Below are 54,642 nucleotides of genomic sequence, written 5' to 3'. Positions count from 1 at the left end.
CGACGGCACCGATCGGCCCGAACAGGGGTCGGCCGCCGAGGTCGATCTTCACCGTGAACTTGCAGCCCGCCTTGGCAGGGGCAACGGTCATCTTCAGGGCGTACTTGGTACCTCCGACCCCGTCGCCGGTGATTTCGAGCAGTTTCGGCGGGTCGATCTTGCGCACCGTCCACGTCACGCGATTGCGCATGCCCTTGGCGCCCGCCACCCCGACGATGGTGGTGCCCTCGGTGAGCTCGTCGGGGAGGTCGCTGCGCCAGCCCTGATGCATCGTGAGCCAGTCCCCGAGTTCGGTCAGATTCGACGCGTGTGTCCATGCCTGCTCGGGGGTGATCGTCAACTCTCGCGACAACTCGATCTTGGCCATCGGGCGATGTTATCCGCGTGGCAGGATCGGCCCGTGGACTTACCACCCCGGCTCGATGAGGAGCTGGCATACCTGGCCGACGTGACGCCTGCGGTGCTCACCGCGATGGGTGTCGCGGGTTTCGAGGCACGAATTCAGTTGCGGGGCGAGTTGACCGGCGCATGCGTGTTGTTGATCGACGGGCTGGGCGCCGAGTTGCTCGACGCCTACGCGGATGCCGCGCCGGTGCTGGCCGGGATGCGCGGCCAGACCCTGCAGGTCGGATTCCCGGCAACGACCGCGGCGGGGCTGGCGGCCGTCGGCACCGGATACCGATCCGGCGAACACGGGATGGTGGGCTACACGTTTCGGATCCCGGGCGCGGGGGTGATGAATGCCCTGCGCTGGCGGCCCCACCCCTGGGGAGACGACCTCCGCGACGTCGTCGTGCCCGAAGACGTCCAACCCAATTCCACGACGTTCGAGCGAGCGGCCGCGGCGGGCATGGCGGTCACCGTCGTGTCCAACGCCGAGTTCGCCGGTTCCGGGCTGACGCGTGCGGTGCTCCGCGGCGGTCGGTACGTCGGCGTGCAAGGCCTTGGTGACTTGGCCGCATCCGTCCGCGCCGCCGTTGCCGACGGCGGCTTCTGCTACGGCTATCACGCCGACCTCGACCTCATCGGGCACCTGCATGGTCCCGGCTCCGAGGCGTGGCGCATGCAACTCCGGCAGGTGGACCGATTGGTCGAGTCCGTCGTCGAGAGCCTGCCCCCAGGCGGACTCCTTGCGGTTGTGGCCGATCACGGCATGGTCGCCGTGCACTCCGAGGACGTCATTGACGTCGACGACTCCGGGCCGCTCACCGACGGGGTGCGGGACATCGGGGGTGAGGCGCGGGCGCGGCACGTCTACGTGGCGGACGGCGCCGGGGACGACGTGCTTGCGGCGTGGCGGGACACAGTCGGAGACCGCGCGTGGGTGGTGACCAAGGAGCAGGCCATCGACGCGGGCTGGTTTGGTGCTCGGATCGCCGACCACGTCCGCCCACGCATCGGTGACGTCGTTGCCGCCGCACGGGGTTCCGCCGCGATGGTGCGCCGGACGGTGGAGCCCATCGAATCGGCGCTGATCGGACAACACGGCTCACTGACCACCGCCGAACAGCGGATCCCCCTGCTACTGGCCTACGGCTGACGCGTTAACGTCTCGGCGTGATCGTGCTGCTGCCGCCGTCGGAGACCAAGCGCGCCGGCGGCGACGGACCGCCGCTGAGCCTGGACGAGTTGAGCTCTCCCGCGCTCGGCCCGCTGCGCGCGTGGCTGGTCGGTGACCTGATGGCGCTGGCCGCCGACCGACCGGCGTGCCGCACCGCGCTGGGGTTGTCGGCCAAGCAGGACGGCGAGATCGAACGCAACGCGGCGCTGCTCTACTCGGCGACGCTGCCCGCGATCAACCGCTACACCGGGGTGTTGTACGACGCGCTGGACATCGAATCCTTAAGCCGCGCAGCCGCTTCCCGCGCCCGGGGGCGACTGGCCATCGGCTCGGCGCTCTTCGGACTGTTGCGCGCCGACGACCTGGTGCCGGCCTACCGGCTGTCGGCGACGTCGAAGCTGCCCAACCGGCCCACCCTCGGCGCCCGATGGAAGCCGGTACTCGAGCCCGAACTGGCACGGCTCGCAGCAGACGAGCTCATCGTCGACTTGCGCTCCGGCTCCTACGCGGCGCTCGGGCGGGTACCGGGGGCGGTCGACGTGGACGTGCTGGCCGAACACGCCGACGGCCGCCGAACGGTGGTCAGCCACTTCAACAAGGCCCACAAGGGCCGGTTGGCGAGGGTGCTCGCGACCACCAGGGCGGAACCCGCAGACGCGGCAGGTGTCGCGGCCATTGCGCGGCGGGCGGGCATGCGCGTCGAGCGGCGCGCCAACGCGCTCACGGTGGTCATCCCGGCCTGACGTCCGCTTCGCGAGATTGAAGTCCGTCAACGAACGTGCGAGTGGCCGCTTACGTGAGCGCAATCTCGCGACCACGGTGCGCGTCTGGGTCAGTCGACGACGGCCGCGCTCGCGATGTCGTCCGCGCGCTCGTCCCATCGATCCAGGTTGACCGCGTCCTGCCAGGGCCTGCGCCGCACCGGGCCGTGCCTGCCCTTGGGCCACCCGACGACGATGTGGCCAGGGATGATCCAGTCGTCGGGCACGCCGACGGCAGTACGCAGCAGCTGCTCGCCGCCGTAGGACGCCCAGCTGGTGAGGCATGCTCCGAGGCCCTGGGCGCGGGCAGCGAGCAGAAGGTTCTGCATCGCAGGGAAGATCGACCCCGCCAGCAACATGTCGGAGGCCATCCGAAGCCGCTTCTGGGCGAACAGCACCGAGGTGAACTCCCCTGCACGGTCATGCAACTCGTAGGTGGCCCGATTGTCCCTGGCGCGGCGGCTCAGGTCATCGGCGGCGGGCCGGGTCATGCCGTACGCCACCTCGATCACCTTCAGGGCCTGCGCGGCGGCCTCGGCTACGACGGCCCGCTGCTCGGGTGACTTCAGGACGACAAACCGCCACTCTTGGGCATTGGCCCCCGACGGTGCCCAAGTGGCTGCCTCAAGACAGCGTGCGAGCGTGACGTCGTCGACGGGTTGCGTGCTGAACCGCCGGATCGTGCGGGCGGTGGACATTACCTCCCAGACGTCGCCGCTTGCTCCCGCCACGACTACAGCGTTCCGAACAGCTCGATCGAGTTGCCGTCGGGATCCGCGACGAACATCCAGCCCATCCCCGGTACCGGAACGAATTCGGTTGGTGGCTCGACGATCTCGTATCCGGCCGCCTCGACCTCGGCGGCCACGGCGCGCAGGTTCTGGACTCCGATGGTGAAATACCGCAGCCCGGCCTGGGCATGACCGCCGCCGGGAGTCGGTGCCAGCGGCGGCGCATTCGTATAGGTGACGAGCTTCAGCACGCCGGACCCGAGTGCGTAGCGCCGCTGCGAGCCGTCCTCGAAGTCGATGACGCCCTGCAGTTCGAGCCCGAGGAATTCCTCGTAGAACGCGACCATGGCGTCGAGGTTCGTGGTCACCAGGCCGAGTTCGATACTCGGTGTGAGCAACTCCAGTTTCACCGTCACCTCGCGTCATCGTGGGCGCTTGCCGCTAGGCAGCCTAACCAAGTGCGGGCCGACGTTGCGAGCTTGTTCACAATGCCGCCGACTTCCCTGGACGCCTCTTCATCTGACAGACTGGTCGGTGAGGGGAGTATTCCTTCGTCGCGGTGTCGTCATCACGTTGTCCAATGTCGGGCAGCCGGTACCGCGGGCCGCATGACTGCGGCGGCAGAGACCTCGGCCGTTTTTTGACGTCCGGAGGCTTTTCTCTTGAATGTTTCTACCGTGGAATGGGCCGTCACCCTCGGGGTGACCCTGGCCGTGCTCCTATTCGACATCATCTTCATCGCGCGCCGACCACATGAGCCGACGTTCCGCGAGTGCGCGATCGCGCTGACGTTCTACGTCGGCCTGGCCATAGCGTTCGGCATTTGGGTGTGGAACTTCCACGGCCACCAGTACGGCGTCGAGTTCTTCGCGGGCTGGCTCACCGAGTACAGCTTGTCGGTCGACAACCTGTTCATCTTCCTGATCATCATGGCGAGCTTCAACGTGCCGAGGAAGTATCAACAGGAAGCCCTGCTGATCGGCATCATTCTGGCGCTGATCTTCCGCGGCGTCTTCATCGCGCTCGGTGCGGTGGCGATCAACCAGTTCTCCTGGATCTTCTACGTCTTCGGCGCGTTCCTCGTTTACACCGCGATCAAACTGGTCCGCAACACCGAACACGACGACGACGCCGAGAACGGGGTGGTGCGGTTCGCGCGCAACCACTTGACCCTCACCGACAAGTGGGCCGGCCTCAAGCTGTGGATCAAGGAGGACGGCAAGCGGCTGATGACGCCGATGTTCCTCGTCATCGTGGCGCTCGGCACCACCGACCTGCTGTTCGCGCTGGACTCGATTCCCGCCATCTACGGACTCACCCAGCAGCCGTACATCGTGTTCACCGCGAACGTCTTCGCGCTGATGGGCCTACGCCAGCTCTACTTCCTGCTCGGCGACCTACTCAAGCGGCTGGTCTACCTGTCCCAGGGCCTCGCCTTCATCCTGGCCTTCATCGGTGTGAAGCTGGTGCTGCATGCATTGCACGAGAACAAGCTGCCGTTCATCAACGGCGGCGAGCACGTGCCGGTGCCCGAGATTCCGACGCTCGCCAGCCTCGGCGTCATCATCGTCACACTCGTCGTCACGACGATCGCCAGCCTCTACAAGACCCGGGCTGTCGACAAGCGCGAGGAAGCGACCGCGGCGCCAGAGCCCGAGTAGCCACCCGAGTTGCCCACAGCCGATCGGGCCCGCATGATCCGTGTACATGGACGGGCACTCGGCAACGGAACTGGGCGGCATCGACGCCATCGGACAGGCCGCGCTCGTGGCATCGGGTGACGTGACTGCGACGGAGCTGTTGGACGCCGCGATCCTGCGCCTCGAATCCGCGCGTGGGTTGAACGCGGTCATCACCGAGCTCATCGAGCGGGGTCGGGCGCAAGCCTCGGCGCTGGACTCCTCCGGCGTGCTGCGCGCCGGTGATGCCGGTCCCCTGGCCGGGGTGCCGTTCCTGCTCAAGGATCTCGGTGCGTCGCTGGCCGGCGCCCCGGAGGCGATGGGATCGCGTGCGTTGCGTACATACGTGGCAACCGATTCCGCGTGGATCGTCGACCAGTACCTGGCCGCCGACCTGGTGCTGTTCGGCAAGACCAACACGCCCGAGTGGGGCAACCACTGCACCACCGAACCGTCGTTGTTCGGGCCGACGGTGAACCCCTGGTCGCCGGACATCACTCCGGGCGGGTCGAGCGGAGGGTCGGCCGCAGCCGTGGCGGCCGGTGTCGTGCCTGCCGCCTCCGGGGGCGACGGCACCGGGTCGATCCGGGTGCCCGCGTCGTGCTGCGGGCTGGTGGGACTCAAGCCGCGCCGCGGGCGGACGTCGTTCGCGCCAGGCGCCGGGCAGGGCCTCGAGGGTTTGGTCAACGAGCACGCGCTGACTCGGACCGTGCGCGACAGCGCGGCGTTGTTGGACGCCGTGACGGGATCGGCGCCCGGTGATCCCTACACCGCACCACCGCCCACCGTGCCTTTCCTGGATGTGATCGCGAAAGCACCTGCCAGCCAACGGGTCTTGACCACTACGGATTCTCCGTTCCCCGGTGCGTCCACCCATCCGGAGGTGATTGCCGCCGTGGAGGCGGTCGCTGCTGCGCTGACCGGCCTTGGGCACCAAGTGGATTCGGGTGCACCAACGATCGATCCCGATGCGATCGCCGATGCGATTGCCGTGCTGCACGGAGTCAGCAACGCCGAACTGTATGCATTCGCCGCGCACCATCTTGGCCGCGAGCCGGCCGAGGACGAGTTCGAGCCGAGCACGTGGGTGATGATTCGTGAGGGCTTCACCATCAGCGGTGCTGCCTATGCGGGGGCTATCGCAGCGGTCCACGCGCAGACCCGGCGATTCGCGGCAGGGATGGCCGGGTACGACGTGCTGCTGGTGCCCACCCTGCTGACTCCCCCGCCGCCGTATGCGCTTTTGGATCAGCCCCGCGGAACGACTCGAAAGTTCTTCGACGTGGAGTTCGCCACCACCGGCTGGACCACGTTGGCCAATGTCACTGGCTGGGCTGCGATCTCGCTGCCGTTGGCGGTGACGTCGACCGGATTGCCCATCGGCGTGCAGTTGATGGCGCCCGACGAGGCGATCCTCCTCCAACTGGCGCGCCAGCTCGAGCAGGCGATGCCGTGGGCCAGCCGGCGGCCCGCGCTCTGGGTCGGACGCTAGCGCTTCGAATCAGTCCGCATCGACAGGGATTCGCGCGGAGACGGTGGTGCCCCCACTCGGCGGGCTGGTGACGACGAGTCGACCGGAGACGGCATCGACTCTGTCCTTGAGTCCGACCAAGCCGGACCCCGTGCCGGGCGATGCGCCGCCGACACCGTCGTCGGCGATCTCCAGCCGGAGGTCGCTGCCGTCGAAGCCGGCTCGAATGCTCACCCCGGCGGCCCTGGAGTGCTTCGCAGCGTTGGTGAGTGCCTCGGCGACGACGTAATACGCCGCCACTTCGATGGATTCGGGCAGCCGACGGTCGACGTCGAGATGGAGCGCGACGGGCACGGTCGAGCGCCTGGCGAGTGTCTTGAGGGCAGGCCCAAGGCCACCCTTCGACAGGATCGCCGGGTGGATGCCGCGGGACAGCTCCTGCAGTTCGGTGTAGAGGTCAGCCATCCCGGTGATGAGGTTGTCGACCTGCTTGTGCATGGCCTGCTGCTCCGGTGGAATCGTCGCCTCCAGCGTGCGCAGTCCGAGGCCCAGCGAGACGATGCGCTGTTGTGCGCCGTCGTGGAGGTCGCGCTCGATGCCACGCCGGGCCTGGTCGGCGGCCGCCACGACGCGGGCACGCGATGCGCGCAACTCGGCGCGTGTCTCGGCATTGGCGATTGCGGTGGCGACCAGATCGGCGAAATCGCCTATCCGAGCTTCTGTTTCACTGGGCAGCGGGGTGGGTTTCGCGGTGCCGATGATCAGCGCGCCGCGGGTGGATTCGTCGACTGTGATGGGTGCGCCCACCCCGGAATGCAAACCCATGTCGCGCAGCCGCGCGGCGATCGTGCCTTCGACGAGTTGGTAGTCGTCGATGCGGGCGGGCTCCCCGGTCTCGCGTATTCGTCGGCTCAGGTTGTCGCCGTCGAGCGGAAGTGATTCGCCCACTTTCATTTTCGTCGGTCCCGGCACGTCAAGGGAGGCCAGAACTACACCTCGATCGTCGGCATCGAACTCGATCAGCGTGACGTGTTCGCAAGCCAGCCCACGGGCAAGCTCGGTCACGGCGACGGGATACAGGTCTGTTGGTTTCGCGCCCCGTGCCACCAGGGTGGCCACCCGGCGCAGCGCGGCCTGCTGCTGAGCGAGTGCGTTCGCCTCGCGGCGGCGTTCCTCCGATTCGGCGGCCCGCAGCCTGGCCTGGCTGGCGAGCACGCTGGCCAAAAGCGCCACCGGAAGGAACACCAGGAATGCGGGTATCAGGTTGTCGCCGTCCTCGACGTGGAAGTAGACGTAGACCACCGCACTGGCCAACGACGTGGCCAGGGCCAACCCGAAGTTCCACCCAGCCGCGACCACCAGGACGCCCAGCAGGAAGATCGCGCCGTACGAGTTGTCCGGTGCGGTTCGCTTCAGCAGCAGCACCAATCCGGCCTCGGCGACGATAAAGGCGACCGCGACCACGATGCCCCAGCCAAGCGGCCGCGCCGTGGGACGCAACACCACGGCCAGCAGCCTGCGGCGAATTCGCCGCCAGCGCCCGTCCGCATCCGCGGTTCCGCCTTGAGCTGTCATTGCACCGGATGCTAACGGGTGCGCCACTGTCGAGGATTCCCGCTAGCGGTAATGCCCTCGGCTCGCCGGTCTGCGAAACTCGGTGGGTGTGGTGCACCGGACGGCTTCCGTGCGCTGTCTGATCGTCGACGACAGCGCCAACTTTCGCGACGCCGCGAGCAGCATGCTCGAGCTCGCTGGAATCGCCGTGGTCGGGGTCGCGACCACCGCAGCAGAAGGCCTCACCCGCTATCGCGAGTTGCGCCCCGACGTCACGCTGGTGGACGTCGATCTCGGTGCCGACAGTGGATTCGAGTTGGCGCGCACACTTCACGCGGCGGATTCGCCTGCGCCATCAGTGATCTTGATCTCGACTCACTCCGAGCAGGACTTCGCCGACATGATCGCGGACAGCCCGGCGCTCGGGTTCCTCCCGAAGTTTGCGCTGTCCCCCGCAGCCATCCGCGAGTTGGTCGGCGGCCGCGGGTAATCCGACGCCGGGGGTAATCCAACTCAGAGCGAGTCGAGGTACATGATCACCGCGCGCACGCGACGGTGATCGTCACCCGTCTCGGGCAGCGAGAGCTTCGTCAGGATGCTGCGGACGTGCTTCTCGACGGTGCCCTCGGTGACCCAGATCCGCCGCCCGATACCCGCATTGGAGAGCCCCTCCGCCATCAGCGTCAGCACCTCGCGCTCCCTGGTGCTGAGCGCTGCCAGCGGATCGTCGCGCCGCCGCGCCGATACGAGTTCGGCGACCAGCGCCGGATCGATCACCGATGCCCCGTTCGCGATCCGACCTACGGTGTCGACGAAGTCCGCGACGTCGGTGACGCGACTCTTGAGCAGATACCCGATGGCGTGGCCGCCTGCGAGAAGTTCCATCGCGTGCTCCACGTCGACGTGAGCCGACAGCACCAGGATCGCCGTCTGGGGCCATTCCTCCCGGATGGTCTTGGCCGCGTCCAACCCCTCGGTCTCATGCGACGGGGGCATCCGGATGTCGACGATCGCCAGCGCGGGTTGGCGTTCGCGCACCAACTCCAGCAGCTCGGCGGCATCGCCCGCTTGCCCGACGACGTCGAAACCCGATCGTTCGAGCAAGCTGCAGATGCCCTCGCGGAGCAAGACGTCGTCATCAGCGACGACCACGCGCACGTTCATTGCGATAATTCTTGCATCTGAGCGCGCCGAAGCTGTGAATGGAGCGCACGCCGGGCCGAGTGTGCGAGCCTGCCCGACTTTCGAGGTCACCGTTGGTTGTGCGAAGGCAGCCAAGGCGGCAAACCCCGCATGCGACACTCTTGCCCATGATGGATATTGCTCGCCCCAAGCTGGAAGGCAACGTTGCCGTTGGGGATGATCGTCAGATCGGGTTCGCCGAGTTCGGCGACCCGCAGGGCCGCGCGGTGTTCTGGTTGCACGGTACCCCCGGTGCCCGGCGCCAGATTCCGGTCGAGGCGCGGGCGTACGCGGAGCGCAAGAACATCCGACTCATCGGGATCGACCGCCCGGGAATCGGCTCGTCGACGTTCTACCAATACCCGAACGTGTTGGCTTTCGCCGACGACCTCCGCACCATCGCCGATGTCCTGGGGATCAACGAGTTCGCCGTCATCGGGCTCTCCGGCGGCGGCCCGTACGCGCTGGCGTGCGCGGCGGCGATGCCGGAGCGCGTGGTGGTGGCGTGTGTGCTCGGTGGTGTGGCCCCCACCGTCGGCGCCGAAGGCATCGGTGGCGGGCTGATGGGGTTCGGATCGAAAATGGCCCCCGCCCTGCCGGTCGTCGGCCTGCCCTTGCGGCTGGCAGCGGTCGGACTCGTCCGGCTGATTCGACCCGTTGCTCCGCTCGCGGTGCAGGCCTACGCCTGGGTGTCGCCTATAGGTGATCGTCGGCTGCTCGAGCGCCCGGAGTTCGGCGCGATGTTCCTCGACGACCTGCTCAACGGAAGCCGCAAGCAGTTGGCCGCGCCATTCGCCGACGTTGCGGTCTTCGCCAAGGACTGGGGTTTCCGGCTCGACGAGGTGAAGGTGCCGGTGCGTTGGTGGCACGGCGACAAGGACCACATCGTCCCGTTCGAGCACGGGGTGCATGTCGTCTCTCAGTTGCCCGATGCCGAGCTCTATACCCTTCCAGGCGAGAGCCATCTCGGCGGACTCGGTCGTGGCGAAGAGATCCTGGACACGCTCATCGCGATGTGGGACGACCTCGACAAAGAGGGCTGATCGTCAGCGGGTCCTGGAGTTGTCGGGATCGTAGATTCCCTTGAGCGACACCGTGATTGGGTGGAGCACGCCGCCGACGTTGACCTGGTAGTCGCCGGCCCGGATCCAGTCGGCGGTGATCGGTGCGTGCTCCGGCGACCGGACGTAGGCCAGTCCCACGCACGCCCCCGTCGTCTCCCCCCAGGCCGCGGACGTCACCTGGCCGGCGACCTCGCCATTGCGCAGCACGAGCTCACCGCCCCACAGCATCTCCTCGGCCGATCCGACCGAGAAGCCGATGACCTTGCGCCGTGGCCCGTCGGCCTTCGCCTTCTCCACGGCGACCCGGCCCAGGAAGTCGATGTCGGTCTTGAGCTTGCAGGCGAATAGCAGGCCCGCTTCGACGGGGTTGTCGTTGGGGGTTAGCTCGCGACCGAATGCTCGGTAACCCTTCTCCAGGCGCAGCGATTCGATCGCGTAGTAGCCGCCGCGCGCCACGCTGAACTCCGCTCCCGCCGCCATCAGGTCCTCGTACACGCCGACCGCGAACTCGGCGGGCACGTAGAGCTCCCAGCCGAGTTCGCCGACGTAGGTAATGCGGGTCGCACGAACGGTCGAGTACCCCAAGGAGATTGGCCGGCTGGTACCGAACGGGAAGGCCGCGTCGCTCAGGTCGGCATCGGTGAGCGTGCTCAGCAGCTCCCGTGACCGAGGCCCCATCACGCCGAACACCGCCAGCGCTGAGGTCACGTCGACGAGTTCGGCGCGTGCCTCGGGGGGCATGTTCTTGCGGATATGGTCCTTGTCCCGCTCCGTGGTGGCTGCACTGCTGACGATCATGAACTCGTCGGGCGCGATGCGGGTCACCGTCACGTCCGACTCATAGGTGCCACGTTCGTTCAGCATCCCGGTGTACACCGTGCGGCCGACGTCGACGGCCAGGTCGGCGGTGCACAACCATTGCAATGCGGCTTCGGCGTCGGGGCCGACCAACAGGTACTTCGAGAACGACGTCTGATCGAAAACCGTGACGGCCGTGCGCGTTGCGGTCTGTTCGGCCGCGGACCACGGCAACCAGTTCTGCTTGCCCCATGAGTACTCGATGAGTGGCTCGCACTCCGGTGGGGCGAAGAAGTTGGCCCGCTCCCACCCCATCCGGCTGCCGAAGTTGGCGTTCGCAGCCGCCAGCAAATGATGCACCGGTGAGCGGCGGAAGGGCCGAGCGGTCGTGAGTTCCCGGTTGGGCCAAGGGACTTCGTAGTGCAGGCCGAGGATCTCGGCGACCCGGTCGTGCAGCCAGCGATTGTTGCCGTTGAACGGCGCGAATCTCCGGATGTCCACGCTGGTGAGGTCGGTCGTGGGCGCGCCGTTGGCGATCCACTCGGCCAGCGCTCGACCAGCGCCGCCCGCTGAGGCGATGCCCACCGAGTTGAAGCCCGCCGCCACGAAGAAGTTGACGCACTCCGGCGCCTCGCCGAGGATGAACTGGTTGTCCGGAGTAAAGCTCTCCGGCCCGTTGTAGAGCTTCTTGAGCCCGGTGTCCTCGAGGACTGGGATCCGGAGCAGCGCGTTGTCCATCAGAATCTGAAAGTGCTCCCAATCCTCTTCCAGTAGTTGGAATTCGAATGGGTATGGGATCTCGTCGGGTCCGACCCATGGCTTGGCCTCCGGCTCGAATCCGCCGATGACCAGACCGCCGACCTCCTCCTTGAAATACGTGTACCCGTCGGGGTCGCGCAGGATGGGCATGTCGGTGTGCACGCCGGCGATGGCTTCGGTCACGACGTAGAAGTGCTCGGCGGAGTGGAGTGGCACGTTGACCCCTGCCATGGACCCGACGTGCTTGGCCCACTGGCCCGCACAGTTGACGACGATCTCCGCCTCGACGTCGCCTGCGTCGGTACGCACTCCAGTGACCCGGCCATCCGCGGTCGTCACGCCGGTCACCCTGGTGCGCTCGATGATTCGGGCTCCGCGCAGCCGGGCGCCCTTTGCGAGCGCCAGCGTCAGGTCGGTGGGGTTGGCGCGCCCGTCCGCTGGCAGCCAGATGGCGCCGACGAGATCGTCGACCTGCATCACCGGATAGTGCTGCTGGGCTTGTTCGGGCGTCAGCAGTTCGCACTCGAGGTCGAACGCGGCCGCGTTGGCCGCCGTGCGACGCAACTGGATCATGCGGTCCTCGCTCCGCGCGACGGTCACGCCTCCGCACGCCTTGTAGCCTGCGGTCAGGCCCGTCTCGGCCTCGAGTTCGGTGTACAACTGCGTCGAGTATTGAACCAGTCGCGTGCCGCTCTCGGACGCACGCAGTTGTCCGACCAGACCTGCGGCATGCCACGTGGTGCCCGACGACAGCTGACCCTGTTCGAGCAGGATGACGTCGGAAAAGCCGAGCTTGGTCAGGTGGTAGGCCACGCTGGTTCCGATGACGCCGCCGCCGATGATGACGACTTGCGCGCGCTCGGGAACTGGAGTCATGGTCGCCTTTCAGTCCGCTGCTTGAACGTCTTCGAGAAGCCTGTCGAAGTCGGGGCCCTTGAACTCGGCAACGGCAGCCTCATACCGCTCGATGCCCCATCCCCAGAAGTCGAAGTCCAGTGGGCTCGAACCGTTTTGAATACAGCCCCATAGCGCCCAGCCGTACATGCCGACGATGCCCTGAAGCCGGGCGCGAGCGATCTTGTGGCGCAGCCTACGACCGTAGTAGGCGGTCACCAGTTCCTCGCGCTGCTCGGCGGAGAGCTGACACTCGCATGAGGTGTTGCCCAACTCGAAACATGGGTCGTTGTTGCCGGAGTACTCGTAGTCGATCAGCCACATGGTGTCGCCGTCGGAGACGAAGTTCGCTGCCAACAGGTCGTTGTTGCACGGGACGGTGGTCTGGTGGGTGGCCGTCAGCACCACTTTCGCGCGCTCGAAGTGATCGGCGAACTCCAGGTAGTCACTCGGCAATCGAAAGCCATTGTCCTGCACGACTTTGAGATAGCGCCGCTGCTTTTCGAACATGTCGAAGGTGCCGTGAAAGCGTGGTCCGGAATGGAGCTTGCGCATCGCCGCGGCTGCCTTGGTCAGCACCTCTGGCCGTTGGAAATCGTTGTTGGACAACGTCGTCCCGTTCAGGAATCCGAGTAGCAGGATGCCCAGGTCGGGGCGGTAGTCGAGCACCGGGGCGCCCACCCCGGCATCGGCGGCGGCTCGGGAGTTGTAATGCTCCTGGTCGCGGTCGATACCCAGCAGCCCCGAAGAGTTGCCTGAGCATCGCGCGACGTACGTTCCGCTGGGCGTGGTGACTTTGACGTTGCGGTTCGTCAGTCCGCCGGAGAGCTCCTCGAGTCGCCGCTCTTGCCCGGCGAGTGTAGGCAGCTCGTCGAGGATCGCATCGAGCTCTTCGTCGGTCAGCGAGAACGACATGGGGTCACTGGGCGTCGGTGGCGGTCAACGCCCGTCGCAGCATGTGCATCACGACCGTCGTCGAGCGTTCGCGTATGTCGGAGCGGTCGCCAGGAAGCCGGAGCGTGCGGGTGTCGGTGTACCCGTTCCCGAGCTTTACGCTGAAACAGACTGTGCCGACCGGCTTCTCGGCAGATCCGCCTCCTGGCCCCGCGATGCCGGTGATGGCGACCGCCGTATCCGCGCCGAAGCGCTGCAACGCACCAGCGGCCATCGCCTCGGCGACCGGCTCCGACACCGCTCCGTGGGTATCCAGAAGCTCGGCTGCGACGCCGAGCAGGTCCATCTTGGCCTGGTTCGAGTACGACACCACGCCGCCAGCGACGTACGCGGACGAGCCTGCGCGGTCGGTCAGTCGGGCCGCGACCATTCCGGCGGTGCACGATTCCGCCGTGGCGATGGTGCGGCCGGCCAGCATCTCGGCGACCTGGTCGTCGACGAGCGCCCCGTCGGTCGAGAAGAGTTCGCGGCCATGGCGGTCGCGAAGCACACCGAGGACTTTCTGGTACACCGGTGCGGCGTCGGGTTCGTAGCGGGTGACGATCTCGAGCTCGCCGCGGCGCAGGCACGTCGTGATCTCGAGCCGGTCGAACCCGGGGACGTTCTGTTCGGCGTCGCGCAGCGTCTCGGCCAGTCCAGACTCCGGCAGTCCGAACATGCGGATCGTGGCCTGGCGGTAGACGGTACGGCCCGCGATCGCCTGCTGGACGGCCGCGGTCTCGACCGCCTTGGGCCACATCGGCTGGAGCTCGCGCGGCGGGCCGGGTAACACCACGACCGTCGGCTGGCCCGAACCCGGCACCACGACACCCGGCGCCGTCCCCACCGGACTGAGTATCTGGGCGCCCGCGGGGACCATGGCCTGCTTGCGGTTGGCGGCCATCACGGCATCGAAATCAACGCCCTCACGTTGCCCCATGAGCCTCTTGAGGATGCCGGCGATCGTCTGCTCCAGCTGCGTGTCGAGCACCAGTTCGCGGCCGCAGAACTGCGCCACTACCGCGACCGTCATGTCGTCGGCGGTTGGGCCCAGTCCCCCGCTGGTGACGATGAGGTCGACGCCCTCGGCGGCCAGGAAGCGTAGCTGGGCCTCGATGTCCTCGGGACGATCGCCACAGATGGTGATGTGAGCCAGTTCCACTCCGAGTTCGAGCAACTGGTCGGCCAGCCATGGGCCGTTGCGGTCCTGGACCCGCCCGGTCAGCACTTCGGTTCCCGTGACGACGATGCCTGCGCGCACACTCACGGGGTATGACACTACGACGCGGTGTCACGAGCCGGAGTGGCGCATGAGGAAGCCAACCACCGAACATCGAATTCGAGTGAGCCACCTGCCGTTTGCCACCTGGAAACGTGCGCGCATTAGCTTGAACGGCCGTGACGACCAGCGCCATGGCTCTGCCTTCGGTGCTGGACCCCATGTACTGGCTGGGCGCCGGTGGCGTGTTCGGTTCGGCGGTGTTGCCCGGCGTCATGCTGATCGTGTTCGTCGAGACCGGGCTGTTGATCCCTTTCCTGCCAGGCGACACCCTGCTCTTCACGGCGGGATTGCTTGCGGCTCAGGACGGCGCGCCGGTGGACATCTGGACGCTGGCGCCCTGCGCGGCGGTGGCTGCCGTGGCAGGCGGCCAGCTCGGGTACTTCATCGGATGGCGCCTGGGTCCGGCGCTGTTCAAGAAAGAGGATGCGCGGTTCTTCAAGAAGCACTACCTGACGTCGTCGCACGAGTTCTTCGAGCGGCACGGTCGCAAGACCATCGTGATCGGGCACTTCATCGGCGTGGTGCGGACCTTCACGCCGGTGATCGCCGGGGCCTCAGGCATGCGCTACCGAGTGTTCCTCGCCTACGACGTCATCGGTGCGACGGCCTGGGGGGCCGGGCTGACGGTCGTCGGGTATCACCTGGGCGGAGTGTCGTTCATCAGCGCGCACTTGGACTGGATGGTGCTGCTGATCGCCACGCTGTCGATCGTGCCGGTCGCGGCCTCCGCGATGCGGGCGATGTTCGCCCGACGGGCAGCTGCTACGTCAGCTGACGAGGCGGATTGCGAAGCCTCACAACTCGATCGCCGTTCCTGACTCAAGGTTGCTCGCGACCCGTAGGTTCGCATCGTGGGTGTGCTCTTGCCGGTGCTGATCGGGTGCAGCGGGTTTCTTATCGCCGTGCTGTGGATGGACCTGATGTTCGACGTCCAGGTGCTGGCGCACCGACGTCGGAACACGCTGCCGGAACCCGTGCTGGCCTCCATCGGCGACTACTATCACCGGGCCACCACGACGGCCAGGCCGATGAGTCACCTCATCGCACTGGTGATGCTGATCATGTTGTCCGCGTGGGGTTTCCGTGCCGCACTCGGCGATGATCCCGCGTGGTGGCTTGCGGTTGCGGGGGTCCTTGCGGCGGCGCCGGTACTGCTCGCCTTGGTGCGCACGGTTCCCAATGCGGTTCGGCTGGGGCACCGCACCGGCACGGCGGAGGAACAGACCCGGCTGGCGCGGTCGGTGCTCGTCGACCACGTCGTGTGCCTGGGCTGCCTCTCGGCGTTCGTGGCTGGTTGGCTGATCGTCGCTTGACTAGCGGCTGAGCCAACCCTTCACCGTCGTGAGGTCCCGTGAGTAGGACTCCATGACGTCGTCCTGAAACCGCGACCCTCCGCTGATCGCGTCGTCGCCTTGCCAGATCACCCGTACGCGGACGGGACCGCGCACGTAGATGTCAACGCGCTCGTCCACCCTGCGTTGCCAGCCCACGCCCTCGGAGGCCTCGGCAAGCGCCGTGCGTTCGTTAGATCCGGCCATCTCTGTGCTCCTTCGTCTCATGCAACCGGCACGACGACCGGTGCCGTGTTGTATCCGGTGACGCGGACCCAGTTAGCCGCTGCGTACGGGCTGGGGACGATTCCCCGCACCGTAACAGTCTCACCGGGGAAGACGGTCACGTAGTTGTCGTCGTACTCGATCGGCAGAATTTCGTCCCCGTCCCGGGTCGAGGTGAGCTCGGCCCGCTCGAAGAACGCAATCCGTCGGGTGGCGTTGTGCAGCCTAATCGTGGCCACCTGCTGCCCCGCGCCGTTGGTGGTGCGCTCGGCGGTGACGCCCAAGGGTACGCGAGGGAGGTAGTTCAGTGATGTCATGTCCGCCCAGGTGGCCTGGTTGGCGTCGAAGGCGAAGTCACGGTCCGGGTCTCCGACGTCGTCGTTCCGCTGCGATTGCCAGTACACGTTCTCGCCGATGACGTCGCCCGCGGCGTCCAGCAATTCGCACCGGACGAAGAACACCGACGAGTCACGCGCCTCCCTTGGCAGCGTCAGCGCGGGCGCGGCAGCTCCGGACGGGACGGTCAGCCGATCCGACGTGCGGTCGTCTCGCAGCTTGCCCTGGAGGTCGTATACGCGCACCCGAACGTGGACGTTCGCGGCCTCGTTCGGGCTCTGGTTGACGACGCTGACTCGGGCCTGAGTGCCGTCGCCGGTGGCATACGAATCGAACACCGCCGACAACGGGCGCAGACCCTTCTTGGCGCCGTAGTACGCCCCACCGGGGCGGAGGTAATAGTCGAACAGGTTGCCGAAGAACGACGGCCAATGACTGTTGAGCATCCAGTAGATCGACATCTTGTGGCCGGCCCATCCGAGCGCGGCGAAGGCTTCGAACTGGGCCCGAGTCGATTCGTAGTGCGCGAGTTGCGCCTTGCGCGTGAACTCCTCAGCGCCGCTGGATGGACCGTACCGTCGATTGATCACGCGCTGGATGCTCGTCAATGCGGCGTTTCCCGGGTTCGAACCGGCATGGAACGACCAGGTGTCGTTGATCGGCCACAGCTTGTCCGGCGGAATGAACTTCACCAGGCTGGCGAAGGGCGGGATGTGTTCGTTGTCGCCCTGCTCGGCCGACGCACCCCTGGCCGCGGGGTAGCGCCCGGAGAACCAGTACGACGGCGGACGCCATGTGTACGGGCCGGCCATCTGAATGCCGTCCCATACCCGCTCGCCGTCGGGCGTCGTGGAGTACGACGACACCGTATCGACGACCGCGTTCTGCCAATGGACGTCGCGCAGGATGGCCCGGTACCGCTCCAGTACCGCCGGGGGCGGATGCCCGTCACTGGCGTTGGCCCACACGATGGCCGAGGCGTGGGAGCGCAGCATCGTCAGCTGCGATCGCATGCTGTCCTGTGCGACGGCCATGTCCTCGTCGTCCCACTGCGGCCACTTCTCCCACTGGTTGCAGCACATCCAGCCGACCATCAGTGGAATGCCGAGCTCGTCGGCCTGCTCCACGAATTCCTCGTTGGGAATCTTCGATTCCAACCGCAACATGTTGAGTCCGAGGTCTTTGACGTAGGCCAGGATCGCGTCCTCGCGGTCGGGGTCGTACCTGAACAGCAGATCGGGTGTGTAGGTGGCGCCGCGGACCAGGAAGTTGCGGCCGTTGACCTGCAGGTAGAAGCTTCCGCCCTTGCCGAGTTCGGGGAATTGCTCGTCGTCATCGCGGCCTTGGGTGATGGTGCGCACGCCGAAGCGCAACCGACTCTCGTCGACGGCCTGGTCGAACTGCCGGAACTCCAGGTGCAGATCGTACAAATTCGGAGCGCCCATCGTGTACGGCCACCACAGGTCCGGGTGGTTCACGGTGAGTGCACTGAAATCGGTTGGAGCGAAGCTGATCTCACGTTGCTCACCGGGCCCCAGGGTGACGTCCTGCTGCACATGGACGTCGGGCTGGCCGGGACGGGTGATGGTCGCCCGAAGCACCCCGCGGACCCGACGTTGCGAGAAGTTGTGGAGGCCGCTGTGGATGGTGAGTTGCGCGCTGTCGGTCTTCGGCAGCGGCAACTCGGTGTTCACGGTGGAGGCGCCGATCGCCACGTCGCCCGACATGCGCAGGTACACGGGCTTCCAGATGCCCGCATTGCGATCGGGCACGAACGAGTTGCCGTAGCCGGGGTTCTTACCAGGGCCCTGGTAACCGATGTAGTTCCAGTTGATCCAGTCGAACCAACTGTCGGCGAGCTCGACGCCGTCGATGTCCTGGAGCGCCCGCTCCGGGGTGACCTTGACCGCGAGCACGTTGGGACCGCCTCGCTTGATCCACGGGGTCACGTCGAGTTGGTGATCGACGTACATGCCGACGATCTCTCGTGGCCCGGCCACCATGTGGCCGTTCAACCACACCTCGGCCCGATAGTTGATCCCGGGAAAGTTCAGTTGGTAGGTGCTGTGGCCGCCGGGCGCTTCGAACGTCGTGCGGTACCACCAGTCCTGCAGATACAGATCCTGAGGGACGTCGTTGAGCATGTTCGTGCCGTAGTACGGATCCGGGATGGTGCCGTCGGCCCGAAGTGCCTCCAGCACCGTCGCGGGCATCGAGTGCACCCGATGCCAGTCAGCGTCGCGGTACTCCGGCGTCGAGATGGTCGCGCCGTCGGCCTTGGTGTCCCTAGCCGATGCGAGCGTCCACCCGCGTGACAGCTCGAGTTGAGCCGCGGGACGTTCGGGCTGCACGAATCGCGGCAGGTCTCCGGCACAAACGGCCAGCAGGATCACGAGCGTGGCGACGGTGCCCAAACCGAAGGTTCGGCGCAGCGCTGTCGCTATTGCCGTACCTCCTCCGGTGATGGTGGCGCCCCGCCTCGCCCAGTGCGTAGACAAGCATTGTGCCTGCCGTGCCCATGGGCGTGCTCACCTGGCGGCGATCCCGGTGATCAGGCGATCGCAGACGGCGAACATCTGCTCCAGCGCCTCGGTCGGGTCGGTGGCGCGCGAGACGTAGAGCGCGGCCTCGTCGAGTGCACCGAGCAGCACGTGGGCCGCCGGACGCGTCGGCTGGGCGGGAATGACGCCGTCCGCGATGGCCTGCACCAACATCGCCTCGACGATCCCGAGCCCATACTTCATGCCGACCTCGCGCCAGCGGTCCCAACCGAGCACCGACGGCGCGTCGATGAGCACGATCCGTTGCACCTTCGGCGACGAGCACTCCTCCAGGAACAGCCGGGCGCCGGTGCGCATGGCCTCCAGTTGTGTGGACGGGGTGGCCGCTGCGAGGCGCGTCATGATCGCGGCGACGACGTCCCGTTCAACCTCCTCGTAGACGGCGTCGAACAGGCCTGCCTTGTCACCGAATTGGTGGTAGAGCGCGCCCCGCGTGACTCCGGCCGCGTCGACGATCGCCTGGGTCGACACCGCGGCGTAGCCATCGCTGGCGAACAGCGTGCGGCCCGCGTCGAGCAGCCGCGCTCGGGTAGCGGCCGTGCGTTCGGCCTGGGTTCGTCGCTGTTCTGGCTTGCCGTTGACATTCATACAGACTGCACGTAACTTTCATACCAAGTGTTCGTAAGTTGATCAGGAGGGTAGTCCACATGCCGCAGGTCAGGTTGGAACAAGCGACGATCGAGTACCGCGTGTTGGGGCCCGACGATTCGCCCCATCCCCCGGTGCTGTTCGTACACGGCATCCTCGTCGACCACAGGCTCTGGCTGAAGGTGGCAGAAGAACTGGCGCGCAACGGGTTCCGCTGCATCCTGCCCGACCTGCCACTGGGCTCGCACACGATCCCCGTCGACCGGTCGGTAGCGCTCACCCCGGTCTCGGTCGCCGAGCTGATTCACGAGTTCATCGTCGAACTGGACCTGCAGGACGTGACGCTGGTCGGCAACGACACCGGCGGCGGCCTCTGCCAGCTGCTTGTCGACGCCCACCCCGACGACGTGGGTCGACTCGTGCTCACCAACTGCGACGCCTTCGAGAAGTTCCCGCCCTTCCCGTTCAACCTCGTCTTCGCGCTGATGCGGGGACCCAGGTCGATCAAGGCGCTTGCCGGTCCGATGCGCATTCCCGCGATCCGCAATTCACCGCTCGGGTTCGGCCTGCTGTTGGAGCGCGACGATGCACTCACCGCGTCCTGGATCGAACCCATGCTCTCCGACCCGCGCATCGCGCAGAATCTCGCCACGCTGTTGCGTGCCGTCGGCGCAATGGATCTCAACGACGTGGCCACGCGACTCCCGCGCTTCGCCAAACCGGTGACGATCGTCTGGGGCATGGCCGACCGCTGCTTCACCCCGGCGCTCGGCCGGAGGCTCGCGGCGCTGTTCCCCAACGCCACGATGGTGGAGGTGCCGGGTGCGCGCACATTCGTCGCGCGCGACAACCCCGCGGCCGTGGTCGACGCGATCTCGGCTATCAGGGTTTAAGGGGGCCCGTACTTAGAAGATGTCCTTGTGGGGGACGTCGGTCACCAGGCCGCCGTCCATCACGAATTCGCTGCCCGTCGCGAACGACGACTCGTCGCTGACCAGGAACACCACGAACGAGGCGACCTCTTCGACCCGACCGGGCCTGCGCAGCGGCGCGGTGACCATGTCGTCGGGAAAATGCTTGGTCATCGGGGTCCGGATGAAGCCGGGGTGAATCGAGTTGACCCGGATGTTCTGCGGGCCGAGTTCGATCGCTGCCGATTTCGCGAGGCCGCGCACCGCCCACTTCGATGCCACGTACGGGTGCACCATGGGCGCGCCGCGCAGCCCTTCGATCGACGAGACGTTGATGATCGACCCGCTGCCTGCCGCCTTCATCTGCTCGACGACGGCCTGCATGCCAAGGAATGTGCCCGTCAGGTTGACGTCGATGACGTGCTGCCACTTGGCCATGTCGAACTTGCCGATCTTGCCCAGCGCGACGACACCCGCGTTGTTGACGAGTGCGGTCAATCCGCCGAACGCATCGACGGCGACCTTCACCGCGGCGTCCCACTGCTCGGCGTCGGTGACGTCGAGGTGCACATAGCGGGCTGAATCGCCAAGTTCGTCGGCCAGCACCTTGCCCTCGTCGTCGAGGATGTCGCCGATGACCACTTTTCCGCCTTCGGCGACGAGTGCCTTGGCGTGAGCCGCACCCATCCCCCGTGCCCCGCCGCTGATCAGTGTCACTTTTCCATCCACGCGTCCCATGATCGGAGAGGCTACCGCACGCGGTTTTCGAATTAGAACCTGTTCCAATTCCAGGGGCGAACACGCATACTCTCGGCATGCCCATTCGCGTCGCACTCATCGGTACCGGCAACTGCGGCAAGCTGGCCCTGCGCCAACTGATCAACGACCCGCGGTTCGAACTCAGCGGCGTCTGGGTGTCGTCGGACGCCAAGGTCGGTAAGGACGCAGGTGAACTCGCGGGCCTCGACGTCACGACCGGGGTTGCCGCCATCGGCGAGCTCGACGCCATCATCGCGGCGAAGCCCGACTGCGTCGTCTACTGCGCGATGGGCGATGTCCGGTTGAAGGAGGCGATGGCCGACATCCGGCAACTTCTGGCGGCCGGGATCGACGTCGTCGGGTCGGCACCAGGCGTGCTGCAATACCCGTGGCAGGTCATCCCCGACAAGTACATCGAAAAGGTGGAAGAGGCTGCACGCGAGGGTAATTCGAGTGTCTTCATCACCGGCGTCGACCCAGGCTTTGCGACGGATCTGTTGCCCTTCGCACTGTTGAGCACGTGCCAGAGCGTCCAGCAGGTGCGCACGATGGAGATCGCCGACTACGCCACTTACGACGGCGAGACGGTGATGTTCGACGTGATGGGTTTCGGAAACCAGCTCGGGGACTTCCCGATGCTCTTCCAGCCTGGCGTGCTGAGCATCGCGTGGGGCACCGCGATCCGGCAGCTCGCGGCCGGACTCGGGGTCGAGGTCGACGAAATCAGGGACTCGGTCGAGCAAGAGCCGGCACCAGAAGATCTGGACGTCGCCGCCGGCCGCATCGCCAAGGGCACCGTGGCGGCGCTGCGCTTCCTGATCGAGGGCATGGTCAAGGGCGAGCCCGTCATCGTGGTCGAGCACGTCACGCGGCTCCGCGCTGACCTGCGCCCGGACTGGGCGCAACCCGCACACCCCGGCGGCTCTTACCGTGTCGAAATCACTGGTGAGCCATCGTATTTCGTCGACATCGTGCCCACCAGCCGCAACGGCGGGGCACCGTATGCGGCCATTCTGGCGGCGGCGGGTCGAATCGTGAATGCAATCCCCGACGTCATTGCGGCCGCGCCCGGTATCCGGACTAGCCTGGACCTCCCCTTGGGGACGGGCAAGGGGATCTACGGGCTGCCCGCGTAGGGGATCAGCGCCGCGGCACGTTGGTCCACACCAACCGCACTTGCGTTCCGTCGAGGGACGTTTCGATGGCGGTGCGGTCCGACAGTGCGCGCATCAGGGGGATTCCGCGTCCGCGGCTTCGGGTCGTCGGCGCCGTGTCCGTCATTCGCCACTCGCCGCGGTCGGCGACGACGACCGTGATGGACGACTCGGCCGAGTCATGCCAGGCCAGCAGGTCCATGGTGCCGACCACGTCGTTCGCCCCGTAGGCGAACTCCGCACTGTTTGCCAAGGCCTCGTTGATGGCCAGCACGAGGTCGCTCAGTCGAACGGGGTCGAGGTCGAAGGACCGCCGCAGCCAATCGGCGAATTCCTCCCGGGTACGGGCAGCGGTCTGGAGCGTGGCGGCTAGCCCGATGCGCTCGAAGCGTTCGGCGTTGGCTACGTCTGCGGCAGGCATTGAATCGATCATGACAGCAGACTGGTACCCCGTCGACGCACTGGTTAAGCGTGTCTAGCTTCGCAATGCGGCCAGTGCGTCATCGAGGGTGGCGTAAAGGGGAACGATGTCGGCAACTCCGACCAGTTTGAGCGGTCGGCTGGTGGCCGGGCCGTCGGCCACGACGGAAAAACGGGTGCCGTCATCCGCCTCGTCGTGCGCAGCAACGAGCACGCCCATCCCCGCTGAGGCGAGGAATTCAACGGCAGTCAGGTCGACGACGAGGCCCTCTGGCTTTTTGGCCACGGCGGCCCGCAACGCGTCGTCGAATTGAGGTGCGGTCACCGCGTCGATCACACCGGATACAGCCACGATTGCCACCTCGCCGACCCAATGCTCGGTCACGTCACACGTCGATCCGGACGAGGCAGTCGCATCGTCGGTGGATGATTCGCGTTGTTCGTTCAAGGCCCAACTTTTCTCTTTGGCCGTCTTCACTGGGTGCAAGGCGGCGTCACTCCCCCGTGATTGCGTGGCTGAGGCTAAACCGTTGCAAACACGAAACTGCCGAGCTCGAACCTATCCGATGGTGGCCTCATTGTGCTGATCGGCCGCGCCGTGGGCTGGTCGATGGCCTGTGTGATCGTCCAAGATCGTCCTACTGCCGTGCAGGTTGACTGGCTTCTCCGCGCTCAAGCGAAGCTGCAGTCCGACGTCGCCGGAGCACGAACCAACCCTACCGCTACCACCAATGGCTAAGCAGACGTAGTCGCCAGGCAAACTGGGGCCGTTGGGTACGGTTCGCCGTGGGAACGGGGGTCACCATGGACAACGGAGGGCTGGAGATACCTGCAGCTCGCGGGGGCGCACGAAGCGACCCGGGAACGAACATCGACGCTTCGGTCGCTGCGCATTTGGCGGAGCTCGCGGCGAGTCCCTCGGGTGCGCACATCGGTGCCTACTTCGACCTGGACGGCACGCTCGTCTCCGGGTTCACGGCAACAATCCACGCCGGCCACCGCATCCGCAATCGTCAGGCCAGGATCGGCGAGGTGTTGGGCGTGCTGGAGGCGTCGGTGCGCTACCGGTTGGGCCGCATGGAATTCGAGCGGCTGATCGTCCGGGCCGCTGGCTATTTACGTGGCGAGTCCATGTCGGAGCTTGACGCGCTTGGGGAATGGCTGTTTCGACGTCACATCGAGGCTCGCCTCTTCGCCGGCATGCGTCAGGTGGTGCGCGCGCATCAGGAGCGGGGCCACACCGTCGTGGTGAGCTCTTCTGCACTGACCATTCACGCCGAACCGGTGGCGCGCCACCTCGGGGTCGCCACCGTCATCTGCAACCACTTCGAGGTGGACGACCGTGGCGCGCTGACCGGCGGCGTCGTGGCGCCGATCGTCTGGGGGGCAAGGAAGGCGGCGGCCGTCGAAACGTTCAGTGCGGCCACAGGCGTTGACTTGCAACGGAGTTACTTCTACGCCGATGGCGACGAGGATGTGTTCTTGATGCGTGCCGTCGGCCATCCGCGGCCGGTAAACCCGCGTTCCGGGCTTGCCGCTGAGGCGGCCCGCGCAGGCTGGCCTGTGCTCAGGGTCAGCGGTTCGGCCCGTCGGGGTCCTGGGCGGGCCCTGTTGCGGCGCGCTTAGCCTCGACGATCGCCCGCACCGTGCGCCGGCAGCGTCCGCACTCCGAGCCTGCACCGCATGCGGCGGCCACCTGCTTGGACGTCGACGCACCCGCGGCCACGGCGTCGGCGACCGCTTGGTTCGTGACCCCGACGCACAGGCACACGTACATCAGCCGTCGTCCGTCTGATCCGCCTCATCGACACGCAGCATGCTCTGGAGTTTCCCAACGAAGACCGGCGGATATGCCCCCATGCCGGCCTTGCCCATCCACTCCGTGGACAGTTCGGAGTCACGCAGCCAATGGCGAGCGTGATTCTCGTCGTCGATCTGAAACAGCATCATCACTTCGCGCGCGTTGTCGAACGCGTCGAAGATCAGCAAGCGGCGCACCCCTGCGGCCCGAAGATCGTCAGCTGTTTCCCGCACGTGGGTGATCAGATTGGTCACGTTCTCCACGGTGGTCACCACCGACACCATCACCTCGGGGGCCGACGGCAGAGACTCCGCGGAAAGCTCGAGGCGTTCGACCAGTTCTCCGGCGAACACGGCGGGAATGTCCTCGACACCGACGGCGTCGAACCACTCGAAGAAGATCTGCGAGCGCAGTAGTTCTATGACCGTTTCCTTGGTGTGGATCGCGATCAGCACCAGCACGCGGCCAGGATCGGTGGTCGACGTATAGACCAGCACGTGGTGAGCGCCCAGTTCGGCGAGCCCGTCCTGCCGTCGTTCGAGCAGGGGCCACACACGTTCGGGATCGGGCACGCGGTAGTCCGACGCGAGCACCAGAGAGTGATTGAGCCAGTGCGTCACGTGTTGGGGTCCTTTGGCGACACAAACGCGGATGTTAACCGCATTCGCTCCCAGCGGTGATGCGATTCTCCCCCGCTGCGTGTCGGCCATTGACCCAACGTCCACGGGCAGGTACTAAACTAGAACACGTTTCAATTCTTAGTGACGTTCACCCCGAGGAGCAGGCATGCACACCGCCCTATGCGATCAACTTGGCATCGACCTGCCGATCTTCGCCTTCACGCACTGTCGCGACGTGGTCGTCGCCGTCAGCAAGGCGGGCGGCTTCGGCGTGCTCGGTGCGGTTGGCTTCACACCCGAGCAACTCGAGGTCGAGCTCAACTGGATCGACGAGCACATCGGTGACCACACCTACGGCGTCGACATCGTCATCCCCAACAAGTACGAGGGCATGGACTCGAACCTGTCCGCCGACGAGCTCGGGAAGATGCTGGCCGACATGGTGCCGCAGGAACACCTCGACTTCGCCCGCAAGATCCTCGTCGACCACGGCGTCCCGCTCACCGATGAGGACAACGAAAGCACGTTGCGGCTGCTCGGCTGGACCGAAGCCACCGCCACTCCGCAGGTCGAGGTCGCGCTCAAGCATCCGAGGATGACGCTGATCGCCAACGCGCTTGGCACGCCACCCAAGGAAATGATCGAGCACATCCACGCCGAGGGCCGCAAGGTGGCCGCGCTGTGCGGATCGCCGAGCCAGGCCCGCAAGCACGCCGACGCCGGTGTCGACATCATCATCGCCCAGGGCGGTGAGGCCGGCGGGCACAGCGGCGAGGTGGGCTCGATCGTGCTGTGGCCGCAGGTGGTCAAGGAGGTGGCGCCGGTACCGGTGCTTGCGGCGGGCGGCATCGGCAGCGGGCAGCAGATCGCCGCGGCACTTGCACTCGGTACGCAGGGTGCGTGGACCGGTTCGCAGTGGCTGATGGTCGAGGAAGCCGAGAACACCCCGGTTCAGCAGGCGGCTTACGCCAAGGCAGGCAGTCGCGACACCGTGCGCAGTCGATCGTTCACCGGCAAGCCGGCGCGCATGCTGCGCAACGATTGGACCGACGCGTGGGAAAACCCCGACAACCCCAAGCCGCTCGGAATGCCGTTGCAGTTCATGGTCTCCGGACTAGCGGTGTCCGCCACGCACAAGTACCCCGACGAGACCGTCGACGTGGCGTTCAACCCGGTCGGCCAGGTGGTCGGGCAATTCGAGAAGGTGGAGAAGACCTCCGCGGTCATCGAGCGCTGGGTCCAGGAGTACCTGGAGGCCACCAACACGCTGAACGAGCTCAACGAGGCCGCTTCGGTCTAACCCGCTCTCCCGAAGTCCCGCCGGCGCCATGTCGGCGGGACTTTCGTTGTTGAGGTGGCGATCCTCGTGCAGATCTCGCGACGTTTCCGCCGTGTTCTGCAACAGGGCTGTCGCTAGCGTGACGCTATGTATGATGCTCTACATAATGGTGAGTCCTCGCGAACGAATGATCATCTCCACCGCCTTGCTGATCCGCGAACGCGGCGCGCATTCCACGGCCATCTCCGACGTCCTCGAACACAGCGGTGCACCCCGTGGCTCGGCATATCACCACTTTCCCGGCGGACGCACGCAACTGCTCTGCGAGGCGGTCGACTATGCCGCCGAGTTCACGGCGGCGCGCGTGGCGAAGGCCGACACCAGCGTGGCGGCCGTCGATGTCATCGTCGAGGGGTTCCGCAAGTCGTTGATCGAGTCCGACTTCCGCGCCGGCTGCCCGGTAGTGGCCGTCGCGGTCGAGGCCGACAACCAACAGGTGATCGACCGGGCCGCGGCCGCGTTCTCCCGCTGGACCGAACTCATCGGCCGACGCCTCGAAGCAGATGGTGTCGCTCCCCCACGCGCGGAGGAACTTGCGATGTTGCTCATGACGTCGATCGAGGGTGCGATCCTCGTCGCCCGCACGGCCCGCGACATGAAACCACTCGACCTGGTCCACCGACAATTGCGCGTCATGGTGGCCGCGGAGACCGAGCATGGGAGCGCCCACGATGAACGCTGATGGCAACGAGTGGCATTCGACCGCCTGCATCCTGTGCGAATGCAATTGCGGCATCGTCGTTCAACTCGACGATCGCAAGATTGCGAAGATCCGTGGCGACAAGGACCATCCCGCGTCGCAGGGCTACACCTGCAACAAGGCGCTGCGCCTCGACCACTATCAGAACAACCGCAACCGGCTGACCACACCGCTGCGTAGGCGGTCGGACGGCAGCTACGAGGAAATCGACTGGGACACCGCGATTTCGGAGATCGCCGAAGGGTTCGAGGCGATCCGCGACAACCATGGCGGCGACAAGATCTTCTACTACGGTGGCGGCGGTCAGGGTAACCACCTCGGGGGCGCCTACAGCGGCGCGTTCCTGAAGGCGATCGGCTCGCGCTATCGATCCAACGCGCTCGCGCAGGAGAAGACCGGCGAGCATTGGGTCGACGCGCAGCTGTACGGCGGCCACACGCGTGGCGAGTTCGAGCATGCCGAGGTGTCGGTGTTCATCGGCAAGAACCCCTGGATGTCGCAAAGCTTTCCGCGCGCGCGTGTCGTGCTCAACGAGATCGCCAAGGACCCCGCCCGCTCCATGATCGTCATCGACCCGGTCATCACCGATACCGCCAAGCTCGCTGACTTCCATGTGCGCGTGCGCCCGGGTACCGACGCTTGGTGTCTGGCGGCGCTTGCCGCGATCCTGGTGCAGGAAGAGCTGTGCAACGAGCGGTTCCTCACCGAACACGTCACGGGAGTCGACGACGTCCGCGCCGTCTTGCGGAACGTCGGGGTCGCGGACTACGCGAGGCGGTGCGGCGTCGACGAGGGCTTGCTCCGCGCGGCGGCCCGCCGGATCGCAAGCGCCGAGAGCGTTTCCGTCTTCGAGGATCTCGGGATCCAGCAGGCGCCCAACAGCACGCTGTGCTCGTATCTGAACAAGCTGCTCTGGATCCTCACCGGCAACTTCGCCAAACGTGGTGCCCAGCATCTGCATTCGTCGTTCGCGCCGTTGTTCAGCGTCGGCGGGGTCGGCCGCACGCCCGTGACCGGCGCGCCGATCATCGCCGGGTTGGTGCCGTCCAACGTGGTGCCTGAGGAGATCCTCACGGATCATCCCGACAGGTTTCGCGCGATGATCGTCGAGAGCAGCAACCCGGCGCACTCGGTGGCGGACTCGGCGCGGGTGCGCGAAGCGCTGCTGTCACTGGATCTCTTGGTCGTCGTGGACGTTGCGATGACGGAGACCGCGCGGCTCGCGCACTATGTACTCCCGGCCGCCAGTCAATACGAGAAACCCGAAGCCACGTTCTTCAATCTCGAGTTCCCGCACAACACCTTTCAGCTGCGTCACCCGTTGATGGTGCCGCTACCTGGCACGCTCGCCGAACCTGAGATCTGGGCCCGCCTGGTCCGTGCACTAGGTGTGGTCGACGACGAGGACCTGCGTCCGCTTCGCCGCGCGGCGGCCGAAGGTCTCGACGCGTACACGTCAGCCTTCCTCGCCGCCGTCGGCACGAATCCGGCGCTGGGCCGGGTGTTGCCGTTCGTGCTCTACGAAACGTTGGGCCCCGCTCTGCCGGAGGGGCTCGCCGGCGCCGCAGCGCTGTGGGGGCTGGCCCAGAAGACGGCGATGACGTACCCGCAAGCGGTGGCACGGGCTGGCCACACCGACGGCAACGCACTCTTCGAGGCGATTCTGGCCAGCCGTTCGGGCGTGACCTTCACCGTGCACGAATACCAGGACGATTTTGCGCTGATCACGCACTCCGACAAGAAGATTGCCCTCGACATTCCGGAAATGCTCGAGGAAGCCAGGGCTTTGACCGACAGCCGTGCCGCGTTGACCAGCGCGGAGTTTCCCTTGGTGCTGTCGGCGGGCGAGCGGAGGGCCTACACCGCCAACGACATCCTCCGCGATCCGTCGTGGCGCAAGCGCGACGTGGATGGTGCACTGAGAATCAGCGTCGAGGATGCCAGTGCGCTCGGCGTCGTCGACGGCGATCACGTGCGTATCAGCACCGCGGCGGGCCGGGCCAATGCGACCGTCGAAGTCAGCGAAGCAATGCAAGCCGGGCACGTCTCGCTTCCGAATGGCTTCGGCGTCGACCACGTCGAAGCCGACGGCAAGGCGGTCACCCCCGGGGTCGCACCAAACGAACTGACCTCATCGCAATGGCGCGACGCGTTCGCGGGTACGCCCTGGCACAAGCACGTGCCCGCCCGCGTCGAACTCGTCGTCGGCTAGGCAAGCAGCCGCGCGGCGGCTCGCCGAAGCACGGCCGCGCGCTTGCGAGGGCCATGGTCGGCTGCGATGAAGTGGTTTCCGATCAACAACGAAAATGCCATCAGAGCAACAGCTTCCACGTCTTCGGGGTCCGCGTGCCACTCCGATATCAATACCCTGAGGTAGTCCATCCTGCGGTTGTCGACGCGGCGCAGGCGATCGGCGACCGTCGCGTCGCGGCGCGCCCAGTTCCGGACCGCGAGGTCCACGGGCAGCAACTCTTCGGACAAGGTCAGCAGGCCGGCCTTGGTGACCTTCGACCGGGCGTCGCCCCCTTCCCGTTCGACTCGCTCGAGTACCTCGTCCGCGCTCCTGGTCTCCCACGTGTCGAGGAGCGCGTCGAGCAGTGCCTGCCGGTCGTCGAACTGGTGATAGAAGCCGCCGCGTGTCACGCCAAGCGCTTGCGCCAGCGTGTCCACTCGCACGGCGTCGGGACCCCCCTCGGCCAAGGCGGACAGCCCGGCGTCGATCCATGCGCTGCGAGTGGTCCGGGTGGGTGCTGGCATTGACCCTCCTGAGGTGAAACCGACCGTTGACAAGATGATCTGATCATACATACAGTTATGTATGCAACGATTCGGCATGCTACCGATCAGCGCCCACACCCGTATGCCGTGGCGAATCCACGACATCGCCAAGGACTTTCGCGTAGAGGACGTGTGGGCGCTCCCCACGGTCGGCGGTCCCGACGACTTTCCCCGCCTGGTGAAGTTGATCGAATCATTCGACCCCGCAGCGTCCTCCCCCGTCGTGCGTGCACTGTTCGCGATCCGGTGGCGGGTGGGCGATTGGCTGGGCCTGGACCGAAGTGACAGGGGGCTCGACGCTCGCGTGCCCTCGCTGCGCGCACACCTACCCGCCGACCTTCGGGGCGACGTCGAGGTAGCTTGGCCCGCTGACTCGCCGTTTCGACTCTTGTACGCGACCAATCGCGAAGCGGCCTTCGAGATCGCCAACGCGACCGTGCACGGCGTGCTCCACCTCGGCTGGAAGCCCGACCGAAACGGCGGTCACCGCGGCCAACTTGCGGTGCTCGTCAAGCCCAACGGACGGTACGGGGGCGCCTACGTAGCCGCGATCGCCCCATTCCGCTACGCCCTGGTCTACCCGCTGATGCTGCGCTCCATCGGCCAACGATGGCGACAGCAATCCGTACGTCAGGTGGACGTACCTTCCGGCATCCGCGACCTGAGCACGTTGCCCACGATCGACTACGCCGACGCGTTCCTCGTCGACACGAGCGCACACGGCGACTGGACGCCCGAGCGCTGGGCAATCGCGGTGCTGGAAGAAGCTCCCCCCGAGACGCGCAGTCAGCTGCTGGCCGGCTGGTCGGCACTTGGCCTCAAGAGCGCTGAGACCGACCGATCCGTGCTGGGCTGGGACATTCGGCGCAGCAGCGCCGACTCGCTACTTCTCGGCAGGGGCTCGCGGATCGGAATGCCCGGCGAACTGCTGTTCGCGCGGCGTCCGGACGGTTTGCTCTTCGCCACGTTCGTGCACCATCGGACCGCGGTCACGCGCGCGTTGTGGGCGGCGGTTCGGCGGACTCACGTGCGGACGGTGTCGTCGCTGCTCGCTCGGGCCGTCCGCGGTTCTTACGGGCTTGCCGGGAGTGGGACGGCCGGTGCTGGCGGCACAGGCGGCGCATCGGGCAGCGCAGGCGGCGGAGGTGCCGCCGCGGGATCTACCGGTGAGGTCGGCACGTTCGGGCCGGGGGCCTGATCCGGGTACGGCGTATTCATGCCACGCTGTGCCACTCCCATCAGCAGAGCTTGTTTGCCGCTGATGTCGTGGTTCTGGACGGCCTGCCAGAGGTCTTTGAGGTAGCTGACGTTCGGCGAGTCCCTATCGGCTTCCTCGGGATTCATCGTCGAACCTGGCGGCGGGGCGTCGGGACTCGCGAGGTGGGAGATGCCGTTGGGTGGCGTTGGCAATTGATCGGGCACCGGCGGGGTTGCCCCGTCGCCGTCGGGCGGCGCCAAAGGCCCGGGCGCAGGCGCCGCTGCCACCACGGCGGGCGCGGGATTGGGCCCCGGCGGCACCGCGGGCGCGGCTGGATCGGCGGACGCGCTCACTGCGACGAACAGCGCCACGGCAGGTACCGACGCGCCGCATGCAAATGCCGTCAGAAAGCTTCGGACGTCGACACTCATCGCAGATGCCTCTCGCTGTTGCCCCAGGGACTGATGGTACCTCTGGGGTCTCTCCCGTTTGATGAGAATTTCGTTACAAATCTGGAATGGGAACAGGTTTCACTTGTGAGTTCCTCGGACTTTTGGAAAGCCGCCGCGGTGCCCGCCATCTGTGGTGTAGCAATGCCTTACCGCCACTAGATCACGTCGTCTCCAGGAGCTCATCAGATGCCAAACAGCGCGCGGACTCCGAACCTCCCCGCCGGGTTCGACTTCACCGACCCCGACATCTACGCCGAGCGTTTGCCCATCGAGGAACTCGCTGAGATGCGCAAGGTGGCGCCGATCTGGTGGAACGAACAGCCGGCGGATGTCGGCGGTTTCGGCGACGGCGGTTACTGGGTGGTGACCAAGCACAAGGACGTCAAGGAAGTGTCACGGCGCAGCGACGTGTTCTCCAGCCAGGAGAAGACGGCGCTGCCGCGGTATGCCGAAGGTTCTTCGCTCGACCAGATCAACGCCAGCCGGGGGGTGGTGCTGCTCAACATGGACGCACCGCACCACACCCACTTGCGCAAGATCATCTCGCGCGCCTTCACTCCGCGCGCCATCGAACTGCTGCGCGCCGACCTTGCCGACCGCGCCCGTGACATCGCTGCCAAGGCGGCGGCCGAGGGTTCCGGGGACTTCGTCGAGCAGGTGTCCTGCGAGCTTCCGCTGCAGGCCATCGCGGGCCTGATGGGCGTGCCGCAGGAAGAGCGCAAGAAGCTGTTCGACTGGTCCAACCAGCTTGTCGGCGACCAGGATCCGGAGTTCGCGTCCAACGATGGGCTCACCGCCTCGGCCGAACTGATGATGTACGGCATGCAGCTGGCGGCCGAGCGCGCCGATAGCCCCACCGAGGATCTCGTCACCAAGCTGATTCAGGCCGACGTCGAGGGTCACAAGCTCACCGACGACGAGTTCGGCTTCTTTGTCATCATTTTGGCGGTGGCGGGTAACGAGACCACGCGCAACTCGATCACCCAGGGCATGATGGCGTTCGCGGAGTTCCCCGAGCAGTGGGAGCTGTTCAAGCGCGACCGGCCCGGGACCGCGGCTGACGAGATCGTCCGGTGGGCCACCCCGGTCACCTCGTTCCAGCGCACCGCGTTGGAGGACACCGAGCTGGGCGGCGTGGCGATCAAGAAGGGTGAGCGGGTGGTGATGTTCTACCGCTCGGCCAACTTCGACGAGGACGTGTTCGACGAGCCGTACACGTTCAACATTCTGCGCGACCCCAACCCGCACGTCGGCTTTGGCGGGACGGGCGCCCACTACTGCATCGGCGCCAACCTGGCCCGGATGACCATCGACCTGATGTTCAACGCGATTGCCGACGCGATGCCGGACCTCACGTCGCTGGCCAAGCCCGAACGCCTGCGGTCGGGCTGGCTCAACGGCATCAAGCACTGGCAGGTCGACTACACGGGAGCCTCAGCGGCGAAGTAACTTCGGAGCCGCTTCGGCGATATTGGACTGCGGCACAGTGGTTTTCGGTGCGCCCGGGTAGTCGATGATCGACCGCCAGTAGGCCTCGGGTAGCTCGGCACCGGTGCGCAACACCTTCGCCAGCCCCGTCGCCATCGCGATACCGAGTAGGCCCAGCCACAGTCCGGCCAGGGCGATGATCAACCACAGCGCCTTCGTCAGTTCGGGCCACGGCGAAACGACGAGGAGTACCGGCGCAAAGAAGAAGCCCAGTCCGATGAACCACGACGAGCCTGCGCGATCGGACTTCAACACGAACCGCAACCACCGCGGAACGGGTGACACCGCTTGGGCCGGACGGGTTTGCATCGTCGCCTCCTCTTCGTGCGCCGGATTGCTCCGGACACATTCAGCGTGCGCCGCGGCGGGTAGGCGAAGCAATTACCTGCCAGGTAGTGGATCGAGCGCCGCCCGCTGCGCCAGACTGTTTCGATGACGACCGCGCACACCCAGCACCCGCCCTTTGGTGCGCTGATGAAGCAGTGGCGGCAGCGGCGTCGCCTGTCCCAGCTCGAGTTGGCCATCGAGGCCGACGTGTCCTCGCGGCACGTGAGCTTCATCGAGACCGGACGGTCCGCGCCGAGTCGCGCCATGGTGCTGCGGCTGGCCGACGCACTCGACGTGCCGTTGCGGGAGCAGAACCAGCTCCTGATGGCAGCGGGGCTTGCGCCCGTCTACTCGGAGCGCACGCTGCAGGATCCGGACATGTCAGCGGTGCGGGACGGTGTCGAACAGGTGCTGAAGGCCTATGAGCCGTTTCCGTGTCTGGCGGTCGACCGCGGTTGGAACATCGTGGTGGCGAACGCAGGGGCCGGGCTGCTGCTGGAGGGCGTCGCGCCGCACCTGCTCGATCCGCCGAATGCGCTACGCATCTCGTTGCACCCCGAGGGGCTTGCGCCACGGATTCGCAATCTCGGGCAATGGCGTCACCACGTGATCGGCCGGCTGCGCAGGGAGGTGACGGTCAGCGGATCGAACGAGTTGGCTGCGTTGCTCGCCGAGCTCGATTCCTACCCAGGCGGTTTCGATCTCGGGACCGATCTCGGTGGAGTCGTGGTCCCGCTGAAGTTGGATGGTCCTGGTGGACGGACGCTGACCTTCTTGAGCACGGTGACGACATTCGGGACAGCGCTTGACCTGACGGCCGCCGAGCTGAGCATCGAGGCGTTCCTACCCGCCGACGAGGCGACCGCTGCTGCGCTGCGCTGAATGCGGCGCCCGCAAGGGTTTTGGTCTGCTGGTGCACAAACCTTGGCGGTTACCGCGCGCCGACTCATGCTGACGTCGTGACCACGACTGCCGACCCGACCGCTGCGCACGCCACTCCCCTGACTCCCAACCGCATCTCCCGACTGGAGGTGCCGCCACTCGACGACCTGGCGACACCAGCGGTGCGCGGCTTCTTCGCCCGCCAACAACGCGAAGAAGGGTTGACCTCCAACTGGTTTCGTGCGCTTTCGCTCAATGAGGGCGACCTGGAGCGGCTGAACGGTTACCTGCTGCCTCTGCTGGGCACGGACGGGCGAGGTGGGCTGAGTCCACGCGAACGCGAGGTGATCGCCACCGTCGTCTCCGGCGAGAACCGTTGCGCCTACTGCCACACCAACCACGCCAACAAGCTCGGCAAGGTCGCAGGTGACTGGTCCTTCGGTCAGCGCGTGGCCATCGACCACCATCAGGTCGCGGAACTGACCGAACGCGAACGCGCACTCGCGGACCTTGCCGTCGCGGTCAACAACGATCCCCAGTCCATCCGCGACGCCGACTACGACCGGCTGCGTGAGCTCGGGCTCGACGACCACCAGATCCTGGAGGGCATCTCGATCGCGGCGTTCATCGGCGCTACCAACCGCATCGGCATCGCACTGTCGGTCCCGCCGAACCCCGAGTACACGGGCGTGCCGCAGTAGCGACTGGTAAGACCACTTGACCTCTGACCGACGGCGTGCCATGGTCGTGCCATGGCATTGCAACCGGTCAACCGTCGGTCGGTACCCGAGGACGTCTTCGAACAGATCGTCGCGGAGGTGCTCAGCGGCGACATGCAGCCTGGTGAGGCGTTGCCCAGTGAGCGGCGCCTGGCCGAGGTGCTCGGAGTATCGAGACCCGCCGTACGCGAGGCGCTCAAACGCCTGACCGAGGTTGGATTGGTCGAGGTGCGTCAGGGCGACGCCAGCACGGTGCGTGACTTCCGCCGTCACGCCGGACTCGACCTGCTGCCACGGCTGCTCATCAGAGCCGGCGAAGTCGACGTCTCGGTGGTGCGCAGCATTCTCGAGACCCGCCTCCACAACGGTCCGAAGGTGGCCCAGCTGGCGGCGCTGCGCCGCGGGCCCGAGACCGCGGACGCGTTGGAGGCGACCGTCGACGTGCTGGCCCGCGAGCAAGACCCGGTCGAACGTCAGCGCCACGCCTTGACCTTCTGGGATCAGCTCGTCGACGGTGCCGATTCCATCGCATTTCGCTTGATGTACAACACCCTTCGCGCCACCTACGAGCCCGCGCTGCCTGCGCTCGCCGTCATGATGGCCGACGAAGTCGGGCGCCCGGACGCGTATCGCGACATCGCCTCGGCCATCCGCGCCTCCGACGCCGAACGCGCCGAAACCGCCGCGCGGAACCTTCTTGAACCTGCCACCACCGCGCTACTCGCGGCGCTTGACGCCATGGAGGAAAAACGATGACCACGACGACGTCATCCAGAGCCGCACGCCGCACGTTCGCGCTGCCCGCCGCGGCGCGGGAGTTCTGGCGCCACCCATCGCCATGGATGATCGGCGTCGCGCTGGTCGTTGCGCTGACTGCGCGCATCGTCGTCGGTGGTTGGGGAGTTGCCGACCTGCTCGTCCCCCTCGCGATGCTCGCCGCATTTCCGTTCTTCGAATGGATGGTCCACGTCTTCGTATTGCATTGGCGGCCAAGGCGAATGGGCCGGCTCACCATCGACTCCCTGCTGGCGCGCAAACACCGTGAACACCACGTGAATCCACGCGAGGTACCGCTGATCTTCATCCCGTGGCCGGCGCTGCTGTGGGTGATCCCGGTTTCCGTCGGCATCGCGTTACTCGCCTTCCCGCGCACCGGACTCGGGCTGACCGCTCTGATGTTCGTCACGATCTTGGGTCTCGGCTACGAATGGTGCCACTACCTCATTCACAGCGACTACAAGCCGAAAAGCCGGCTATACCGTGCCATTTGGATGAATCACCGGCAGCACCACTACCGCAACGAGCACTACTGGTTCACGGTGACCAGTGCGGGTACGGCCGACCGCATACTCGGTACCTATCCGGACGCGACGACCGTCGCAGCGTCACCGACCGCGAAGAACCTGCACGCGGCTACGCCTGAACGATGATCGGATCGCCGATGTGGACGTTGTCGTAGTACCAGGCGGCGTTGTCGGGACCCAAGTTGATGCAGCCGTGGCTGACGTTCGAATTGCCTTGTGATCCGACCGACCATGGCGCCGAGTGCACGTACACACCACCCCAGGTCACGCGAACCGCGTTGTACACGGTCAGCTTGTAACCCTCGGGGTCATTGAGCGGGATCCCGATGGTGCGCGAATCCATGATCACAGGCGACTGCTTCTCCAACGCGGTGAACGAACCGATGGGCGTCGGGTGCTTGGGCTTGCCCATCGAGGCAGGCATCGTGCGCACCACCTGGCCGTCGACGCTCACGGTGAACGTATGTGCATTCAGATCCGCGACGCCCACCACCGCCGCACCCGTGTCGAAGCTGGCCTTGATGCCACCCACCGACATCGCGACAGTGGAATGCGCAGGCCAGTAGGTGCTCGGCGTGAACTGGAGGACGTCGTCGCCCAGCCACGTGAAGCTGCCTCGTGCACCAGGTGTCGAGAAGTGGATCGAACGTTCCGCGGCGGCGCGGTCGGCGACGGAGCGGGCAAAGGTCACCGTGACCGGCATGCCGACGCCGACGACGTCGCCTGGGGCGGGTGCGATGTTCGAGACGGTAGCGGGTCCGGGTGTGGCCGCTTCGCCGGTGCTGACCGATCCGGTCAGCAGCAGCGTGGCAGTCCCCGCTATCGCCAGCACATAACGCAAAGCTCTGGGCAAGTTCCATCCTCCAAGTTCGGGCCTGACATACATGTTAGGTGGGCTCGCCGCTGTCGGGCGTTAGCCGAGGCCGGGTCACGGCCAACAGTACGAAACCGAGCGCGAGGATGCCGAGCCCGAGTAACCCGAAATTGGCCGCGACGGCAGGGATTCCCACGCTGGCGGGGTCGAGGAAGAAGTACGGCGCGCGCCGGCCCACCTGATTGAGCACCACGAGGGCCAACACTCCGTACGCCGCCGGATAGACCAGCCACGCGAACGGCTGCCACCACTGCACAGGCGCCTGGCCCCGACCGATCAGCAACCAATCCGCCAAGGCCAGTACCGGCACGGCGACGTGCAACAGGAGGTTCGCCGGGGTGTAGCCCATGCTGTGCCCGGTGAGGAACATGTTCCAGATCAGCCCGGCGACGACCACGTACAGCACGACGGCGCCACGCAACCCGGCCCGAGCATCTGCCTTGGGCGACACCAACGTCCACGCGTAGTACGCCGCAGCCAACAGATTCGCCTGATACGTGAACGTCACCAGCCGCCACATCACGCCAGAGCGCGAGCTCAGTTCGACGGTGACCAACGCCAGCACCACGGCAAATACCAGGGCGGTCCGGAGCGCCACGCGAAGGACGTCGCGCCCTCCCGAGGCCGACCCGTTACTGGACAGGCGGCACCGGTGGGGCATCTGCCGGAAGCATCGGAGCGGGTGGCGGAACCGGCGGGGCGAATTCCTCGGGATCTGGATCGTTGACGCCGCGGATGCGGTCCATGATGCGCGTGTGAAGCGGCTTCTTCGTCGGCATGACTACCGGCGCAGGAACGGCGACCGGAGGGACGTACGGGGGCGGTGCTGCGGCCGGATCGGGCGGAAGCGCCGCCGCGGGGTCGTCGGGCACGGTGGCAGGACTGTCGACGTAGGTCGGCGCCTCGGCGGGCACATCGGAGACCGGCGCCTCGACCTCGACCGGCGGGGCCTGCGGAGGCGGTAGCACCGGTGCCGCGGGAATCGCCACGGGTGGCGGCGGCAGGGCAGGCCGGACGGCTTCCCGTGCTGCCGCCGGGGCTTCGCGGGTGTCGGCGGTACGAACGGAGTCGACGGTGGCCGGCTGTTCGTGCGGCGAGAATTCGAGGCTGAGTGCGGCCGAAACGGATGCGACGAACGTCACCACGCCGACCACCAGCATCGTCAATGCGCCGTTGTGCGCCATGGCACGACGACGGGCGTCCGACCAACGTGGCTCGGCGGGTACGGCCGGTTGGTCGAACCCACCGAACTCGGCGAACGGAAGTTCGACCGCGCGCGTGGACGCCAACGCCGCTCCGCGCGCGAGCGCCAACTCGGCTTCGGCCGGGGAGAACACGGGCACGGACAAGGCATCCTCGAGCCGTGGCAGAAGCTCGTCGAAATTGCCTGCCGAACCCACCACCACCAGGGCCTCTGGCTGCCAGTCGGCCTTTGTGAATACCGAGCTGAGCCAGCTGATCAGACTCTGGTCGGTGTCGATGGCGTGGTTGAAGGCGGTTTGCACCGAACCGTTGGCCGACTCGCCGGAGTGAACGATCAGCGTGATCACCGTCTCCGGCTCGATGACGCACACCGCCGTGGTCTGGTAGCCGATGACGTCGGCCATGCCGCGGGCCAGCGCCTCGGTGGCCTCCGGAAGGCGGATGGGTACCACGTTGTCGAATCCGGACTCCGAAAGCGATCGCATCAGCAGGGACGCCTGGTGGTCGGCGTCTTCGCTCCAGGTCACGCCGATGGAGTGCAGTCGGATTCCGCGCGTCGCGGCGATCGCCTCGGTGCGGAGCACGGCGGCCGTCGCCTGCTCGGAGGTGGCGATGGACCCGTGGTCGATGTCGATGGCCTCGTGATCCACGGTGGCGCCGTCGGCGTCATGTCCTTCGACGAGCACCAGGCCAACGGACGTGGGAGTCATCGACAAGCCCAACACCGCGTCCACATGCACCCCTTCGGACCACGATGTGGCCACGCCCAGGGCGGAGACACTAGGGCACCCGAACGGTGCCGACAGCGTGGTCATCCACGTTTCCCGGTGACACTACCCGGCAAGCTGACATCGGGCTCGCTGGGGCAACGAACCGCCGGTCACGGGGCGCCTAGACGTGAAAGGGTGGCGCCATGGACGCGGAACTGGCCGACGATCGGCGGGTCGAACGGACGATATTCGGCCACCCCGTCGGGTTGGTGAACCTGTTCGGGGTCGAGCTCTGGGAACGGTTCTCCTTCTACGGGATGCTGACCATTCTCGGCTACTACCTGTACTACGAGGTCACGCAGGGCGGGCTGGAGCTGCCCAAGACCACCGCGACGGGGATCGTTGGCGCGTACGGCGGGCTGGTGTACCTGTCCACGGTGCTCGGTGGCTGGATCGCCGACCGGGTGCTCGGAATGGAACGCACTGTCTTCTACGGCGGTGTCGTGGTGATGCTCGGGCACATCGCGCTTGCGATCCTGCCCGGATTGACCGGTGTCGGCGTCGGGCTGACGCTGGTCGCGCTCGGCTCCGGCGCGCTCAAGGCCAACGCGTCTTCACTGCTCGGCACGCTGTACGACAAGGGTGACGCGCGGGCCGACGGCGGGTTCACGCTGTTCTATCTTGGCATCAACCTCGGCGCGTTCATCGGGCCGTTGATCACGGGGCTGCTGCAGACTCGGGTCGGATTCCACTACGGGTTCGGTGCGGCCGCCATCGGAATGGCGCTGGGCCTGATCCAGTACGTCGTCTTCCGGCGCAATCTCGGCACACACGGGCGTGAGGTTCCGAATCCGTTGCCATCCAACCGCATTGCCGTCTACGTCGGCGCCGCACTGGCGGTCGTGGCGCTGATCGTCGTCGTGATGTGGGCGGGGTTGGTGACGCTGGCGAACCTCTCGCAGGTGACCACCGGGGTGATCATCGTCGCGTCCTTGGCGTACTTCGTCGTGATGTTGACGAGCGCGAAGGTGGAACCGGTGGAGAAGACCCGGGTGCGGGCGTTCATCCCCTTGTTCATCGCGAACGCGGTGTTCTGGTCGCTGTTCCAACAGATCTTCACGGTCTTGGCCGTGTACTCCGACGAGCGGATGAACTGGTCGATCTTCGGATGGACGGCACCGTCGAGCTGGGTCGGTTCGATCGAGCCGGTGTGGATCATCTTGCTGTCGCCCGTCTTTGCGGTGATGTGGACGCGCCTGGGCAACCGGGCGCCGACCACTCCGCGCAAGTTCGCCTATGGCGTGATCGGGATGGGCGCGGCCTTCCTGTTGTTCCTGCCGATGGCGGGCACCACCGGGAAGGCCGTGCCTGCGCTATTGATCGCAGGCATCCTGGCGGTGTTCGCGATATCCGAGCTGCTGCTGTCGCCGATCGGGCTCTCGGTGACCACCAAGCTTGCGCCACAAGCGTTTCGCGCTCAGATGATGGCGCTGTACTTCTTCTCGGTTGGGCTCGGCACCTCGATGTCCGGCGTGCTGGCCAGGTACTACGATCCGGCGCACGAATTCGCCTACTTCGGGATCCTCGGCGTCGTCGCCATCGTGGTCGGACTCGTGGTGTTCGGACTGTCAGGCTGGATCAGCCGACTGATGGAAGGCGTGCACTGAGCGTAATTCAAGCGTTCAGAAGCTCTTTCAGGAGTGCGGGTTCGATGTTGCCGCCGGAGAGCACCAGCACGGTAGGCCCGGGCGGCAGCGCGAAATTGCGGTAGGCGGCCAGTGCCACCGCGCCGCTTGGTTCGGCGATCAGGTGTGCGCGAAGTGCGAGTTCGCGCACGGCAGCGCGGATTTGGTCCTCGGACACCGTGATCAGGTCGTCGAGCACCCTTTGTAGATGCGCGAACGTAAGCTCGGACGGTTGCGAGCGCAGCCCGTCTGCGATGGTGCGGTTGCGGTCGGCGATGGACCAGTCGACGCGATGGCCGGCCCGCAACGACGCCTCCGTATCCGCCGCCAACTCGGGTTCGACGCCGAAAACCCTTGCCCGCGGGCACAATGCCTTGACCGCTGTACCGATGCCGGAGGCCAGCCCGCCGCCGCTGACCGGCACGATGACGTTGGAGACGTCTGGTAGGTCGGTAGCGATCTCCAGGCCGATGGTGCCCTGTCCGGCGATGATGTCGGGATGGTCGAACGGCGGCACCAAGACGCCACCGGTGCGGACCACCAGATCGTCGGCCACCGCCTCGCGCTCACCGGCGGCACACAACACCACTTCGGCGCCGTACCCGCGGGTGGCTGCGACCTTGACCTCGGGCGTCTCTTCGGGCATGACGATGTGGGCCGGAATGTCGTACGTCGCTGCGGCGTATGCAACGGCCTGGGCGTGGTTGCCGCTCGAGTAGGCCACCACTCCCCTAGCCCGGGTCGCTTCATCGAGGCGTCCGATGGCGTTGAACGCGCCGCGGACCTTGAACGCGCCGATCGCCTGAAGGTTCTCCGGCTTGATCCACAGCGGCCGTTCCGGATCCGCCCACGGCGCTGGGACCAGCGGTGTGCGCACCACAGAACCGCGGATGCGCTCGGCGGCATCGCGAATGTCGTCGACGGAGATCAGTTGCACGCCTGGCCCTTGGGAGCTCACGGCGAGAATCTTAAAGTGTGCTGTGTGACCGAACCGTTCGCTCTGCCGATCGTGCCGCGCTACGCCGAAGTCGATCAGCAGGGGGTCGTGTTCAACGGTCACTACCTGACCTGGTTGGACGAGGCTTCCACTGCGTACTTCGACCACCTCGGCGTGCCGTTCACCGAGTTCACCTCATGGGGCGTGGACGTCCAGGTGGTGCATGCGGAGCTCGACTTTCTGGCACCCGTCCGCTGGCGTGACTCGGTCCGTGTCGTCACACGTTGCGACGCGGTGGGGACGACGAGCTTCACGCTGCGCTTCGACGTGCTGCGGCGCGGGGACGACGGTGAGGACACCACCGCGGTGCGGGGGCGCAACGTCTATGTCGTCGTTTCGACCGAGGACTGGGCCAAGCGGGACATTCCAGCCGTGCTGCGGGAAGCGCTCACTTCTGTTGCGGGTCAAGGCCAGAACGCGATGGATGGCGGTATCGATCAAGGTACTGTCAGTCCATGAGCCACGACCACGGCGACCAGGGGCATCATCGCGAACTTCCGCCCGGGATGGCTGAGCAACTCGACCTGCCGTACTCGGGGTTGGCGACGTTCGGGCATCGGCCGTTTCTGACCGAGGTCGAGCAACTCGATTCGTGGAAGCCCGATGTCGCGATCGTCGGTGCCCCATTCGACGTGGGAACCACCAACCGGCCGGGTGCGCGGTTCGGTCCGCGGGCGATCCGGGCGACGGCGTATGAACCCGGGACCTATCACATGGATCTCGGGCTCGAGATCTTCGACTGGCTCGAGGTCGTCGACTTCGGCGATGCGTTCTGTCCGCACGGGCTGACCGAGGTATCGCACGCCAACATCAAGGAACGCGTGCATGCGGTGGCGTCGCGCGGCATCGTCCCGGTCGTGCTCGGAGGCGACCACTCGATCACCTGGCCTTCGGCGACGGCGGTGGCCGACGTCCACGGTTACGGCAACGTGGGCATCGTCCACTTCGACGCCCACGCCGACACCGCGGACATCATCGACGGCAACCTGGCCAGCCACGGCACCCCGATGCGTCGGCTCATCGAATCCGGCGCGGTGCCCGGCACGCACTTCGTCCAGGTGGGACTCCGTGGCTACTGGCCGCCGCAGGACACGTTCGAGTGGATGCAGGAACAGGGCATGGTGTGGCACACCATGCAGGAGATTTGGGAGCGTGGCTTCAAAGAGGTGATGGTCGATGCCGTCGGCGAGGCCTTGGCCAAGGCGGACAAGCTGTACCTGTCCGTCGATATCGACGTGCTCGACCCGGCCCATGCACCCGGCACGGGTACCCCCGAACCGGGTGGAATCACCAGCGTCGACCTGCTCCGCATGGTTCGCCAACTCTGTTATGAGCACGATGTGGCAGGCGTCGACGTAGTAGAGGTATCGCCCGCCTACGACCATGCCGAGCTCACGGTGAACGCTGCACACCGGGTGGTATTCGAGGCGCTCGCGGGCATGGCGGCGCGCAGGCGCGACGCTGCGGGTGGGGAAGTTGGTCCCCCTGGTCGACGGTCGGTCCCCGGAGGACAATGAACCCATGAGTGGTGTGCTCTATTTCGACGGGGTGTGCGGGATGTGCACGCGTGCCGTGACCGCGCTGGCCCGGCTCGACCGCACTGGGGCGCTGGAGATCCGGCCCTTCCAACAGCCCGGAACCGCCGAATTGCTGGGCATTTCCGAGTCGCGAATGCGTGAATCATCGTGGTGGCGGGACTCGTCCGGTGGCGTCGTCTACGGCGGCGCCGAGGGCATGAACGCAGCGCTGTCGGCGGCGTTGGGAACCCGGCTTCCGCTACTGCTGTACCGCTTACCGGGTGTCGGTGCGCTGCAGCGCTTGGCGTACCGCTACGTGGCGAGCCACCGCTACCGCTTCCCCGGCACCACGCCCTACTGCGAATCGCACCCGGTCTCCTGCTGACGCGTCATCTGCCCTGGCGCAGCTGCGCGGTGAGCTCGGTCCACACTGGGTCATCGGCGCGATGCTCGGAGACCACGCGGCACTCCCCAGATACGCGCATCGTCGCCAGGTCGAGGCGCTCGGGATTGCGATGAAAGACTGAAATCAGTCCTGCTTTCGTCATCTTCCTACCGAAGTGCTCGGCCGGTGTCTTGGCGTCCGTCCAACCGAGGCCGACCATCGCGGTTGCGACGTCATCGAGATAGCCGACCGAATTGCCTTGGGGCACTGCAAAAGTCATGTCGACGGTGACCTGGTACGGAGGGGCGTCGGCGTTCTTGCACGAGCGGAACGCATAACCACCCGCCGGATCGCGCAGCCCTGCGGTGCGGACGACGTCGACGACGGCGTCGACCACTTGGGCGCTGGCCTGCTCATCGGTCAGTGCATTGGCGGGGTGGTCGCGTAGGTAGGCCGCGCAGGCCGCCGCGTGGGTCACCAGCATCACGACGATGCCGAGCACCAAGGTCAGCGACAACGTCGCGATCAACAAACCTCTTGGCCCCGGCGCGCGGAGCCAATCGGATGGCAGGCCGACGGTCGCGCGCTCAGCTCTTCTTCAGCGTGAACTGGCAGATGTCGGTGTAGCCCTCGTTGAACAGCTCGGCGCAGCCGGTCAGGTAGCGCATGTACCTGTCGTATACCTCTTGGGACTGCAGTTCGATGGCCTCGTCCCGACGGGCTTCCAGCGCCGCAGCCCAGATCTCCAGGGTGCGCGCGTAGTGCAGCCGCAGCGGCTGGATCCTGGTGAGCTCGAACCCGACCTTGCTGGCGTGCTTCTCGACGTCCTCAACCTTGGGAAGCTCTCCACCAGGGAAGATCTCGTCCATGATGAATTTGAAGAACTTCAGCTTCGTCATGGTCAACGGCAGTCCGCGTTCGGCGAACTCTGCGTCACTGGGTTTGATGATGGTGTGTAGCAGCATCACGCCGCCGCTGGGCAGCGCCGAGTAGGCCATCTTGAAGAAGTCGTCGTAGCGGGCACTGCCGAAGTGCTCGAAGGCGCCGATCGAGACGATCCGGTCCACTGGCTCGTGGAACTGCTCCCAGCCCTCCAAGAGCACCTGCTTAGTGCGCGGGCTGTCCGACTTGGCGAGCAGTTCGTCGACGTGCACTTGCTGGTTCTTGCTCAGCGTCAGGCCGATGACGTTGACGTCATAGCGTTCGATGGCGCGGTTCAGGGTGGCACCCCAGCCGCAGCCGATGTCGAGCAACGTCATCCCTGGCTCGAGGCCGAGCTTGCCGAGTGACAGCTCGATCTTGGCGCGCTGCGCCTCCTCCAGCGTCATGTCGTCGCGTTCGAAGTACGCGCAGCTGTACGTCTGGGTTGGGTCCAGGAAGAGCCGGAAGAAGTCGTCGGACAGGTCGTAGTGCGATTGAACGTCCTCGAAGTTGGGCTTCAGGCGCTTGGTGTCGCTGGTCGTGTCTGGCAAGTCTGTAGCCTTTGGCGTTCGAGTTGATTCAGGTCGGAAGCTTGACGCGCTGGATAGCGGGGCTCCGTACGTATGCATACCTCAGCGCAGTTTACGCACAGTACCCGTAGACAGCGAATCAATCGGGGGCCGTTCGGAGCGGTGTCACGACTCCGTAATGCCCGGTAGCTGCGGTCGGGAAACCACTGGGTGGAGAAAATAGCTGAACTTGCTGGGAATTGGCTGGATGCACTTTGCTGGAGTGCATGCGGTTCAGCTGAGTGAACCTCGTCCGGTCACGTCGTACTCCGCCACGGACGCCGACGAGAGCGCCGCGCCCTGCTCTTCGGTAGGTCCGCTGCCCCGGAACGCATCGACGGCGTCCTGCGACTCCCAGTGCTCGAACACGTTTATGCGGCTCTCGTCGAGCAGATCCGCGGATATCGCGAAGTCCAGGCATCCGGGGGCAGCGCGGGCGAGTCGGACGACGTCGACGCAACCGGACAGGTACTCGGTGCGCAGTTCGGGCGCCACGACGAGGTGGCCCGCGACGACGACATGTGTGCTCATGGCTATCCCTTCCGGCCCTTCTGGGAATGACGACGTGACAAGAAGTGGACTCGACGATGTGCCGGGAGTCATCGGCGCCACGCGGTGGGGTCATCGTCGCACCCGCTGGCGCCAGCGGGCCCACGTCAGTGCGATCAGAACCATCGCGACGAGCGCGATCAACCACGGCAACGGGCCATGGGTGAAGACCCAACCGGCCAGCGTGCCCTGTAACCGCGCAGCGACGGCGATGACGGGATCGCGGGGGTCACCCGAAGCGGAGAACAGTTGCACCTCGTACCACCCGTAGTAGCCGACGTACGCACCGACGAGCAGCAGGATGACTCCACTGATCCTGTTGAGGTAGGGCAACAGCTGCCGCAATCGGGCGATGAACGCCGAACTCGCCAGCGCGGACGCCACCGCGAGTGTGCCGACGATCAGCGTGAACCCGGCCGCATAAGACGCGAACGCGAAGAGCCCGCCGGACGATCCGCTGACCCCGATGCCGGTGACCGCGAGAAACGGGCCGATCGTGCACGACAGCGAGGCGAGCGCATAGCCGACTCCGTATCCGAACATCGACCCGAGCCGGGCGCTCGGTGCCCATCGGGTGTTGGCTCCCAAGGAACTTCGGACCGGCGACGGCATTTCCCGGCCTGCCAGCAGCCAGCAGCCGACGACGACGAGCGTGATGCCGACCGCGACCGTCACGTAGGGCAGGTGACCTTGCAGCGCATTGGCAGCGGACGTGGTGAGGAGGCCGAACAACCCGAAGACCGCGATGAAGCCGAGGGCCATGGCCGCAGTGGCGGTCAGCGCCCGCCCCACCGCGGAAGCCCGGCTCGACCCTTCGCCCCGCACCACCAACGCCAGATAGGCGGGCAGCATCGCGAACCCGCACGGATTCAACGCCGCTACCAGCCCGGCTGCGAAGGCAAGCCCAAGCGCACCAGAGCTCATGACAGCTGCGACCTGACCCTGCGCCTAGCCCCTCAGCGCGGACACTCGGTCGGACAGTTCCTGTTGCGACATCGCGGACGTCGGATTGTTGACGAACGTCGATGTGCCGTCCGAACGGTAGAACACGTACGCGGGCTGCCATGGCACGTTGTATCGCGCCCAGATCGAGCCGTCGGCGTCGTTGAGATTGGTGAACCCGAGGTGGTACTTGCTGACGAAGTCCTCCATCGCGCCGACGTCAGAGCGTGCCGCGACGCCGACGAAGGTCACCCCTGGATTGGCGGCAGCCACTGCGCCGACGCTCGGCGCCTCGGCGTTGCAGAAGGGACACCACGGCGTCCAGAACCACAGCACTGCGGGTTTGCCCGCGAGGCTGGATCCATTGAACGGAGTCCCGGCCAGGGTTGTTCCAGTGAATTGAATGCGGTCATCGGCAATGGCGTTCGGCGGACTGATCAACACCATCGCGGTCAGTACGGCAACGATCGCCAAAACGATCCGACCACGCGACTTCGATGCGGTCATGACGCCAGTTCCTTCCGCTCCGGGTAACCCACTGGAGACACGACTCAGCGGCCGTCCGGGTTCACGTCACCGGCGTTCAGTTCTCGCGCGGGAGCAATTCTGCTGCGAATCGTTTGGTGAACGCCGCGAGTTCGCCCCCTGCTGCGGGCCGGATGACGAACTTCGTGAGCCCGGCGGCCACGTACTGGTCGATGAGTTCGTGCAATCGGGGCCAACCGTCGGCCACCAACTCGGCCGGATCGACGTCGGGCCGTCGATGCCCCACGGCCGCCGCGAGCTCGGGGGTCAGTCCGTCTTCGGCGATGGCGAGGTTGATGCCGAAGTGGTCGGGTTCGATGGTCCGGCCCGCGTCGACGGCGGCCTGTTCGATCGATTCGCGGCCGCGACCGGCTTCGGCCGGGGTGAGGAAGCTTCCGAGCCAGCCGTCGGCCAGCTGCCCGATGCGTCGAAAGGCCGCGGGCGCGGAGCCACCGAGCCAAATGTCCAGCGGCCTGGCGGGCGCCGGTGCGACGGCCGGCGAGCTCACCGTGAAGAAGTCACCCGTGAACGACGTGGCGTCCTCGTCGAGGCTGACCCGCAGCAATCGGAGGGACTCGTCGAAGACGGCCGCGCGCTGGCCGGCAGGCACCGGGAACAGCTCTCGTTCGGCGGGGATGGCCGACCGTAGTCCGAACACCGGGAGCACGCGTTTCGGGGCCAGTGCGGCGAGCGACGCCAATTGCTTGGCGACCAGCACGGGATGACGTCCCGGCAGCACCACCACCGACGTGCCGACCTTGAGCCGCTGGGTCCGAGACAGTGCATACGCCATCCCGATGAACGGATCGACGGCCTTGGAATACACCAATTCGGAGAGCCACAGGGAGTCGATGCCGAGCTCTTCCATGCGGTCGACGAGTTCCGGTAGCGCCTCGGGACCGATGTCTGCGCCGAGTCCGACGCCGAAACGAATCTTCACCGCACCAACTCTGCCCGCATCTGCGTGAAGCGAAAGAGCCCGGGTCGGCCCGCGATCGGCTCGTACGCCTCTACCTCGTCGGAGACGAAGCGGGGCCGCTCGGCCTCCGGCAAACGATCCGTCCATGCGGTCGAGCCCACTGCGCACCAACGTTCGAAGACGTCGCGAGCTCCGAAGTCCCACTCGCGATCCACCACTACAAGGTCGGTCACCTTCAGGCCGGCCGATGCCGCCAGCTCACGGAAGTGGTCCGGTTCGACGTGCACGAACGGGGCCACGAAGCCGTCGAACCATGCTGCCCAGGAAGGGCTTTGGCACACTTTCATGGCCGTCGCCTCCAGGCTGGCTCTGCGGCCTGCACACACCATTTGAATGGTCACCCGACCTCCGGGCTTGACCACCGTGGCGATTTGCTCGAGTGCCTGATCCTGCCGCAAGACCCAGTGCAGCGCATTGAACGAAACCGCGGCGTCGAACCGCGCGCTGAACGGCAGCCTGCGGGCGTCGGCCACGACGAACCACGGCCCCGAAGCCGTGGATTGGCCGGCATCGTGTGCAGCGGCGATCATGCGAGGCGAGGCATCCGCTCCGACCGCGCCCCCGCGAGGGACCATGTCGGCGATCGCGCGCGTGAGAAAGCCGTCGCCGCAACCGATGTCGAGCACCCAGTCGTCGGGAGCGTGCGACAGGGCGGCCAACGCTTCCGTGATCATCGTGCGTTGCAGTCCGCTGACCTCGGCGTAGTCGCGTCCGCTCCAATCGGTCACTCGGACAGTTAACGCCATATCCACTCGGGTGGCAGCAGTCACGCGGATAATGGAGCGGTCGACCGCCATTCACTCTTGACGGGATTTCCATGAAGGTGAGCATCCGTTGGCGTGGCCTGGTGGCCATCGCCGTTTCGTCGCTGGTGCTGTCGAGTTGTGCGCACGACGCCTCACCGCCGCCCGCGCCGTCGGCTCCCCCGGCCGCGAAGGCCATCGACCCCGGGGTCGCCAAGCGCCTGGACGGTGCGATCACCGACGCGATGAACGCCGCCAGCGTGCCGGGCGCCATCATCGGTTTGTGGGGCCCCGACGGCCAGTACGTCAAGGCCTTCGGGGTCGCGGACAGGGCAACCGGTGATCCGATGAAGATCGACCTGTTTCACCGAATCGGCAGTGTGACAAAGACGTTCACCGTGACCGCGATACTGCAACTCGTCGACCAGGGGAAGCTGGGCCTCGACGATTCGATCGCGAAGTACGTCGACGGCGTCCCGAGGGGTGGCGAGATCACCCTGCGCCAACTGGCAAGAATGCAGAGCGGACTGCACAACTACAGCGCGGTCGCAGCCTTCCAGAAGTTGCTGTACAGCGACCCGTGGCACCCCTTCGCCCCGCGGGACCTGATCGACTACGCCTTCAGCGTGCCCAACGACTTCCCGCCCGGGCAAGGCTTCGAGTACTCCAACACCAACACGGTGCTACTCGGCATGGTGGTCGAGAAGGTCAGCGGGCAAACCCTGCCCGACTTCATCACAGACCACATCCTCACGCCATTGAAGTTGAGCCACACCAGCTTTCCCACCACCAACGCGTTCCCGACACCGCATGCCCAGGGTTACTCCCAGAACACGGAGAACCAGGAGGTGGTCACCAGCAACTGGGATCCCACCTGGGCCTGGGCGGCTGGCGCCATGATCTCGACGTTGGACGACATGCGCGTGTGGGCCGACGAACTCGCCGCGGGAACGCTGCTCAGTCCGCAGACGCAGAAGCAGCGTTTGGAGACGGTCAACGATCCGCCGCTTCCGCCACAGGACGGCTACGGGTTGGGCATCTTCGACCTGGCCGGCTGGGTCGGCCACAACGGCAGCCTCCCCGGCTATCAGACGGTGGTGGTGCGTCTGCCGGACAAGCAAACGACGTTGGTCATCATGAGCAACACGGACATACCGGCTCGGGGCGGTGAGCCAAGCACGGCGCTGGCGAATGCGATCACGAAGATCGTGACACCCGATCACGTCTATACGCTCAGCCCAGACGTTCAGTCGCCGCCGACCACCAAGCCGCGTTGAGCTGGACATCTGACCAGGAAAGGATCGCCAATGGAGGCATCAGTCACCGTCGCAATGGACGCGCCGCCCGAGCAGATCTGGGAGCTCGTCGCGGACGTGCGCAATACCGGCAAGTTCTCCCCGGAAGTCATGGAAGCGCAATGGCTCGACGGCGCAACCAAACCCGCGCTGGGTGCGACGTTCCGTGGTCACGTGAAGCGCAACGAGATCGGCCCCGTGTACTGGACGACCTGCCGGGTGACGGCATGCGAGCCCGGCCGCGAGTTCGGCTTCGAGGTGCTCGTCGGGGACCGGGCCGTCAACAACTGGCACTACCGGTTCACTCCGACGCAGGGCGGCACCGACGTCACCGAGTCGTTCCGCATGAACGAGGGGCTCTTCACCACCCTGTTCGGACTCTTCGGTGGTCAGCTGCGCACGAGGCGCAACGTCCGCGACATGCGCAAGACGCTGGAGCGGATCAAGGCCGTCGTAGAAGCGGACTCGTAGCCGCTAGCCCGCCCCGCCGAAACCGCCGCGTGGCGGCGGTCTCGGCGGGTGGGGCTCAGTTGAAGCCGGCGCCGAAGACCGGGATCCACACTCCGAACAACCAGATGCCCCACTGGCGGAAACCGTCGTCCCATACCGGCGTGGCCTGGTAGCCCCAGTAGTCGATTTGCTGTGGACGGTAGCCGCCGTTCCAGTACACCGGCGGCGGCGGACCCCAACCCCACGGCGGGGCGCCCCAGCGGTTGTCCCATTTCTGGTGGGGATCTGGACGCCACTGATTGCGATTCCAATCTCCGCGGTCGAAGTCGGGGCCGCGTTTGAAGTCGGGACCGTCGTGTTTGAAATCGGGACCATCGCAGCGCGGCGGGCAATCGTCGTGACCGTGGCCGCCGGGCCCGCGACCAGGGTCCAGCGGCATGGGTGCGCGTGGCTGCGCAATCGCGACGCCACTACCGAGTCCGACGCCACCGAGCACCAGTCCCCCGGCCATAACGGTCGCAGCTGCCACCTTCGTCAGTTTCATTTGTGTCGCTCCGTTCCGTGACCCCGGCGCCAGGTGTCGTGACGCACGAATGCCACCGTTCATTCCCGTAACCCCGTGACCTGACCCCTTCCTGGCTATCGCCTGTGAGCTCGGGATCGTTACCGGCGTCTTGTGCGGTCTCCCAACGTGATTCGCATGTGGGGCGAATGTGACCCAAGTGGTTCGTGTTGCCGTTGGAAACTCGCGTGGTTCCGTAGCGGCCATCGGAAACGCCCGCGCGGCGGTGGCGGCTTTGGTAGAACAAGTTCTAGTTTCTTCAGAGCCGAAGGAGTTGGGTCGATGGGGTCTTCTACCAACCGATGGTCACGCGAGGAGCTCGCGGAGGCGTTCGACGTCTACCAGCAGCAGGTGATCGACGTCGGCAGGACGTGGGACTGGTCCAGCTACGCCAACGTGTTCACCGAGGACGCCACATACGTCGAGCACGCGTTGGGCAACATGGCCGGCCGTGAGGCGATTCGCGAGTGGATCGTCTCGACGATGAACACCTTTCCCGGTAGCGAGATGCCGACGTACCCGGTCGAGTGGTGCTCGATCGACGCCGAGAACGACTGGGTGATCTTCAAGAACGTCAACACCATGAAGGACCCCGGCGACGGCAGCGTGCACGGCGCCCCGGTCATCACCGCGCTCAAGTACGCGGGCGACGGCAAATGGAGCTACGAGGAAGACGCCTACAACCCGATGAACTTCATGGTGATGATTCAGGAGTACGTCAAGCGTTGTCACCAGCTCGGCACGATCTCCGATGACGCACGGGTGTTCGCCAAGAACATGGGCTGGGAGCTGGCCTGACCACCCTCAATCATCGGGCGGTTTCAAGCGATTGAGGGCCATTTGCGGCTGCTCGGCCGGTGAGCGGCCTAGGCTCGGCGAGGTGGGCATCTCGACTCGGGTCAACGGGGCAGCACCCCCTGACGTGCCGCTGTCCGACATCAATCTCGGGTCATGGGATTTCTGGGCCCTCGACGACGAAGTTCGCGATGGCGCGTTCACCACGCTGCGGCGTGAGGCGCCGGTCTCACACCACCCGGAGTTCGTCCTGGACGGCGCGACTCCGGGCCGCGGACACTGGGCGGTGACTCGGTACGACGACGTGTTCCACGCGAGCCGTCACCCCGAGGTGTTCAGCTCGGCAGAGGGCATCACCATCGGCGACCAGACCCCCGAACTCAACGAGTACTTCGGCTCGATGATCGCGATGGACGATCCCAGACATACCCGGCTGCGCAACATCGTCCGAAGTGCCTTCACGCCGCGAGTGCTGGCTCGGGTGGAAGACTCGGTCCGCGATCGCGCCAAGCGCCTGGTCGCGGCGATGGTGGCCGACCATCCCGATGGCTGCGCCGAACTGGTTTCGGCGCTGGCCGGTCCGCTGCCCCTGCAGATCATCTGCGACATGATGGGCATCCCCGAAGACGATCATCAGCGGGTCTTCTACTGGACGAACGTCATCCTGGGCTTCGGTGATCCGGAGATAACCACCGACTATGACGAATTCATCAAGGTGGCGATGGACATCGGCGCCTACGCCGCTGCGCTCGCCGACGATCGACGGGCACACCCCGGCGAGGATCTCACCACCAGCCTGGTGCAGGCCGAACTCGACGGCGAACGGCTTACCTCGACCGAGGTGGCGTCGTTCTTCATCCTGCTGGTGGTGGCGGGTAACGAGACGACGCGCAACGCCATCAGCCACGGCGTGCTGGCGTTGAGTCGCCATCCCGAGCAACGCGACGACTGGTGGAACGACTACGACACCATCGCGCCGACAGCTGTCGAGGAGGTTGTCCGGTGGGCCTCACCGGTGGCCTACATGCGCCGCACGGTGACTCGCGATACGGAGTTGAGCGGCGTGAAACTCGTCAAGGGCGACAAGGTCACGCTCTGGTATGGCTCGGCCAACCGGGACGCCTCGAAGTTCGACGATCCGTGGACCTTCGACGTGCGCCGCCATCCGAATCCTCACGTCGGCTTCGGCGGTGGCGGCGCCCACTTCTGTCTTGGTGCGAACCTGGCCCGCCGCGAGATCACGGTGGCCTTCGAGGAACTGCATCGCCAGATTCCCGACATCGCCGCGACGGAGGATCCCGACCGGCTGCAGTCGGCGTTCATACACGGCATCAAGCGGCTGCCGGTGTCCTGGACGCCCGCGCGCTAGGCGACCTCGACCGCACGCGACTCGCAGACTTCGGCCAGCTCGTCGCGCGTCGGCCCGTCCGGTACCGAGGGCCGCCAGCCGCTCGTATACAACTCGCGGGCAAGGGGTTCCACGGAGTCGAGGCTCGCGGGCAGCGCGTCCATCCGTGCGAATGGCGCGACGACCGCGCGCAACCGAGCGTCACCTTCGGCCGCAGCGACCACGAGATCGGATGGGAGCCGGCCAGTGGTGTCGACCGCTCCCCCGGCCCATCTGCGCTGCCGGTCGGCATCGGTGTGACGGTGGTCGTCAAACCACGGCCTGATGTTTGCGGTGCACCAATCGTCGAATTGCCCTGCTGCGGCATGGATGTCGTCCACGTGGTGGTCAAGTGCGCCGAGCAACGAGCGCGCCTGCAGCAACGCGAGCGTGACGCCGCGACCGGCCAGTGGCGTGGTGGTGCATACCGCGTCGCCAAGCGAGATCATGCCAGGGGCCGCTAGTCGTCCGGCGCCATCGAGTTGGCCTTGGTACCCGTTGTACAGCCGTCCACCTGGCAGTACCCGCGTGATCGGTTGTGCGCGAAGCGGATCGAGCCAGTCCGATAGTTGCGGTATCGCGCGGGCGGCGGCGTCGAATGCCTCACCGTCGCGCAGTCCGCGTAGCCGGCGATCGGAACCGTCGTGGGCGAACGTGATCGAGAAGGTCCGGTTGTCATGCAGGAACGCGATGGCGAAGTACCCCGGAAACCCCAGCGAGAGCCCGATGGGCGAGTTCACCGGCCCCGCAGGAGCGCCCGCGAGCAGCTGGTACTGCCTGTCGATGTAGACCGCGCCACAGGCTCCGCCCTCGACGGGCATCCGGATCGCTGCGGTCAGTCTGCTGGCTCGGCCCGAGGCGTCGATCACCAGGTCGGCGGGCACGGCCCGACCCGCGGCCGTGACTCCGTAGACGCGTCCACGCTCGCGGACGAGGCCGTCGACATGCGCTGTCAGGACGGTCACTCCCGGCTCGGCGACGGCGCAGCGCCG

59 protein-coding genes and 1 pseudogene (2 of these 60 cut by a window edge) are annotated in these 54,642 nt (G+C 66.2%); 28 read left to right on the top strand and 32 right to left on the bottom strand.

The genetic code is table 11. From position 1 onward, the window contains the following. Positions 1–367 carry the 5' portion of an SRPBCC family protein gene (locus SLQ30_RS28270; protein ID WP_319450061.1) on the bottom strand. Its footprint begins 65 nt before the window's first position, so only the first 367 of its 432 coding nucleotides appear in the window; it begins with the start codon at positions 365–367; the stop codon falls past the left edge of the window. Positions 368–400: 33 nt separating this feature from the next. Between SLQ30_RS28270 and SLQ30_RS28265 the strand changes: the two genes are divergently transcribed. Further along, positions 401–1,540: an alkaline phosphatase family protein gene (locus SLQ30_RS28265; RefSeq protein ID WP_319450062.1), complete on the top strand. Its 1,140-nt coding sequence runs from the start codon at positions 401–403 to the stop codon at positions 1,538–1,540. A gap of 17 nt (positions 1,541–1,557) precedes the next feature. After that, positions 1,558–2,304 carry a peroxide stress protein YaaA gene (gene yaaA, locus SLQ30_RS28260; protein WP_319450063.1) on the top strand — a complete coding sequence of 249 codons (747 nt, stop codon included), beginning with the start codon at positions 1,558–1,560 and terminating at the stop codon, positions 2,302–2,304. Between the two features lie 89 nt (positions 2,305–2,393). Here yaaA and SLQ30_RS28255 read toward each other — a convergent pair whose 3' ends face one another. Both SLQ30_RS28255 and SLQ30_RS28250 read right to left on the bottom strand, forming a co-directional pair. After that, complete coding sequence (locus tag SLQ30_RS28255) at positions 2,394–3,020, bottom strand: nitroreductase family protein (protein ID WP_319450164.1); 627 nt, start codon at positions 3,018–3,020, stop codon at positions 2,394–2,396. A gap of 35 nt (positions 3,021–3,055) precedes the next feature. Then, positions 3,056–3,469 carry a VOC family protein gene (locus tag SLQ30_RS28250; RefSeq protein WP_319450064.1) on the bottom strand — a complete coding sequence of 138 codons (414 nt, stop codon included), beginning with the start codon at positions 3,467–3,469 and terminating at the stop codon, positions 3,056–3,058. Positions 3,470–3,715: 246 nt separating this feature from the next. On the opposite strand from SLQ30_RS28250, the gene SLQ30_RS28245 reads away from it, so the two are divergent. After that, positions 3,716–4,714 carry a TerC family protein gene (locus tag SLQ30_RS28245; protein WP_319450065.1) on the top strand — a complete coding sequence of 333 codons (999 nt, stop codon included), beginning with the start codon at positions 3,716–3,718 and terminating at the stop codon, positions 4,712–4,714. 46 nt (positions 4,715–4,760) lie between these two features. Continuing rightward, entirely contained in the window at positions 4,761–6,224 is a 1,464-nt protein-coding gene (locus tag SLQ30_RS28240) for an amidase (RefSeq protein ID WP_319450066.1), read from the top strand. 9 nt (positions 6,225–6,233) lie between these two features. On the opposite strand, the gene SLQ30_RS28235 is transcribed toward SLQ30_RS28240, so the two are convergent. After that, positions 6,234–7,778, bottom strand: a complete 1,545-nt coding sequence (locus tag SLQ30_RS28235; RefSeq protein ID WP_319450067.1) for an ATP-binding protein — start codon at positions 7,776–7,778, stop codon at positions 6,234–6,236. Between the two features lie 109 nt (positions 7,779–7,887). On the opposite strand from SLQ30_RS28235, the gene SLQ30_RS28230 reads away from it, so the two are divergent. Continuing rightward, positions 7,888–8,247 (top strand): response regulator transcription factor, encoded by a 360-nt coding sequence (locus SLQ30_RS28230; protein WP_319450165.1) that lies wholly within the window; start codon positions 7,888–7,890, stop codon positions 8,245–8,247. 23 nt (positions 8,248–8,270) lie between these two features. Here SLQ30_RS28230 and SLQ30_RS28225 read toward each other — a convergent pair whose 3' ends face one another. After that, a complete protein-coding gene (locus tag SLQ30_RS28225) occupies positions 8,271–8,921 on the bottom strand; it encodes a response regulator transcription factor (RefSeq protein ID WP_319450068.1) in 651 nt (216 codons plus the stop codon). Positions 8,922–9,067: 146 nt separating this feature from the next. On the opposite strand from SLQ30_RS28225, the gene SLQ30_RS28220 reads away from it, so the two are divergent. Beyond that, on the top strand, positions 9,068–9,982 hold the full coding sequence (locus SLQ30_RS28220) for an alpha/beta hydrolase (RefSeq protein WP_319450069.1): 915 nt from the start codon (positions 9,068–9,070) through the stop codon (positions 9,980–9,982). A 3-nt stretch (positions 9,983–9,985) separates the two neighbouring features. Here SLQ30_RS28220 and SLQ30_RS28215 read toward each other — a convergent pair whose 3' ends face one another. From SLQ30_RS28215 to SLQ30_RS28205, 3 genes are read right to left on the bottom strand one after another with little or no spacing between them, the layout of a single operon-like run. Further along, positions 9,986–12,436 (bottom strand): FAD-dependent oxidoreductase, encoded by a 2,451-nt coding sequence (locus SLQ30_RS28215; protein ID WP_319450070.1) that lies wholly within the window; start codon positions 12,434–12,436, stop codon positions 9,986–9,988. Positions 12,437–12,445: 9 nt separating this feature from the next. Continuing rightward, entirely contained in the window at positions 12,446–13,369 is a 924-nt protein-coding gene (locus tag SLQ30_RS28210; protein ID WP_319450071.1) for a choline kinase family protein, read from the bottom strand. Between the two features lie 4 nt (positions 13,370–13,373). After that, the gene (locus SLQ30_RS28205) at positions 13,374–14,654 is read right to left on the bottom strand and encodes a competence/damage-inducible protein A (RefSeq protein WP_319450072.1); all 1,281 of its coding nucleotides are present in this window, start codon (positions 14,652–14,654) and stop codon (positions 13,374–13,376) included. Between the two features lie 131 nt (positions 14,655–14,785). Here SLQ30_RS28205 and SLQ30_RS28200 point away from each other — a divergent pair, with 131 nt between their 5' ends. Both SLQ30_RS28200 and SLQ30_RS28195 read left to right on the top strand, forming a co-directional pair. Further along, positions 14,786–15,487, top strand: coding sequence for a DedA family protein (locus SLQ30_RS28200; protein WP_413468204.1), 702 nt, complete (start codon positions 14,786–14,788; stop codon positions 15,485–15,487). A gap of 93 nt (positions 15,488–15,580) precedes the next feature. After that, positions 15,581–15,982, top strand: a complete 402-nt coding sequence (locus SLQ30_RS28195; RefSeq protein ID WP_319450167.1) for a hypothetical protein — start codon at positions 15,581–15,583, stop codon at positions 15,980–15,982. Here SLQ30_RS28195 and SLQ30_RS28190 read toward each other — a convergent pair whose 3' ends face one another. From SLQ30_RS28190 to SLQ30_RS28180, 3 genes are read right to left on the bottom strand one after another with little or no spacing between them, the layout of a single operon-like run. After that, the gene (locus SLQ30_RS28190) at positions 15,983–16,207 is read right to left on the bottom strand and encodes a hypothetical protein (RefSeq protein WP_319450073.1); all 225 of its coding nucleotides are present in this window, start codon (positions 16,205–16,207) and stop codon (positions 15,983–15,985) included. Between the two features lie 17 nt (positions 16,208–16,224). Beyond that, positions 16,225–19,059: a glycosyl hydrolase 2 galactose-binding domain-containing protein gene (locus SLQ30_RS28185; RefSeq protein WP_319450074.1), complete on the bottom strand. Its 2,835-nt coding sequence runs from the start codon at positions 19,057–19,059 to the stop codon at positions 16,225–16,227. A 30-nt stretch (positions 19,060–19,089) separates the two neighbouring features. Next, the gene (locus tag SLQ30_RS28180; protein ID WP_319450075.1) at positions 19,090–19,710 is read right to left on the bottom strand and encodes a TetR/AcrR family transcriptional regulator; all 621 of its coding nucleotides are present in this window, start codon (positions 19,708–19,710) and stop codon (positions 19,090–19,092) included. A gap of 59 nt (positions 19,711–19,769) precedes the next feature. Between SLQ30_RS28180 and SLQ30_RS28175 the strand changes: the two genes are divergently transcribed. After that, positions 19,770–20,603, top strand: coding sequence for an alpha/beta hydrolase (locus SLQ30_RS28175; RefSeq protein ID WP_319450076.1), 834 nt, complete (start codon positions 19,770–19,772; stop codon positions 20,601–20,603). A 12-nt stretch (positions 20,604–20,615) separates the two neighbouring features. Here SLQ30_RS28175 and SLQ30_RS28170 read toward each other — a convergent pair whose 3' ends face one another. Beyond that, entirely contained in the window at positions 20,616–21,359 is a 744-nt protein-coding gene (locus tag SLQ30_RS28170) for a glucose 1-dehydrogenase (protein WP_319450077.1), read from the bottom strand. Between the two features lie 77 nt (positions 21,360–21,436). On the opposite strand from SLQ30_RS28170, the gene SLQ30_RS28165 reads away from it, so the two are divergent. Further along, complete coding sequence (locus SLQ30_RS28165) at positions 21,437–22,516, top strand: diacylglycerol kinase (protein ID WP_319450078.1); 1,080 nt, start codon at positions 21,437–21,439, stop codon at positions 22,514–22,516. Positions 22,517–22,520: 4 nt separating this feature from the next. Here SLQ30_RS28165 and SLQ30_RS28160 read toward each other — a convergent pair whose 3' ends face one another. Next, complete coding sequence (locus tag SLQ30_RS28160) at positions 22,521–22,967, bottom strand: ATP-binding protein (protein WP_319450079.1); 447 nt, start codon at positions 22,965–22,967, stop codon at positions 22,521–22,523. 42 nt (positions 22,968–23,009) lie between these two features. Further along, positions 23,010–23,339 carry an STAS domain-containing protein gene (locus SLQ30_RS28155; protein WP_319450168.1) on the bottom strand — a complete coding sequence of 110 codons (330 nt, stop codon included), beginning with the start codon at positions 23,337–23,339 and terminating at the stop codon, positions 23,010–23,012. 401 nt (positions 23,340–23,740) lie between these two features. Between SLQ30_RS28155 and SLQ30_RS28150 the strand changes: the two genes are divergently transcribed. Next, positions 23,741–24,580, top strand: coding sequence for an HAD-IB family hydrolase (locus tag SLQ30_RS28150; RefSeq protein ID WP_319450080.1), 840 nt, complete (start codon positions 23,741–23,743; stop codon positions 24,578–24,580). On the opposite strand, the gene SLQ30_RS28145 is transcribed toward SLQ30_RS28150, so the two are convergent. Further along, positions 24,528–24,731: a bacterioferritin-associated ferredoxin gene (locus SLQ30_RS28145; protein ID WP_319450081.1), complete on the bottom strand. Its 204-nt coding sequence runs from the start codon at positions 24,729–24,731 to the stop codon at positions 24,528–24,530. The two genes, SLQ30_RS28150 and SLQ30_RS28145, sit on opposite strands and share 53 nt — an antisense overlap. Further along, complete coding sequence (locus SLQ30_RS28140; protein ID WP_319450082.1) at positions 24,731–25,375, bottom strand: fatty-acid--CoA ligase; 645 nt, start codon at positions 25,373–25,375, stop codon at positions 24,731–24,733. Before SLQ30_RS28140 ends, SLQ30_RS28145 begins: the two co-directional genes overlap by 1 nt. A gap of 166 nt (positions 25,376–25,541) precedes the next feature. Between SLQ30_RS28140 and SLQ30_RS28135 the strand changes: the two genes are divergently transcribed. The 3 genes from SLQ30_RS28135 (at position 25,542) to SLQ30_RS28125 (ending at position 29,626) form a co-directional block, all read left to right on the top strand. Then, positions 25,542–26,675 (top strand): nitronate monooxygenase family protein, encoded by a 1,134-nt coding sequence (locus tag SLQ30_RS28135; protein WP_319450083.1) that lies wholly within the window; start codon positions 25,542–25,544, stop codon positions 26,673–26,675. Positions 26,676–26,820: 145 nt separating this feature from the next. Further along, a complete protein-coding gene (locus tag SLQ30_RS28130; protein WP_319450084.1) occupies positions 26,821–27,396 on the top strand; it encodes a TetR/AcrR family transcriptional regulator in 576 nt (191 codons plus the stop codon). After that, positions 27,386–29,626 carry a molybdopterin-dependent oxidoreductase gene (locus tag SLQ30_RS28125; protein ID WP_319450169.1) on the top strand — a complete coding sequence of 747 codons (2,241 nt, stop codon included), beginning with the start codon at positions 27,386–27,388 and terminating at the stop codon, positions 29,624–29,626. Before SLQ30_RS28130 ends, SLQ30_RS28125 begins: the two co-directional genes overlap by 11 nt. Here SLQ30_RS28125 and SLQ30_RS28120 read toward each other — a convergent pair. Beyond that, entirely contained in the window at positions 29,623–30,171 is a 549-nt protein-coding gene (locus SLQ30_RS28120) for a TetR/AcrR family transcriptional regulator (protein ID WP_319450085.1), read from the bottom strand. The genes SLQ30_RS28125 and SLQ30_RS28120 overlap by 4 nt on opposite strands. Positions 30,172–30,232: 61 nt before the next feature. Between SLQ30_RS28120 and SLQ30_RS28115 the strand changes: the two are divergent. Next, a pseudogene (locus tag SLQ30_RS28115) lies at positions 30,233–30,763 on the top strand (DUF2867 domain-containing protein); the annotation flags it as partial. A 500-nt stretch (positions 30,764–31,263) separates the two neighbouring features. Here SLQ30_RS28115 and SLQ30_RS28110 read toward each other — a convergent pair. Next, a complete protein-coding gene (locus SLQ30_RS28110) occupies positions 31,264–31,821 on the bottom strand; it encodes a hypothetical protein (protein WP_319450086.1) in 558 nt (185 codons plus the stop codon). 207 nt (positions 31,822–32,028) lie between these two features. Here SLQ30_RS28110 and SLQ30_RS28105 point away from each other — a divergent pair, with 207 nt between their 5' ends. After that, positions 32,029–33,291 (top strand): cytochrome P450, encoded by a 1,263-nt coding sequence (locus SLQ30_RS28105; protein ID WP_319450087.1) that lies wholly within the window; start codon positions 32,029–32,031, stop codon positions 33,289–33,291. Here SLQ30_RS28105 and SLQ30_RS28100 read toward each other — a convergent pair. Further along, positions 33,277–33,639: a hypothetical protein gene (locus tag SLQ30_RS28100; protein ID WP_319450088.1), complete on the bottom strand. Its 363-nt coding sequence runs from the start codon at positions 33,637–33,639 to the stop codon at positions 33,277–33,279. The genes SLQ30_RS28105 and SLQ30_RS28100 overlap by 15 nt on opposite strands. 123 nt (positions 33,640–33,762) lie before the next feature. Between SLQ30_RS28100 and SLQ30_RS28095 the strand changes: the two genes are divergently transcribed. The 4 genes from SLQ30_RS28095 (at position 33,763) to SLQ30_RS28080 (ending at position 36,688) form a co-directional block, all read left to right on the top strand. After that, positions 33,763–34,539 carry a helix-turn-helix transcriptional regulator gene (locus tag SLQ30_RS28095; RefSeq protein WP_319450089.1) on the top strand — a complete coding sequence of 259 codons (777 nt, stop codon included), beginning with the start codon at positions 33,763–33,765 and terminating at the stop codon, positions 34,537–34,539. Positions 34,540–34,616: 77 nt separating this feature from the next. Beyond that, positions 34,617–35,240, top strand: coding sequence for a peroxidase-related enzyme (locus SLQ30_RS28090; RefSeq protein WP_319450090.1), 624 nt, complete (start codon positions 34,617–34,619; stop codon positions 35,238–35,240). Between the two features lie 51 nt (positions 35,241–35,291). After that, on the top strand, positions 35,292–36,014 hold the full coding sequence (locus SLQ30_RS28085) for a FadR/GntR family transcriptional regulator (RefSeq protein WP_319450091.1): 723 nt from the start codon (positions 35,292–35,294) through the stop codon (positions 36,012–36,014). Further along, on the top strand, positions 36,011–36,688 hold the full coding sequence (locus SLQ30_RS28080; protein WP_319450092.1) for a sterol desaturase family protein: 678 nt from the start codon (positions 36,011–36,013) through the stop codon (positions 36,686–36,688). The genes SLQ30_RS28085 and SLQ30_RS28080 overlap by 4 nt, the downstream gene beginning before the upstream one ends. On the opposite strand, the gene SLQ30_RS28075 is transcribed toward SLQ30_RS28080, so the two are convergent. Genes SLQ30_RS28075 through SLQ30_RS28065 form a run of 3 tightly spaced genes read right to left on the bottom strand, consistent with a single transcriptional unit; the run spans position 36,672 to position 39,403 of the window. After that, positions 36,672–37,394 (bottom strand): L,D-transpeptidase, encoded by a 723-nt coding sequence (locus tag SLQ30_RS28075; RefSeq protein ID WP_413468208.1) that lies wholly within the window; start codon positions 37,392–37,394, stop codon positions 36,672–36,674. The genes SLQ30_RS28080 and SLQ30_RS28075 overlap by 17 nt on opposite strands. A gap of 55 nt (positions 37,395–37,449) precedes the next feature. After that, positions 37,450–38,097, bottom strand: coding sequence for a Pr6Pr family membrane protein (locus tag SLQ30_RS28070; RefSeq protein WP_319450093.1), 648 nt, complete (start codon positions 38,095–38,097; stop codon positions 37,450–37,452). Next, positions 38,069–39,403 (bottom strand): hypothetical protein, encoded by a 1,335-nt coding sequence (locus SLQ30_RS28065; protein ID WP_319450094.1) that lies wholly within the window; start codon positions 39,401–39,403, stop codon positions 38,069–38,071. Before SLQ30_RS28065 ends, SLQ30_RS28070 begins: the two co-directional genes overlap by 29 nt. Positions 39,404–39,552: 149 nt before the next feature. On the opposite strand from SLQ30_RS28065, the gene SLQ30_RS28060 reads away from it, so the two are divergent. Beyond that, a complete protein-coding gene (locus SLQ30_RS28060; protein ID WP_319450095.1) occupies positions 39,553–41,016 on the top strand; it encodes an oligopeptide:H+ symporter in 1,464 nt (487 codons plus the stop codon). 7 nt (positions 41,017–41,023) lie between these two features. Here SLQ30_RS28060 and SLQ30_RS28055 read toward each other — a convergent pair whose 3' ends face one another. Next, on the bottom strand, positions 41,024–41,971 hold the full coding sequence (locus tag SLQ30_RS28055) for a threonine/serine dehydratase (protein WP_319450171.1): 948 nt from the start codon (positions 41,969–41,971) through the stop codon (positions 41,024–41,026). 45 nt (positions 41,972–42,016) lie between these two features. On the opposite strand from SLQ30_RS28055, the gene SLQ30_RS28050 reads away from it, so the two are divergent. The 3 genes from SLQ30_RS28050 to SLQ30_RS28040 are packed head-to-tail and all read left to right on the top strand — an operon-like array spanning position 42,017 to position 43,933. Beyond that, positions 42,017–42,490 carry an acyl-CoA thioesterase gene (locus SLQ30_RS28050; protein ID WP_413468203.1) on the top strand — a complete coding sequence of 158 codons (474 nt, stop codon included), beginning with the start codon at positions 42,017–42,019 and terminating at the stop codon, positions 42,488–42,490. After that, the gene (speB, locus tag SLQ30_RS28045) at positions 42,487–43,548 is read left to right on the top strand and encodes an agmatinase (RefSeq protein WP_319450097.1); all 1,062 of its coding nucleotides are present in this window, start codon (positions 42,487–42,489) and stop codon (positions 43,546–43,548) included. The genes SLQ30_RS28050 and speB overlap by 4 nt, the downstream gene beginning before the upstream one ends. Positions 43,549–43,552: 4 nt before the next feature. Continuing rightward, the gene (locus SLQ30_RS28040; protein ID WP_319450098.1) at positions 43,553–43,933 is read left to right on the top strand and encodes a DUF393 domain-containing protein; all 381 of its coding nucleotides are present in this window, start codon (positions 43,553–43,555) and stop codon (positions 43,931–43,933) included. 4 nt (positions 43,934–43,937) lie between these two features. On the opposite strand, the gene SLQ30_RS28035 is transcribed toward SLQ30_RS28040, so the two are convergent. The 7 genes from SLQ30_RS28035 to SLQ30_RS28005 form a co-directional block, all read right to left on the bottom strand. After that, complete coding sequence (locus SLQ30_RS28035) at positions 43,938–44,462, bottom strand: hypothetical protein (protein ID WP_319450099.1); 525 nt, start codon at positions 44,460–44,462, stop codon at positions 43,938–43,940. 58 nt (positions 44,463–44,520) lie between these two features. Continuing rightward, the gene (locus SLQ30_RS28030; RefSeq protein WP_319450100.1) at positions 44,521–45,405 is read right to left on the bottom strand and encodes a cyclopropane mycolic acid synthase family methyltransferase; all 885 of its coding nucleotides are present in this window, start codon (positions 45,403–45,405) and stop codon (positions 44,521–44,523) included. Positions 45,406–45,657: 252 nt separating this feature from the next. Next, positions 45,658–45,954, bottom strand: coding sequence for an antibiotic biosynthesis monooxygenase family protein (locus SLQ30_RS28025; RefSeq protein WP_319450101.1), 297 nt, complete (start codon positions 45,952–45,954; stop codon positions 45,658–45,660). A gap of 90 nt (positions 45,955–46,044) precedes the next feature. Then, positions 46,045–46,896 carry a cytochrome c biogenesis CcdA family protein gene (locus SLQ30_RS28020; protein WP_319450102.1) on the bottom strand — a complete coding sequence of 284 codons (852 nt, stop codon included), beginning with the start codon at positions 46,894–46,896 and terminating at the stop codon, positions 46,045–46,047. Between the two features lie 24 nt (positions 46,897–46,920). Continuing rightward, the gene (locus SLQ30_RS28015; RefSeq protein ID WP_413468207.1) at positions 46,921–47,361 is read right to left on the bottom strand and encodes a protein disulfide oxidoreductase; all 441 of its coding nucleotides are present in this window, start codon (positions 47,359–47,361) and stop codon (positions 46,921–46,923) included. 136 nt (positions 47,362–47,497) lie between these two features. Beyond that, entirely contained in the window at positions 47,498–48,379 is an 882-nt protein-coding gene (locus tag SLQ30_RS28010; RefSeq protein WP_319450104.1) for a TIGR03854 family LLM class F420-dependent oxidoreductase, read from the bottom strand. Next, a complete protein-coding gene (locus SLQ30_RS28005) occupies positions 48,376–49,146 on the bottom strand; it encodes a class I SAM-dependent methyltransferase (protein WP_319450105.1) in 771 nt (256 codons plus the stop codon). The genes SLQ30_RS28010 and SLQ30_RS28005 overlap by 4 nt, the downstream gene beginning before the upstream one ends. 89 nt (positions 49,147–49,235) lie before the next feature. On the opposite strand from SLQ30_RS28005, the gene SLQ30_RS28000 reads away from it, so the two are divergent. Both SLQ30_RS28000 and SLQ30_RS27995 read left to right on the top strand, forming a co-directional pair. After that, complete coding sequence (locus SLQ30_RS28000) at positions 49,236–50,438, top strand: serine hydrolase domain-containing protein (protein WP_319450106.1); 1,203 nt, start codon at positions 49,236–49,238, stop codon at positions 50,436–50,438. Positions 50,439–50,468: 30 nt separating this feature from the next. Further along, a complete protein-coding gene (locus tag SLQ30_RS27995) occupies positions 50,469–50,927 on the top strand; it encodes an SRPBCC family protein (RefSeq protein ID WP_319450107.1) in 459 nt (152 codons plus the stop codon). Positions 50,928–50,982: 55 nt separating this feature from the next. On the opposite strand, the gene SLQ30_RS27990 is transcribed toward SLQ30_RS27995, so the two are convergent. Then, positions 50,983–51,450, bottom strand: coding sequence for a hypothetical protein (locus tag SLQ30_RS27990; RefSeq protein ID WP_319450108.1), 468 nt, complete (start codon positions 51,448–51,450; stop codon positions 50,983–50,985). A 300-nt stretch (positions 51,451–51,750) separates the two neighbouring features. On the opposite strand from SLQ30_RS27990, the gene SLQ30_RS27985 reads away from it, so the two are divergent. Both SLQ30_RS27985 and SLQ30_RS27980 read left to right on the top strand, forming a co-directional pair. Continuing rightward, positions 51,751–52,266: a nuclear transport factor 2 family protein gene (locus tag SLQ30_RS27985; protein WP_319450109.1), complete on the top strand. Its 516-nt coding sequence runs from the start codon at positions 51,751–51,753 to the stop codon at positions 52,264–52,266. An 82-nt stretch (positions 52,267–52,348) separates the two neighbouring features. Beyond that, the gene (locus tag SLQ30_RS27980; protein WP_319450110.1) at positions 52,349–53,632 is read left to right on the top strand and encodes a cytochrome P450; all 1,284 of its coding nucleotides are present in this window, start codon (positions 52,349–52,351) and stop codon (positions 53,630–53,632) included. On the opposite strand, the gene SLQ30_RS27975 is transcribed toward SLQ30_RS27980, so the two are convergent. Continuing rightward, positions 53,629–54,642: the 3' portion of an NAD(P)/FAD-dependent oxidoreductase gene (locus SLQ30_RS27975; protein ID WP_319450111.1), read on the bottom strand. The gene runs 309 nt beyond the window's last position; the window shows 1,014 of its 1,323 coding nt (coding positions 310–1,323); the start codon falls outside the window, past its right edge; it ends in the stop codon at positions 53,629–53,631. The genes SLQ30_RS27980 and SLQ30_RS27975 overlap by 4 nt on opposite strands.

This window comes from Mycobacterium sp. RTGN4 (genome assembly GCF_033804635.1).
In the GTDB taxonomy this organism is placed as follows: domain Bacteria; phylum Actinomycetota; class Actinomycetes; order Mycobacteriales; family Mycobacteriaceae; genus Mycobacterium.
The sequence above is the reverse complement of the archived record's forward strand: the minus strand, read 5'-3'. Positions and strand labels throughout refer to the sequence as shown.

Coding starts and splice junctions, on each gene's coding strand:
- SLQ30_RS28255 (WP_319450164.1), bottom strand. CDS start 3,020: ATGTCCACCGCCCGCACGATCCGGCGGTTCAGCACGCAACCCGTCGAC.
- SLQ30_RS28240 (WP_319450066.1), top strand. CDS start 4,761: ATGGACGGGCACTCGGCAACGGAACTGGGCGGCATCGACGCCATCGGA.
- SLQ30_RS28235 (WP_319450067.1), bottom strand. CDS start 7,778: ATGACAGCTCAAGGCGGAACCGCGGATGCGGACGGGCGCTGGCGGCGA.
- SLQ30_RS28225 (WP_319450068.1), bottom strand. CDS start 8,921: ATGAACGTGCGCGTGGTCGTCGCTGATGACGACGTCTTGCTCCGCGAG.
- SLQ30_RS28220 (WP_319450069.1), top strand. CDS start 9,068: ATGATGGATATTGCTCGCCCCAAGCTGGAAGGCAACGTTGCCGTTGGG.
- SLQ30_RS28215 (WP_319450070.1), bottom strand. CDS start 12,436: ATGACTCCAGTTCCCGAGCGCGCGCAAGTCGTCATCATCGGCGGCGGC.
- SLQ30_RS28210 (WP_319450071.1), bottom strand. CDS start 13,369: ATGTCGTTCTCGCTGACCGACGAAGAGCTCGATGCGATCCTCGACGAG.
- SLQ30_RS28195 (WP_319450167.1), top strand. CDS start 15,581: ATGGACCTGATGTTCGACGTCCAGGTGCTGGCGCACCGACGTCGGAAC.
- SLQ30_RS28190 (WP_319450073.1), bottom strand. CDS start 16,207: ATGGCCGGATCTAACGAACGCACGGCGCTTGCCGAGGCCTCCGAGGGC.
- SLQ30_RS28180 (WP_319450075.1), bottom strand. CDS start 19,710: ATGAATGTCAACGGCAAGCCAGAACAGCGACGAACCCAGGCCGAACGC.
- SLQ30_RS28175 (WP_319450076.1), top strand. CDS start 19,770: ATGCCGCAGGTCAGGTTGGAACAAGCGACGATCGAGTACCGCGTGTTG.
- SLQ30_RS28170 (WP_319450077.1), bottom strand. CDS start 21,359: ATGGGACGCGTGGATGGAAAAGTGACACTGATCAGCGGCGGGGCACGG.
- SLQ30_RS28165 (WP_319450078.1), top strand. CDS start 21,437: ATGCCCATTCGCGTCGCACTCATCGGTACCGGCAACTGCGGCAAGCTG.
- SLQ30_RS28160 (WP_319450079.1), bottom strand. CDS start 22,967: ATGATCGATTCAATGCCTGCCGCAGACGTAGCCAACGCCGAACGCTTC.
- SLQ30_RS28145 (WP_319450081.1), bottom strand. CDS start 24,731: ATGTACGTGTGCCTGTGCGTCGGGGTCACGAACCAAGCGGTCGCCGAC.
- SLQ30_RS28135 (WP_319450083.1), top strand. CDS start 25,542: ATGCACACCGCCCTATGCGATCAACTTGGCATCGACCTGCCGATCTTC.
- SLQ30_RS28130 (WP_319450084.1), top strand. CDS start 26,821: ATGGTGAGTCCTCGCGAACGAATGATCATCTCCACCGCCTTGCTGATC.
- SLQ30_RS28125 (WP_319450169.1), top strand. CDS start 27,386: ATGAACGCTGATGGCAACGAGTGGCATTCGACCGCCTGCATCCTGTGC.
- SLQ30_RS28120 (WP_319450085.1), bottom strand. CDS start 30,171: ATGCCAGCACCCACCCGGACCACTCGCAGCGCATGGATCGACGCCGGG.
- SLQ30_RS28110 (WP_319450086.1), bottom strand. CDS start 31,821: ATGAGTGTCGACGTCCGAAGCTTTCTGACGGCATTTGCATGCGGCGCG.
- SLQ30_RS28105 (WP_319450087.1), top strand. CDS start 32,029: ATGCCAAACAGCGCGCGGACTCCGAACCTCCCCGCCGGGTTCGACTTC.
- SLQ30_RS28100 (WP_319450088.1), bottom strand. CDS start 33,639: ATGCAAACCCGTCCGGCCCAAGCGGTGTCACCCGTTCCGCGGTGGTTG.
- SLQ30_RS28095 (WP_319450089.1), top strand. CDS start 33,763: ATGACGACCGCGCACACCCAGCACCCGCCCTTTGGTGCGCTGATGAAG.
- SLQ30_RS28085 (WP_319450091.1), top strand. CDS start 35,292: ATGGCATTGCAACCGGTCAACCGTCGGTCGGTACCCGAGGACGTCTTC.
- SLQ30_RS28080 (WP_319450092.1), top strand. CDS start 36,011: ATGACCACGACGACGTCATCCAGAGCCGCACGCCGCACGTTCGCGCTG.
- SLQ30_RS28070 (WP_319450093.1), bottom strand. CDS start 38,097: ATGCCCCACCGGTGCCGCCTGTCCAGTAACGGGTCGGCCTCGGGAGGG.
- SLQ30_RS28060 (WP_319450095.1), top strand. CDS start 39,553: ATGGACGCGGAACTGGCCGACGATCGGCGGGTCGAACGGACGATATTC.
- speB (WP_319450097.1), top strand. CDS start 42,487: ATGAGCCACGACCACGGCGACCAGGGGCATCATCGCGAACTTCCGCCC.
- SLQ30_RS28040 (WP_319450098.1), top strand. CDS start 43,553: ATGAGTGGTGTGCTCTATTTCGACGGGGTGTGCGGGATGTGCACGCGT.
- SLQ30_RS28025 (WP_319450101.1), bottom strand. CDS start 45,954: ATGAGCACACATGTCGTCGTCGCGGGCCACCTCGTCGTGGCGCCCGAA.
- SLQ30_RS28020 (WP_319450102.1), bottom strand. CDS start 46,896: ATGAGCTCTGGTGCGCTTGGGCTTGCCTTCGCAGCCGGGCTGGTAGCG.
- SLQ30_RS28015 (WP_413468207.1), bottom strand. CDS start 47,361: ATGGTGTTGATCAGTCCGCCGAACGCCATTGCCGATGACCGCATTCAA.
- SLQ30_RS28000 (WP_319450106.1), top strand. CDS start 49,236: ATGAAGGTGAGCATCCGTTGGCGTGGCCTGGTGGCCATCGCCGTTTCG.
- SLQ30_RS27995 (WP_319450107.1), top strand. CDS start 50,469: ATGGAGGCATCAGTCACCGTCGCAATGGACGCGCCGCCCGAGCAGATC.
- SLQ30_RS27990 (WP_319450108.1), bottom strand. CDS start 51,450: ATGAAACTGACGAAGGTGGCAGCTGCGACCGTTATGGCCGGGGGACTG.
- SLQ30_RS27985 (WP_319450109.1), top strand. CDS start 51,751: ATGGGGTCTTCTACCAACCGATGGTCACGCGAGGAGCTCGCGGAGGCG.